The organism is Aquirufa sp. (assembly GCF_964796385.1).
On sequence record NZ_CBAUBA010000001.1, the window covers coordinates 171,661 to 218,246 of the forward strand.

Genomic DNA, 46,586 nt, shown 5'->3' on the forward strand with positions numbered 1-46,586 from the left:
TTCGCCACACCAGACTTTTCAATCTCTTTGACCATTTCTTCGCCCTCTGCTAACGTTCTTGATAGAGGCTTTTCGCACAAAATCATTTTCCCAGCCTTGGCCGCAGCAATAGCGATTTCAGCATGCGTATCATTTGGTGTACAAATATCCACCGCATCGATGTCATCACGTGCAATCATTTTACGCCAATCAGTCTCATAAGAAGCATACCCCCATTGGGCAGCAAATGCTTTTACACTTGCCTCATTACGCGAACAAACGGCTTGCAATACAGGCGTACAAACTAAATCAGGGAAAAAATTCTGTAAACGATTATATCCATTGGAATGGGTTCTTCCCATAAATCCAGTGCCAATTAATCCAATTCGTATTTGTTTCATAGTTAATAGGTTTATTATGACCAACCATGCGCATTGCGCACTTGAATCATTGCGGCTAAAATATCATTCCAAGTTTTTTGTTGTTCCATCACAGAATTTGAGAACATGCAACCGTCCCAGCAAATATGCTTGAACGCCTTAGTTAATGCTCCTTTTTCATCACGAAGCCAGAAGCCAGCATCTTCAGAAATCACCAACTTACCGTTGGGATCCGTCGCTTGGCAGTGACGACCCGTCTTATCATGACTTCCCGTTCCATGAACCGTGCCGTCATTTTGAGCTACGTGAAAATCAATCGTCCATGGACGAAGCGCAGCTGTCAATTCTTTTAATGAAGCTTTCAATACCTCGCGATCATCCCACTGATAATCAACAGGTAAAATGCGATCTTCAGGACAATTATATCCCATCGTGTATAATAACGTATGTGACATGTCCGCTTGGAAGCCAATGTTTGGACGGTCTACGGCTTCTAATGTCTGAATCATATTGCGCCATGAGTGCATGCCACCCCAGCAAATTTCTCCCTCTGCAGCCAATCTTTCACCGAAATCTGCGGCAACGTCACAGGCTCTTTGGAATGTGTCAACAATCAATTTTGAATTTCCTTTAGGATCTTTCGCCCAATCCGCTACTCCAGCAGCAGAATCAATACGAACAATCCCGTTAGGACGAATACCAATTTTGCGTAATTCAGCGCCAATTTCACAAGAGCGGCGCACCATATCCACAAACGTGTCACGTGCATCCTTATCTCCCATCGCATTTCCAGCCCAAATAGGCGCTACTAAACTTCCGATTTCTAATCCGTGGGCAGCTACTTTATCAGCTAAGGCTTTCGCTCCTTCTTTCCCACTTTCGATATCAAAATGAGGAGGCAATAAACCTATATCCACTCCATCAAATTTCACACCATCCACCTCAGCGGCAGCGGTCATAGCTAACATGTTGTCCAACGAAATAACCGGCTCGGAATCTGGACCTTTTCCTACAATACCAGGCCATGTGGCATTGTGTAATTTTGGATACGTATTCATATTAAAAAAATTAATAAGTTTAAAATTTTAAATCTGGATTTGATGGACCAAAGTGCTTCAACATCACAATAGGATCCGTCGTAGAATGATTCGTAATTTTAACGCCCGCTTTTGCTGCTTTTTCAGTAACAAAAAACTCATCGTTGGTCAATTGTCCATAACGAATCAATGAAGGTGTTTCTATATTCCAAACGCCCATTTTACCATGACCTTGCATCATGATTAAACCATAGGCAGCAGCATCCGTAATCGTCACTGTTTGTCCTGGGAAAACCGTTAATTCTTTTGCTGAGAATGCATCTGAACGGTAGCAAATCCACTTTTCAGAATATCCGTTGGCTTCCATCTCCGCCTCATCCGAAACAGGAATTGGTTGCATAAAACGAGTTTCCAATAAATTTGGATTGGTATTTAAATCCCAGTCAATCACTTCCATCAATTGGTCATAATTTCCAATTTCTTCTTTTGGAGTACCATTCCACAATAATTCTTCTGGAATTACCGCTTCATTTACTAAGGATTGATACATCGCAAATACGTCTGAAGCTTTTTGTGGCTCATACGTACACATACTTCCTGGAGCATGCAACATCCCCGGAGGAACATCCCAGCCAGTGCCCGGTATTAATGGAAATGCTTGAGAATACATGGTGATTTTGTTATCCCCCTTCGTAAAGTTCATCAAACACTCCTTGATTTGTTCCTTCGTTGTACCAGGAGCAATACCAAAGAATGTATAGGGGAAATCACCCCCATGGTTATTTAGTTGCGGTGGGAAATAATAGGCTTCTGGTTTTCCTAATTGGCCTATCTTGGCAGCATGTTCATCATTGTGGTGAATGTGATGTGGCAAAGGCCCCATGTTATCAAAAAACTTGGAATACATAGGCCATGATTTGTATTCATTCCATAAACGATCACCGATCACTTCACCTTTCAATGCCTCGATTACATCAATCAATAGAATCTGCTCTTCTTTTCCTCCTTCGGAATAAACAACTGCACTTAAGCCTTCATTTTCGCCAGTCAATGGACCATTTTTTGCGGGGGTCGTTGACGATAACCACCGCTCATCGATTCCACCACGTACACCACCCAAAACATAGTAATCATCTGGATGTAATTTTATTCGTCTACCAGGCACGCAAAAAGACCTCGGAACCCATGTTGGGGCTAATCGTAAAATACCTTTACCTTGCTCTAGCGCTTTAGCTGCATTATTGCTCATTATTCATTAATTAAATTGATAAAATTAGTATAAGTTGTGTAAGGGCCTACCTCGGGTCCCAATACGGATAAATTTACTTCGATTGATTTTTTTTCTCCAGGGGCTAAGAAAGTCAATGCGTTTGATTCTCTCGCTGCCTTCTGGCCAATCGGTGGATTTGTTCCTGGCTCAATGCCGGTCACATATTCATTTTTGGCAAAATGCTGCCAGTTGGTCAACCACGGTAATTCCCTCTTATCAAAAGATATCTGAACCCCCAACTGCTTTTTTTCATTCCATAAACCACAATATACGTGATGATCTGCGTCTGCCTCGGGCTCTATAAATACGACAGATTCTCCCGGCCCATCATGAATGGATAAAGGATCCGGACATTTTTTGATATCGGCTATCCCTACAAGTTTAGGGTCAGAGGCCACGCGATATTTTCCTTTCCAAATGATATCTGTTCCTCCGTCGACTAAAGGCCAACCGAAATTAAAATGATATAAAAGCATGAAAGGAGCCGGCGTATTACCCTCATTAATCACCTCATCTTTAATCGTTAAACCTGCTTGCCCCAAACGACCCGATATGGTTCGCTTCAGTGTCAAGCAAGGACCAAAAATTTTATGTTGGCGTATAATTCCTGTAATCGACATATCTAAATTACCTGCATGTACATCTGGTTGCTGAATGGAAATGATTTCTGCAGGTATGTTACTGATTAAACCATGCACGCCACGCGTACCATGCGCATCTTCATCAGGTCCACCTACATGATCTAAACCACACGTAACCAAAAGGCCTCCACCAAATGTACGAAGCCAATCAATTCCTTGGTTCGACATAGGTTGAGGCCCTAAAACTCCTACGTGACTTATCCACGCAAGACTATGCTGGTTGAAAAATGCCTCCGCAATATCCATGGCACGATCAAGTACCACTTTATAACGAAATCCTGAACCCGTATCAATCCAAGCAATTCGGACTCCTTTACCTGCACCGTTATCTAAAACGGACGTCTCAATTCCTCCTAATTGCTTGTGATTCGATATTTTATCGGTCCATTCCGGCATAATTCATACTACTTTTTCTTAAACATGGCGTTACTTTCGCTTCCGCCTGACATCAAATAAGCCATTAAATCTTTTAATTCTTCGCCATTTAAGCTGTTAATCAAACCTGGCAACATACTTGAAACAGGTGAGTATTTAACTGAACGAACATTTTTCTTTACTATTTTTTCAATTTGCTCTGGCGCATATGGATTTTGAGAAACATAGTAAGCCATTTTATCTTCATTGGTCACACGTCCAATCACAGATGTACCGTTTCTTAACATGATTTGAGTCGCCGCATATTGATCCGAAACAGTTTTGTTTGGATTGATGATGGACTCCAACATATCTTTTTTCGAGAATCGCGTTCCTAGATTGGTTAAATCCGGTCCTACGTTCCCGCCGCCTTCACTTCCTAAAGCATGGCAACGAATACACGTGGTCGCCGCATACATTGATTTTCCATTTTGGAAATCACGATCAACTAATGGAGCATCTAATAACGCTACCGCGTCTTCCAACTTCCATTGCTTTCCAGGACCTTTCGGGTAATTGATATTCATAACATCATTCCCATTCGAAGTTAACATATCGGCACCTCCTAATTTATCGTAATAAGCGCGCTTAGATTCCGCCACATTTTTCAAAGCTAATTTACGTGCACGGTCAATAAAACCAATATAACTACGTCCTCCTGAGAATTCAAAACCACGTTTGAACCAAGCGAAATATTGCTCATGCAACTCAGGTGTCCAATTAGTCTTAGCTGCCGATAACATCGTGGCTAAATAAGTTTGCTGTGCTGGTGGAATTTTCTCCAACATCTTCGCAATGTCCGTTCCATATTGAGGATTACGCATAATTAAATCAGCAGACGAAGTAGCTGTTTCTACACGATAAGCAGTAGCACTAGCCGTATCCTTCGTTTCCATTAACTTCAACGTACGTTCAATCACTTTTGGAGCTTCCAAAGGAACAAGTAAACGACTCAATGCACGGTCCATATTCATACGATTTGATGGATATTTGGCATCAAATTTCGCAATGATTTTTGAAGACATCGATGCATCAGGCATTCCTAAACGCAACATTGCTAATTCATATGCACGCAAGATATCTAGCGTTTGAGATTCCGTAAATGCTTTATTGTCGATCGCTAATAAAGCTGCATAAATCCCTGATTTAAATTCAGGCTTGCTTTGACGAATTAGACCGATAAGTGCCTGCGTTGCGGCAATCGGATCTTTTTCCGACATGGCTTTATCTTTCCACTCAGCAACAGGCTGGTGCTCCAATGCCATTCGAGCTGCATAGCGAATAAAACGATCTGGGTGCTTTAAATAAGGCCAAGCAAATGCAACGGCTGCTGGATTTGCTCCTTGGTGAAATTGCTCAATCTTACGACGAGTTTCGTTTAATGCATTAGGAGCTGCCACTAATGTTTTGGCACTAGCTTCTTCTGTCCCTACATAACTTACACGATATACATCAGATTCTAAACGACGACCACCGGCCATAAAGTAAAGTGCTCCATCAGGTCCAACAACACCGTCTGTCAAAGGCAAAGGAATACCTGAAATAAACTCTTCGCGATCAGCCAAGAAAGTAGATCCAGAAGATTTTAATTTAATTAAGTGACCAATACCAAATGTCCAGTCAAAAGCCAACAAAGATTTCTTGTATTTAGCTGGAAACTTAGCATCCTTCAAAGACAATAAACTGGTAGGTGATCCTTGTCCAATATTCAATACTGGAGGTAAATTATCTGGATAAGTTGTTGACCATTTGCTATTACCTGTTCTCCAACCATACTCACTACCACTCGTTACATGGCAAATACGTGTTGGACGATACCAAGGTAAACCAAAATCCCACTCCATATCCGCATCATAAGCAAATAAATCTCCTGTCTCATTAAAAGCTATATCAAAAGCATTACGATATCCAGCAGAAACCAATTCCCATTTTTTACCCTCTGGATCTATGTTGGCAATCCAACCACCCGGAGCCATACGATCATTCGCATGTCCACGTGGATCTTTGATCAACGGGAAAATATTATCTTCTTGCCAATTTTTAGGCAGACGATATGCATCCATGTCTGGAACATCTGTATGATTTCCTGAAATCAAGAAAATAGATTTCTTATCAGGAGATAAAATGATACTGTGTGGACCATGTTCGCCTTCTCCTTTAAATTCTTTCATCAACGTGATTTTGTCAAATTGATCATCTCCGTCTAAATCCTGAACTCGGTACAAACCACTTCCTCTAGGAGTATAGCCAGGAGCAGGTCCACGACCCGAAGGAGCCGAAGCGCCAGGTCTAGTTGCGCGCGCATTAACCATCACATAGAGACTGTTAAATGCATACAACATACCATGCGCGTTTCCAATACCTAAGGTATCCACGCCTTTGCCAAATTTTAATTTCTCGATTTGTGGCTTCACGCTGGCCGATCCGATCGCAGGAATTGTCAAACGATATAATCCACCATATTGATCTGAACAAATCATGCGACCTTTATCATCAAAAGTCATCGAAACCCAAGAACCCATGTTTTCATCAGATGGGCTTATTAAGTGTTCAATTTTGAAACCAGGTTGTAATCTGATTTTATCCAACTTAGGATTTGCACCTTCCACGTGAGCAGGTTCAATCTTAAATAAACTGTTGTAGCCAGCACTTCCTAGGCCAACTACCGCAACGAGCGCTAATAAATACTTAAAAATTGGTTTCATTTTATTTTAGGTTTTTGATACGAATATTCCTGTACGCTACTTTCATCGGAGGGCCTACGTGTACTTGAACGCCTAACCAACCTTCTGATTTGCCATTAACTTTATCCAAGTCGGTGACATCACTCATTAAAACTCCATTGACATAATGTAAAAGACGATTTCCTTTAACAATCAAATGTACTTCATTCCAATCTTCTGATTTAATCTTCGTTTTCAACGTATCAGAATTCCCTAATGAACCCGTTACCTTACGAGGCAACCAAGCATTACGAGCTGAAAAAGCACGAAGGTTGTTTTTAACTTCTGGATCCGTTTGCTCGTTGACACTCACAATCTCACCACGGTATCCCAGGGTTGTACGGCCACGTTCCTCATAGTTTTGACCCGTGTAACGAATCGCACCATCGATGTCAGCCTGATATCCTTTTAATGCAAATGGCAAATCGGGCAATAACTCCTCAGACCGATAATTGATACCTGTATTACCTTCTTTACTGATTTTAACCTCACATTTCAATTCGAAATCTGATGGCTTAGCATCCCGGTAAATAATAAAGGTATTCCGCTTCAATAGCGTTGCAGGCGTGATTTCGCCAGTAATAGTGCCATTTTCCACCCGCCAGTAGGTAGGATCTCCTTCCCATCCCTGTAAGGATGTTCCGTTAAAAATGGATTTAAACCCCTTCTCTGACTGTTTATTTTTCTGGCCAAAGCTAGGAGCTTGAAGAGCCATTAAGGAGACAAATAGCCATATGAATCGATGGTAATGAGTTTTCATATGCATTGATTTAGAATTTTAAATTAGTTTAAAAAGTTTAAAAAATGGTTTATCGGCATGAAATTTTTCACTATAATTTTTCAAATAGAAAAACCCCCTTTTTATTTGATAGAACAAGGTCTTCTTTTTTATCTCGATTCATGTCCTGAACAAAAAAATGAATCCCAGAACCTGAATCTTCATCGATGATGTGAGCTTTCCAAGTAGGTGAATGACTTGGAATCAATTCGTACCAAACAAGTAATGCTTTTTCAAATTCTCCTGGGTCTTTTCCATTGTGCGCCATGTAGCGTTTACCCGTAATAAAATCTGCGTGTCCATCTCGATTTACATCATGCTGCTGAAGCGCATGTGTCTGTGATAATTCCTTTTGAATTAGGTGTGTCTCCACATCGCCTTTGGCTAAATTTTTCACCTCATGCCACCAAGTTCCATAATCATGCGCGGAGGAACTTAATATGTCCATGTCCCCATCACCATCAAAATCCTGCACATAGATTTGCGATGCGTCGTAGGATAAATTCGGGGGATGAAAAGTCCAATTTTGGGTTAGATCGATAGGCATTTCCCACCAACCTTCTTTAATAATCACATCTTTGCGTCCATCTTGATTTAAATCTCCAAAACCTAAACCATGCGTATATTTATGCGTACCTAAGGTTGGGTTAGAAGAAATTACATGAGCGACCCACGTAGTATCTTTCTTCCCAGGTGCCTCCAGCCAAATCACTCGCTTATTTTTGGAGTCGTTACCAATTAAATCTCGGCGACCATCTCCATTAACGTCCTCAAATAAAGGGGATTCATTCCCAAATGAGCTATATAATTCATGCTTTTTCCAAAGTCCTGGCTTATTTTGGTTGTTTTCTAACCAATGAATTGCTTCGCCGGGTAAACCAATTTTAATCACATCGATCCACCCATCGTGATTAATATCAGCCGCAAATTGAGCGAATGAATCAGCATATCCTTCATCCACTTTAAAGGGATATCCAGCAGGAAATATTTGTAACGATTTATTGTAGCGGACTTCTGTGGTAAAAGTATGTTGGGCCCAACGCGGAGCTTCGAACCAAAAAGCACCGGCAATGATATCTTTTTTCCCGTCACGATTCACATCTCCTATACAAACACCCTCTGAAACGAATGTAGATGTAAGCGTAATTTTTTTAAACCTAGGTGGATTCGCAGCAAAAAAAGAAGTGCTGAAAAATACACAAACGGCTAAAAAAATTTGAAGGATAGGCATGTGCGAGAAAAAATAGAGCTGCCGAATTAACGGCAGCTCTAAAAAGAAAAGTGAATTACTTAATATTCGGATTCAATGCCGCCTCATCAGCAGGCATCGGATAATATTTCTCAATTACAGTAAATGAGTTATCCCGAAGTGTGAAACCTCTTTGATAGTAATGGGCAAATGGATCTGCTTTGATTCTATTTCCTTTTGCTGTAATTACTTCTTTAAAAGTATCTGTTCTCGTTAAGTCATGCCAGCGCTTGTTCTCAAACGCTAATTCCATACGACGTTCCTTCATCAAAGCTGTACGAAAAGCTGCTTGGGTTGTGGCAGTTGTCTCAGCCAATCCTGCACGCTTGCGCACTTGGTTCATGAATGGAGCAGCTTCCGCAGTTTTTCCTTGCTCATTCAAGGCCTCCGCCAAGAATAAAAGAACTTCTGAGTACCGGAAAATAGGCCAGTTCATTCCGTGGTTACCATTCAAAGAATGTGGTCTCACGAACTTCTTGATGTAAGGGTACGTTTTGCCTTCCCAAAGTGTACTTGCACAGGTAATGTATCCAATGGACGCATCTTTACGTAAATCGCCAGGCTCATATGAGGCGATAAGTTCAGGCATTGGGGCGTTATTTCCTTCTCCAGTTTGTGGCTGTGGATTTGAGGTTTTAGACAAAGTCACCAATTCACTGGCAGCCATCGGGCGAGGCATAAAGTTGTACATAAAACTTCCTTGAAAACCATTCGCTCCCTCTTGATACTGAACCTGAAAAATGCTTTCAGCATTATTCTTATTTCCTGTACTTGTCGTAAAGGCGTCATTATAATCTGGCATTAATGAATGTTGCCCCTCTGCGATAATTTCTTTACACAGTTTTTCTACTGCAGGCCAGTTTTTCTGAATCAAATACATGTTGGCTAAAAGTGTTTTAGCCGCAGCGGAGGTTGCACGACCTGGCTCTTGCGTTGATTTAGTCTTTAAGGTAGCAGCAGCACCTGTCAAATCACCAATGATGATTTTTTCTAAATCAGCGGCTGTACCCACCTTAGCAGCAGCTTGTTCCCGATTGGCCACAGCAGTTAATTGAAGAGGCCCTTTGTTGAAATAGCGATAAATTTCAAAATAAGCGAAAGCACGCATAAACTGTGCTTGACCCTTCAGGTTGCCTTTGGCTGCGGCATCAAAATCAGCCTTATCAATACGATCTAAAATTTGGTTTGCCCGAGCAATGATCAAATAATCTTGACGATACTGATTTAACACGTGCGTATTTGTAGTCAGACCATTGGATACAGGGATAGAAAAATCCGCCAAATCTTCTTGTTGCTCAGTTGCTCCAAATGCCGTATTCCGAAAGTAATACGTGTTATCCGAGTGCATCTCCGACAATAAATACGAACGATCATTGTATATCGTACGTAATGGTACGTAGCAAGCGTTCACTGCTTGCTGAAAATCCGCCTCCGTTTTAAAAAACGTGACCGAACTTAAACTTGTTTCTGGTGTTATTTCCAAAAATTCAGCTGTGCAACCAGATAGTCCTATGGCCAACAAACAGCTTAATATGATTTTATTTTTCATTTTTTCTAAAATAAACGTTTGATAGTTAGCTAGTTAAAAATTGAAGTTTGCGCCTACCGTGAAAGTTCTTGGAACTGGGTAGTTTGATAAATCTACACCTGGGCTCAAGTTACCGCCATCACCTTGACCATTACTTTGTGCCGAGGTTTCTGGATTAGGTCCTCCCCAATATTTGGTAAATACGTAAGCTTGTTGACATGACGTATACACACGAAGTGACTTATAAACTTTAGTCGGCTTCGAAAATGTGTAACCCAAGGTAATGTTACGAATCGTGAAATAAGACGCATCCGCAACAAAACGGCTGTTCATCCAATCCCGCTCGATACCGGTTACGTTACCACCGCCTACAGTCGTTCCGTACATACCCATACCTGGATTAGCCTCCGAACGGAAACGGTATTTAGCTCCTTCAACCATATTAAATACCCCATCTAGATTAGCTGTGGAATAAATATGTCTCACTAACAATTGATTGCCTTGTGATCCTGATCCGATAATGTTAAAGTCCCAATCTCCATAAGTTATGTTATTTGTAATACCATAAACAAAATCAGGAAAAGGATTTCCCATAATTGTCCGGTCATCGTTATTTCCACCATAATCAATCCTCCCGTTGCCGTTAATATCTCTAAGTTTGATACTTCCCACTGTGGAACGTCCTGGTACTTTAGGAGAATTCGCTAAATCTTCCGCATTTTTATACATACCCTCAGAAATCAAACCATAAAATTGACCAAATGGCTTGCCTACTTGCGTAATGTGAAACGTTCCGTACACACGGTCAATACCAGGAGCTAACGCAACCACAACGTTTCGGTTAAACGAAATATTTGCGTTTGTTGTCCATTTCAATTTACCTGTTGTGTTTTTTGTGTTCACAGAAAACTCGTGACCCCAGAACTTAATTTCCCCGATATTATCATTGAAATTTCCGAAACCCGATTCTTGTGCAACTTGAACGGCATACAATAGGTTCGTTGTGTTCTTTTTGTAATAGTCATACGCAAAGTTGATGCGATCATCAAACATATTAATATCAACTCCCAAATCTAATTGTTGGGTCGTCTCCCAACCTAAATTAGGATTTGCTAGTGAACTTACTGCAGCACCTGTTGCAACCGTATTACCAAATACGCCATTAACTGTATTGTTGATCAAGGCATACGAGGTATAGTTTCCTAAGTTATTGTTTCCAATAATTCCCCAGCTTCCTCTCAATTTCATAAATGAAACCATGGGTAAGTCGCGCATGAATGGCTCATCCGAAACAACCCAGCCTGCACCTACAGAAGGGAAGGTTCCCCAGCGATTATCTGCTCCAAAACGAGACGAACCATCACTACGAATAGCCGCATTTAATAAGTATTTCCCTTTATAGTTATAGTTCAAACGAGCTAAATAGGATGTTAACGACCACTCTTGAACTCCCGAGTTAGTTCCTCCACGCGAAATATTAATCGCTCCTTGGATTGTAGGAAGGCGATCATCCGCGTACGTATCCGCTTGGATTCGTGTCGATTCTTGACGGAAATACTGATTCGTATAACCTCCTAATATTTCAAATTTATGATCATCCCAAAGCGTCTTTCCGTATGTTACCGTATTTTCATTTAACCACGATAAGTTTTCAACGTTCTCACGGATTGACTCTGCGGTTGTTGGAATAGGTACATTAATTCTAGAAGTTGCATCTGATGGATTAAAGAAAAAGAATTTAGTTCTTAAAATTTCTCCATTCATAGATGAACGCACTTTTAAGCCTTTGATTGGCTCATACTCAACGAATGCATTAGACAATAAATTTGTCGCTGTTGTTTCATTGATTAACTGATCCGCCGAACGAACCCAGTTGGCATACGCAAAAATATTACCCGTACTTGCAGGGAATCGATTAAACTTGGTCAACGTTTTTCCATCAGCCTCATAAATAGGCATGATTGGCCACGTGTGTAATGCATTGAACAAAATACCTGTTCCACGATCACCGTCAGTTCTTGGCGTATTGTCATATACCAATTGTGGTGCTAGGTTAAACCCAACAGTTACCTTATCAGAAATGTCATACGTCGAATTTAAACGTAATGAATACCGCTGATAGTCCGTATTTCTAACAACACCCTTTTGATCTAATACACCAGCAACCAACGAAGTTCTTGACTTCGGCGTGTTGGACGTAATAGTTAAGTTATGGCTAGTAATTGGTGATGTACGAAGTAATGCACCATACCAATCGTTGTCTTTATCTTTGTATTGAGATGGATTTTGAAATTCCGCTGGTACGGGTTGTTTCGCATCTTCAAAAGACTCCTTCTTAAATTGTGCAAATTCCTCTGCATTCATCATTTTCAAACGGCCTTTCATAGGAACTTGTTGCATACCTGTAAATGTGTTGAAACTTACAGACATTCCTGAGCCTTTTCCTTTCTTGGTAGTAATCAAAACGACACCATTTGCCGCACGCGAACCGTAAAGTGATGTTGAAGATGCATCCTTTAAAACGGAGATGTCTTCAATTTCATCCGGGTTCATTGCCCCGATAGAGCCTGTAATAGGAAAGCCATCGACAACATACAATGGATCAGAACCTGCTGAAACCGACAATTGTCCACGAATACGAATGTTCATACCTTGTCCAGGGCGACCTGTAGTTTGGTTAATTTGAACACCGGCTAATTGGCCCTGTAATTTCTGGCCGATCTGCGTAACGGGCAAATCTTTTAATTCCTTGTAAGAAATTGTTTGAACAGCTCCCGTAATCTCCTTCTTGCTTTGGCTACCGTAACCTACCACAATGATTTCGTTTAAGGTTTTGTTGTCAACCGTTAAGATTACGTCCACCGACTTCTGCCCGGTGTAAACCACATCCGTTGTTTTGAAACCCACGGAGCTTATGCGCAAGGTTTCATTTCTACTTACACTAATTTTAAAATTACCTTCTCCATCAGTGGATGCACCGCGGGAAGTTCCGACAACTGAAACAGAGGCACCGATAACCGGTTCTCCATCTGTTCCTTTCACTTTTCCTGTGGCGGCTTGTTGTTGCGCCATCAAGGTACTCGATAGAATTAAAAACAGCCCTAGGAAAATTCCCATTGACCGAATTCCAATTCGATGAATCGTTGAAATGTTTTTCATAGTTAAAAATTTAAGGTTTAAAGGATTTGAAAAAGATACCTATATACAATAATAATACTACTTTGGACACAATTATAACACCTAAGTGAGCGCCAACTATCCTTACATGAGCATAGGATAGTTAAATTTTTTATAAAAATATTATAATTGAATTCTTGAATAATTTTTATGAGACTAGTTTTGTTGTTAAAACCGGGTTAAAAAGGCTATCAAAAAGACTTAAAGCAAACCTATTCATTTACTTAATGGTTATATAATTTGTTCATAGACAATGTGATTTGTTGGGGATATGTAGATGCCTACTTTCTTACAACTAGTAAATACACTGAGCCTGGGGCCAAAAATCCTATAAAAATAAAAGCAATGGTCCAAATGATTTATACATTTGGTCGGATTGTAAATCGCCTTACTAATGATCAAGTTTTAGATTATTGCCTGATAAACAATGACAATAATTGCATTTTAAAGTATTTACCTTGTTGATGTAAACCTGTAAAACCTATGAAATCACTCCTATTTGCACTTATTTCCTGTCTAGCATTCTCCGCTAGCGCTCAAGATGGAACCATTTATCCGCTTGAAACTCCCAAAGAACCCAATGCCATTCCCTTAAATACGGGCGCCGTAAAGGACCAGCCTGCACCAGAAACGTGGTTTCGTCAGTGGGGAGATCCGATGGCCCGCAATATATCAACTGCCACATTAACGCCCTTCTTTCCAGAAAAGGGTAAGGCAAATGGCGCAGCTGTCATCGTTGCTCCAGGCGGGGGGTACCGTTGGCTTTCCATGGGAAATGAAGGTTGGGAAGTGGCCGAAGCCCTTGCCAAAAAAGGCATAACTGCCTTTGTGTTAAAATACCGCTTATTCCCAACCCCAGAAAAATTGGACGATTTTACGGCTTGGATGAACCGCCCGCGCCCGGCTCCTCAAAAGACAGACAGCACGGCAAAGAATACCAATCCAATGGCTCAAATGGATTTAACCAACCAGCTCGCAGATGCTGAGGCAGCCTATGCGATGATCCTAAATAATGCCGCAGCCTGGGGCGTGGATAAGGAGCGCATTGGCATGATTGGATTCTCTGCTGGAGCGGGTTTAACGATGCACGCTACCTTACATTCAAAAACGATGACGCTCGCATTTATTGGTCCGATATATGGGGGGATGGGACCCGTAAAAGTGCCTAAAAACGCTCCCCCGATGTTTAATGCCATCGCCTCTGATGATTTCTTGTTTAACTCCCAATTTGGTGTGATTGAATCTTGGTTCAAAGCCGGCAGACCCGTGGAATTTCATTTATACCAAAATGGGGGACATGGCTTTGGCCTGGGCAATCCGAATAGAACGAGCAATAAATGGTTTGATGCGTTTGTGCATTGGTTAGATGTGAATAAGTTTTTGGTGGCGAAATAGAAACAAACCACTATTATCAAAACTTGCAAAATTTACAAGTTTTGATAATAGTGCGTTCACATATTGGAAAATGTCGTTTATTTGGAACTTATCCGAAGAGGATATAAGGTTTGGACAGGAACAGCGCGAAATACAGAAATCGATTTTGTCGGTATAAGTCCTACTGGCGAAATCGAATATTACCAAATCGCATGGCAACTAGCCTCCGAAAATACCATAGAACGAGAGTTTTCCGCATTAGAAAGAATAACAGACAATTACCCAAAATACCTATTAACAACTGACTCCTTCAAACAAGATCGAAGTGGAATTAAGAATCTCAATGTATTTGAGTGGCTATTAGGAAATTAATGACATAGAATTTAACCAAATCAGTTTAACACGATGAAAAAAATCATACTATTAATGGTCTGCGCAACCCTGTCTATTGGGGTTCATGCCCAAAGCCCGTTAGGCGCTTGGGAATCTAAATCTATTTCTGAACGTGGAGACACGCTAAAAAGTGTTGTCATTTTTGCCGATGGCTATCAGGTATTGACCATATACAATGCAAGTAACGGCAAGTTTATCCATGCCAATGGTGGAACATGGAAGTTGAATGGGGACGTCATGACCGAAAAACGAGAATTTCACACGGATAATGCTGCGCTCGTTGGCACAGAGGTCAGCTTTAAAATAGCAATTACAGATGATTCCCTCACCATCATAGGCAGCAAGAAAAAATTTAGAAGAATCGATGACGGCAAGCCTGGTGTACTTCAAGGCGCATGGCTGATGTCGGGAAGAATCACGGATGGTAAAGTGCAAAAACGCGACACTAGTGTAGCCAGAAAAACGATGAAGATTTTATCAGGAACTCGATTTCAATGGATCGCTTACGATACCGATACGAAGCAATTCCTGGGAACTGGGGGTGGTACCTACACGACCCAACAAGGTGAATATGCGGAGCGTATTGAGTTCTTTTCGAAAGATGAGACGAGAGTAGGTCTTCGTTTAAAATTCAATTATGCATTAAAAGATGGTGATTGGGAACACTCCGGCTTGTCAAGCAAGGGAGATCCCATCCATGAAATATGGAGCATAAGAAAATAGGATTTACGATACATTAGAGGAATTTATACCCGCATGATTGACCGACTTTTTGGGAAACCCATATCTGATAGCACTTGTGTCGCACTTGATTTAAGTGCTACGAATTTGGACTTACTTCCATCAATCTATGGGAATGACATCGCATTTAAGGCGTACATCGAGTCGAAGATTGGTGATAAGATTGGTTTTGGCGGATACCTGGAACACCGGGTTATTTATGAGACCTATGCTAATTTCGCAACATCTTCAGCTGATTTTAGAAACATTCACCTGGGGATGGATTTTTGGACGAAAGCGGGAACACCTGTCTTTGCGCCATTAGACGGTGAAGTGAGTAGTTTTCAGGTGAATCATGGGGCTGGTAATTATGGGCCAACGATCATTTTACATCACCCGGCGGAAAATATCTACAGTTTATATGGGCACCTGTCGATGGGTGATTTAAGCCAACTAGAAATAGGATTGCCGATAAGTGCTGGACAAAAGCTTTGCCACCTGGGAAATTCGGATGAAAATGGGGGATGGCCGCCACATCTGCATTTCCAATTGATTCGTGATATGCAAGGCTTGAAAGGTGATTATCCGGGCGTTTGTTCGCAGCGGGATGCCGAATATTATGCCCATAACTGCCCGGATCCGAGCCGTTATGGATAAACGATTAATCTAAAGGGCACTAAAGTTCTTTTAACTCCATCACTAGTTTCGCAATTGTCTGCTTGGCATCACCAAATAACATGAGGCAATTAGGGTATCCAAACAATTCATTTTCCACTCCTGCGTATCCTTTCCCCATACTTCTCTTACTTACGATGACAGTTCTTGCTTTACTTGCATTTAAAATAGGCATTCCATAAATAGGGCTCTTTGGATTGGTCTGCGCTGCAGGATTAACCACATCATTTGCACCTACAACAAATACTAAATCTGTATTTGAAAACTCATCATTGATCTGTTCCATTTCAATAAGTTTATCATAGGGTATATTGGCTTCGGCCAATAATACATTCATGTGCCCTGGCATTCTGCCTGCTACAGGATGGATGGCAAATTTGAATTCAATATTTCTTTTTTCACACAATTCATACAATTCGCGAACTACGTGCTGCGCCTGCGCTACGGCCATGCCATATCCTGGAACAACAATCACAGAAGACGCCCCATCAAATAACATCGCGGCTTCTTCTACACCTACTTCTTTGACAATAATTTCTGGACCGTCGGCCTCTACTTTAGTAATTGTCTGTCCAAACCCTCCTAATAAAACATTGATCAATGAACGATTCATGGCCTTGCACATAATTTGTGTCAGGATAATTCCAGACGCACCTACTAAGGAGCCCGCAACAATCAATACATTATTATTCAATATAAAGCCTGTAGCACATGCAGCCATGCCTGAATATGAATTAAGCAAGGAAATTACCACGGGCATATCTGCTCCACCAATGGGCAAAACGGTTAATACGCCAAGTAGCAATGAAATAGCAGTTAAAACAATTATTATAGACGTATCTAGCTGATTCGCTACTGCAAAAACGGAGGCCCCAATGAAGACAAGCAATAAAATTAAATTGATTAAATGCTGTCCTTTAAATGTAATTGGGTTGCCCGTTATCTTTCCATTTAGCTTTAAAAATGCAACCATTGATCCCGTGAATGTAATTGCCCCAATAAAAACGCTTAAAATGATACTGATGGTAATGATGATCCCCATTTGTACCATATTAACATTTGTTTTAAGCCAAAAATCAGACGCCGCTACAGCCACCGATGCTATTCCCCCAAAACCATTAAATAAACTAACCATTTCTGGGATTTTGGTCATCTCAACTTTATATGCATAATATAAACCAATCGCAGAGCCTATGGCCATACATGCCAATATTTCTGTGATGGATACGATATTAATCTGCAGTAATGTGGCTATTATGGCAATAAGCATCCCAACAGATGAGACTAAATTACCCGAGCGTGCCTCTTTCGTTTTATTCATCATCTTGATACCAATGATGAATAATACAGAAGCTATTAGATATAAAACTTGAATTAAAATCATTATTTTTTCTTAAACATTTTTAACATCCGATCTGTAACTGCGTAACCGCCCACCACATTTATGACGGCAAGTACTAAGGCTAACATCCCTAGCCATTTACTCAATGTAGTGTACCCAAGCTCATTACAAGCCAATAAAGCACCTACAATAGTAATTCCTGAAATAGCATTAGAACCTGACATTAACGGTGTGTGTAATGTAGGGGGTACTTTCGCGATTAATTCAAACCCTAGGTAACTTGCCAGAACAAGCACGTAGAGTAAAATAATCAATGATTCAATATTCATAAGAAATATCCTTTAAAAATTTACAATTTGTTTTGTGAAGGCATGTACTAAATTGCCTTGATGCGTAATTAAAGCACCTGCCGTAATTTCTTCTTCCATATCCCAATGAAAAGTTTCGTTATTGGCTAAATGAAGTAATAAGGCACTAATATTTGTTGCATATAATTGGCTTGCATTGGTGGATAACAACGAAGGTAAATTGGCTTCCCCAATGATGGTCACACCATGTTTCTCGACCGTTTTACTAAATTCAGATAAGCTACAATTTCCGCCAGATTCGACAGCCAAATCAACAATGACTGCGCCTGCTTTCATCGACTTTACCATCTCCTCTGTAATTAGAATGGGTGCTTTTTTGCCTATGACAAGTGCAGTGGTAATCACTAAATCTGCATCTTTTATTTTCTCTTCAATCAGCTCTTTTTGTTTCGCTAAAAATTCAGCCGAAATTTCACTCGCATATCCTCCCTCTACTTTCACGGCATCTGCACCTTCGACACTTAAAAAACGCCCCCCCAATGATTCAACTTGTTCCTTTGTTTCAGGCCTAACATCACTCACTTCCACGATGGCGCCTAAACGTTTTCCTGTTGCAATAGCTTGTAAGCCCGCTACTCCGGCACCGAATATTAAAACTTTAGCTGGTGTGATTGTTCCCGCTGCAGTCATCATCAATGGAAATATTTTTGTTAATGCATTGGCGCCTAATAATACGGCTTTGTAGCCTGCCAAATTTGCCTGAGAACTCAAGGCATCCATTTTTTGCGCCCTTGAAATTCTAGGAACAGCATCCATAGCAAAAGCACTTATTTTTTTCTCCAGCAAAGCCTTCAAAATTAAAGGTTGTGTATAGGCATACATGAAGGAGATACAAATACTTTCTGGTGGTAATTGTTTTATTTCATCTAGTGTAAAAATATTTACTTTCAAAAAAATCTTAGCACTGTAGACATTTTTGTTGGAAACAACCTGCGCCCCGGCATGTAAATAATCTTGATCTGCAAAGGAAGATGCATTTCCTGCCCCCGATTCAACTTGAATAGAAAATCCCTTTTTAATGAGCTGTTTAACAATATCGGGGGTCATTGCAACCCTGTTCTCAAAGTCTTTTGTTTCTTTTAATACACCAATGAGCATTGTATAGGTATTTGTTTTGATTACTAAAGTACTTACAAATAATTAATTTCATATTTCTAATCTCAGAAACTTTATAATTAGTCGCTGAACAATATTTTTTTTCTAGCCTAATTTCAGAAAAAGTCGTGATGGTAAAATCAAAAGATATGACTCCCCAAGCTCACTAATGGAGAAAGAAAAAGCCATCCGTCAGTTAACGGATGGCTTGCTCAGGGGGGCTCCCTTAAAGGGTGGAATGTTGCAGCCATTTTTCATATTGTGATACTACAAAACCAATTTGATTTTAAAGCACCCAATAAAATTAATTACTAGTGGCTGGTTTTATTTTTTGAAAACATACTTCACCACAAAATAAATAACCAATGCAGAAAGTACTCCAGTTAAAAAGTCCGTCATTGGTACCATAACTGCCGTGTAAATCATCATTGAAAATTCGAATTTTCCTGCCTGTTTAATTTCTTTTATTTCAGATGGTTTGATCATGTTGCTGGCCACCCAGACCAAAATACCACCAATACAAGCCATCGGAATTAACTCCAAATATTGAGCCAAATAAAATGCCATGGTGAGTTTTAGGATAGCTTTAAAGTAACCTGCCAAAGGAGTCGTAGCGCCGGCTTTTATACTTGTTGCTGTTCTGGCCAATGCGCCTGTACATGGAAATCCTTGTAGCAAGGGTGTGATGATTTGAACTAACCCTTGACCAAAAAATTCTTTGTCCGGGTTAAATGGCGTTCTATCATTTTTAGCTAATCGATCAGCCATCGACGAACATAAAACACTTTCTACGCCTGATACAAATACAATGCCAACCACAAAATATACAATGTCAAGCATTACACTTCCGTTCAAAGCAGGCAAAAATGGCATTTGTATTTTGAAGAAATTATTTGGGATAGATCCATATAAATCGCGAACTAAAATAATTTTTTTATCTGTTAACAACGTGGCTGCCAGTAAAGTAGCTGTACCCATTGCAATTACTGGGCCAGGGATATAAATAGATATTTTCAAGAGATATTTTGCTAAAATAAACGTTATTAGCCCTAATAATATTGACCATCCATTAATTAAATGAAGGTGTTCCGACATAAAATTAATTCGCTCACTCAAGCTTCTAGAACTATCACCAAGCAATGTTTTAAAGCTATCTAGCCCCAAAATATCTTTGAAGTTTGTCGCAGCAATAGCCACCGCAATACCCACCGTAAATCCAACAATAATTGAATTTGGGACAAGTTTGGCATATTTACCCACGCCATATGTACCCATTATTATTAAGATAATTCCGGAGATAATGGATACCAAAACAAGGAAACCATGCGCTTGTTCAAAAGTTCCACCGTTTGCTGGATCACTGTACTTCGCTATTAAAGCTGCAATAACCGGAATAAAAGCAGCAGTAGGACCGTAAACCTGGTATTTTGAACCGCCAAATGTCCTGCCCACTACACACGCCAATGCCCCTGCTATAATGCCGTGTTCCGGTCGCATTCCCATGGCCATAGCGAAACCCATAGCCATCGGAATGGCTGTCATGGCAACGATTAAGCCGGCACTCAAATCTTTATAAGCTACATTTAACCAATTTTCTTTCGTCAAATCCTCCCATCGAGAATCAAAAAAAGTAAAAAATAATTTTATTCGCCCCAATGGGCTTGTTGGAAATTTTGACTCGCTCATATTCGTTTATTTAAATAATTGATTTAATTCATCTTTACTCGCATAAGCATGGTCGCTTGCCCAGGCCACTTCTTTATATTCAACTTTCGATTTTTTTATTAGGGGAATTGGGTCAAAACCGTTTTTATGAGGTTTCAAGCGATAATCTTTGGGTAAATAAATAAGATCTATTCGTTGTGCTGTATAAAAATTTAAGAAGGCATTTTTATTCATACCATTAAAAAGTTCTATTTTAATGGCATGAAGACTAGATTCGTATGTGTTCAAAATGATAGCTATCGCATCATTGAACTCTGAACTTGCTAATGCCTTAATTTTTTTTGCTGAATCATAAAACAATAGTTCCGTTATCGAATCGCTGATGTGCTCTGAATACATTAATATGATCGTTGATTTTTCTTGCTTTCGCTCTTCGAGAGCATACTTTAGCGTATTTAAAGACTCTATTCTAAAGTCGATAGGAATTAGTATTTTCTTGTCCATGCCTTGCGCGATTGATAAATAATACGACAAGTATAAGCTGACGCTATTAGAGCCAATTAAGATTAAGATTAGAATTTGATTAGATTTTTAGCCTAGACACAATAGAGCCAAGCAACTAGCCAAATTGTAGTCGTAGATAATGGTCTAATTGGCTTGAAGGGGGACAGAAATTTTAGCGACTTAGAATGCCGCTATAGGTAATTTTACTTGAACAGTAACTCCCTTATGTTGCACAGATTTGATAATAAGTTCGCCTTTGTGAATTTTAATAATGTTTTTGGTTAGAGGTAACCCAATCCCATAGCCATCATATGCGGCCGTATTGCTTGCCCTAAAGAAAGGGTCAAATATAAAAGGTAATTCTGACTCAGGAATTCCAATTCCTTGGTCTTTAATTATCAGGACTATTTCATTGTTTGTGGAAGCCAAACTTACAATTACTGGTTTATTGCTCGAATATTTACAGGCATTTGTCATAATGTTTGTAATGGCTAACATGAGCAAATCTTTATTCCCCATTACTTTTAATTTTTTAGGATTTTCAGGTAACAACTCAAAGTCTATTTTTATATTATTTTTAGGAATTAGTTGATTCATGATTTCATTGGCTTGCAATATCAACTCGTCCGTCCTTAAAATGGTATTGTTGAATTTATTATTCTTGTATCCAATTTGTGCTAAAAAAAGCAAGGATTGGCTTATTTTATTGAGCCTTTCTGATTGTTTAAGTATTTTTTGCAAGGCCTCCTTATACTCTACTGGAGTTCTATCTTTCAATAAAGCCACGTCTGCCTCACCAATAATAGCCGTAAGTGGCGTGCCAAATTCATGTGAAGCATTACTAATAAAGTTTTTGTTTGTTTCAAAAGCTATTTCTATTCTATTCAAAAGATTATTAAATGTGGTGGTAAGCCTTTTGATTTCGTCTGTATTTTTAATATCATCTAATCGTAAATGTATATTATCTGTACTTATACTATTTACTTTAGTAATTATATTATCTATTGGATCAAAAAATCTCTTTGAAAATAAATTGGTGAGGTAAATAATAAATAGAATTGAAATAAGGCCCCCTACAAGTAATACTTTTCGCAGCAAAATTAAATGGTGCGTGTTATAGTAGTTTTTTGCCGAAACGATGACGAAATAAAAACCTTTCGTCGTTTCTCTTTTTTTTCCGTAATAAAAAACATCCTCTTTTTGAAAATTAGCAGATTGCTGCGTGTAAGTTAACTTAAGGAAATTAATAGGAAGTGAATTCGCCTCTGCTAATTGTTTAATTGCAGCTGCGTTAGGGCAATATAATATGTATTCTTTTTCTTCGCTAAGTAATTCTAAGTGCTCTTCCCTAATGGTTTTTAATACTTGGGCGTATCTCTGATTGGATTCAAAATGGCGTTTTTCTGCAACACTAACTCTAGCCTCTAGTCGCTTGTAAAAATCTGCGTATGAATAATTAGATAAAAAGTAATAAACGCTTGATCCCAAAAAAAACAAAATCAGGCTTATTGAAATTATTAACAGAATGGTGATTTTACGTATACTACTCATGATTCTTTAAGAATATAACCCATCCCTACAGCCGTATGTATCAATTTTGGTTCAAAATCAGCATCTATTTTTTTTCGAAGGTAGTTGATGTAAACGTCTACCACATTAGTACCTACGTTGAAATTGATATCCCACGCGTTTTCTAAAAGATCCATTCTTGATAGTACTTTGCCCTTGTTTTTAAGAAGTGTAAATAATAATCGATATTCTGTCGCGGTAAGTGCGATGTCTTTGCCATTTCGGCTAACCATTTTTGCTTCATCATCAAGCACTAAATTGGAAATAAAATATTTAGATTTGGGATTGGGGACACCCATTTTCTCCAAATTTAATCTTCTTAAAATAGCATTTATGCGTGCTATAAGTTCATTGAACTTAAAAGGCTTGACTAGGTAGTCGTCCGCTCCTGAATTTAACCCTAAAGCAATATTGTCTGGCGTATTTAATGCTGTTAAAAATAGTATGGGCGTTTGAATTCCGTGCTCTCTAATTTCCTTGCAAACCTCTATCCCATTTTTTTCGGGTATCATTATATCTAGCAAAACGATGTCATATGGGTTGTTTAATACCATTTCAAGGCCATCTTTGCCATTTAGCGCCACAGACACTTCGAAAGATTCTTCCCCCAAGCCCTTTTTAACAAAATCGACCACATCCGGCTCGTCTTCAATAAGTAGTATGGAGATAATATGCATTGATTTGACGATTAAAATTTTACTTATTGAAGTTATAAAAAAATATTATAGAATAAATTTTCACCAAATATATCATAAAAACCAATGCCTGTATTTTTGATACGCATTTTTGTAGAAAGGTCGCAATCAATCCTCGTCTTTATTTACTGGGACGTAAATAAAAATTAACTCGCTAAAGCCAAAAATGTCTCTTTACTGAAATTAATAGGGGTTTTTAAACGAAAAAAGAGGCCAGTATGACCTCTTTTTTCGTTTATCCCTTAAAATTTGATACCTGTTTCCAGGGGCCATTAAAAATTATTTGGCAGCAGTTGTATAGGATAATACCTTAAGTATTTGTTGGTGCGTAAATCCATTAGGATCATATTGAGTCATTTTAGACTTGTCCAGCATTTCCTTAGGTAATGGGAAGCCAATTCTATATTTCATTAAATCGTTCATCGACTTAAATACGTCCCAAGTCATAATCGTCGTATTTCCTAAACTCGTACCTGAGGTTAGGCGTCTGGCAACTCCCCAACCGCCCATATTCAATTTTGCCATATTGTCTTTAAAGAATGGCTTCCAAAGTGCTTTATTTTCTGAAATAAAACCAGTTATATTCGCTGGCCGACCATAATTAAATTGTACATATTCTCCTGCTCCTGGTAAATCATCTTCTGTCACGAAAACATTTCGCTCGTCTTTTGTCCATTTGAATGACGTAGTTAGAAGCGCGAGGTCATCCTGCTCTGATTTGCTGAGAACTTTTGCGTTATTAGTCCACCAAGCAAATTTTGGATCTAATAATTTATCGATGTTATCCGCACTTTGAGCAAAAACATAGTTAAACCCATTTTCATCATCCACGCCATCCATTTTGACAACTTGTAAAAAAATCCATCCCGACAAATCTCCACTATTTACAGATGCTTGTGCCACTTTGGATTGTATCATCTGGACTTTTTCAAAATTTTGAAGGTTCCCTTCCACGCGTACAGAATGTATAGAGTAAACACGTTGCGCTTGTGCAACATTGATCGAAATTAATACGATCGCTAGTAATGATAAGATCTTTTTCATTTTTGACTTTTTAGATTTTTTAGCTATTTAATATTAATTATTTTTTTCTCTCACTTCTACTTTCCAAATATCTGTTCTTACCATCGTTCTTGCAGTCGCTGGTATTGGAGTTTTAGGAAATAGTTTTTTGTATGTCGACATATATTCATCCACAGTTATACTATACGATTTATCCCAATCTTTAAACAGGTTTCCGGTAACATAATTGTATTCTGATCCTTCGGCCAAAGGGACAATTAGTCGATTAAAATACCAGGCTGTTCTATTCCCATTTTTAATAAACTCTTGATGAATGGGCTGATACACTTCCTTTTCTTGTCTTTCATATTCCCCATCTTTCCCAGGAAGAGATTTCATAAAATTGACCTCCATGTATTCCCCCTCACCGCGTAGCGCAGTAACATTCGTGTAGATCTCCGTTTTTACCGGTACGCGTAATGAGGTATACATATTGGCCATGCCTGTTAAGGTTTTTTCATCCATACTTGGAAAGGCTTTTTTCATAAAGTCTGCGGTATTCGTTTTTGAAAAATCATTGATGGAATTAGCCGACTGGATAGACACTAGGTCATAGTTAGGATTCCCCGAACTTGTCAAAACACTGTAAAGTGTCATACTAGATACATCGCCTTGTTTGATTTTTTCCTTCCAAATCTTCGACGCATACGTCTTAATTAAGCTGATATACTCCGCCGATTTACCTCTGTCGGCCTTGTAATAGTTTACTAAATAAAATGTTTGCTTTGTACTTGTTTGAGCAAATGTAAAGAACACGCTCATTAGCAAGCAAGTGGTGATAATTAGTTTTTTCATAGGTATTTGAGTTTATTTTTTCCTACTCATAAGGCTTTTCGGTTACGCTCCGTTTTTTATTGTGGGAGCTAATCTCCACAGGTATCTTTTCTAAACTAATAAATATTCTTGAATTAATTATAATACATCGCCAGGCTTTACAATTATTTAATTTTACTTGATAAAAGTGGGGTAGATGGCACTACTCTGTAAAAGAGGAGATAGAAAGATCAAAAAATGCCCCCATTTCAAGAAATTGGACGCGGTTTTTAAACAAAAAAAAGAGGTCGAAATGACCTCTTTTTGATTTTTATTGCCCTTACAGACGATAGATACAATGAAATGACTGTGTATTTGACCATCAGGAAATTATGCGTTAAAAATTAGTTTAACCCTTTCTTGATTGTAAGCCCAATTTGGCCCGAATGATAGGAATTATGATATAGAATGTGGGCAAACAATTTTGCTTTGGACACCGCTCCAAAAAATGGCGTTTCAATTATTTCTGACCATCCAGCGTTTGAGGTGCTTTCTATAATGTCATCTAGCATTTTATACCCTTTTTCTATTATTTTTTTACTTTCCTCAAAATCTTTGCCTTGACCCTGATCTAGTTGACCCATTGTGGTATTTTGAATCTCACTAGGAATCCCGAAAAAATAACCGAATAGTAGCATTGTCTCACCCATATGCCTGTAAATAAATCCCACAGAAGAAGTTTGTTTATTTAATTTTTTAGAACTATTCTCTTTATCTATCATATCCAATGAAAAACTACAAGAGAGAATATTTTGTGCCAAAAGGTCTTTGAAGATTTCTTTCACAACTTTAATACTATTGAGTTTGATTTTTATGCAAATAAAAAGGTTATACAATAAAAGTATACGCTTTTAGCTTTTTTATCTGCTCCACTTATATACGAAAGTTACAACCATAATGCGACGATTGAATAGGTGACTATCTGGAAATTAAAGGGATAATTTTTGCGCTGATATGATTTTCCAAACGCTAAATGAATGAAATAATGCAATAAAAAGATTACTTATAATGACGGGATTTGTAATGGTTCCAACCATAATTGGACTTAATAATTTATATAATATTTGAACAGATAAAAGCGCCATAACAAACTTTGGGTCAAATTTGAATAGCAGTAGAGCTGAGAAAATGAAAATTGCTAAATAAATAGACAGTAAAATTCCTCGTGCTGGAGTTTCAATTCCGTATGAATCAACGGCCCAATTGGCCTTTAGAAGTATCCCTAAACAAACAGGAATTAATACGAGAATATTAAGTACTAGCGATATTTTGGGGAATAGCATTGTATTCATTTTTATTCCGTTGAGATTAAAGAATTGAATTTCCTTCAATTTTACATACAGGACTTAATTACATCTCTAAAAATCAAGAGGAGAAACAAAAGCAAGCCAACGATTACTTCATTTCGATACTTTTTAAAGAATTGAGATAGCCTATCCATAATACATAAAAGATTACACGATAAAAATAAAACTTTTTATCATTTCGGAACTTGAAATAAGAAATGATAAAAAACCCTCCCGCAAAAAATTTCAAAAAAATATAGTTGAGGTTGTAGAAATAATTTAAACCCGATTTGAACCAAATTCAGGGGTATATTCGTTAAGATTTACGTTATAAGCCAAGCGCCATTAGAAAACCGGCATTGCATCACTCAAAGTTATGTTGTAGAGTTGCAGCTTTTACGAAAAAAGCCGTAAAGGGGCAACCTTCAAACGCCCAGCCAAAATTCGGAGTTTTATACGCGATATTTTTTTATTTGTGCAGAATCATCCATAAAAAAATGATACATATCCGTTTGATCAAATAATTTGAGTGGTAAATCAGCAGGGCTATTTTTAAATTGATGTGCATTATTGACCAAAGTTCTTATTCGGATTAGGACCTAAAATATACCTAATTTTTCCTCCTTTAATTAGGTCAGGGTGTGAAATCCAAGATTTTATCGGCTTGCCATTGAAACTCGCCTGCTGGATATACATATTGTCCTGAGAATTATTTTTAGTCTCAATTGAAATTGTTTTTCCAGGATAAAAATCGGGGTTAAGTTTAATTTCAATTTTATCGAAAATAGGACTGCTTAAATCGTAATAGGGCGTATTAGCCACTCCGCCATCCATACTAAATATGCCTATTTTCATCAAAACAGCTAATGAACCCATGAGCCCTTGGTCCTCATCTCCACTATATCCATAATTGGGCGAAAGGCCTGAATATACTTTTTCGATGACCTTACGGGTCCATTTTTGGGTCAACCAAGGAGCACCGATTTGATTGAAAATATAGCTCGTTTGAATGGAGGGCTGGTTTCCAAAGTTTAAATAAACTCGGCGATTTTCCTCCTGTGTTTCCGTATCATGAGATTTTCCACTAACAAAATCATGCACAGAAGCCTTTTCAAAAGACTCATTTAATTTTGCCACCGCTTTATCTTTTCCTCCCATCAAGCTGGCTAATCCCTTTAAATCATGTGGGACAAACCAAGTCCATTGAGCTGCATTTCCTTCTTCCCAACCATGGTCATAACGTAAAATATCCACTGATTTCTCCCAATTCCCATCTAAATTTTTGATCCACATCCAACCTATTTCTGGATTCCATATATTTTTATAATTCTGCGAACGCTTTATGAACAATTGATAATCATCTGTTTTTCCTAAGGCCTTTGACATTTGGGCTAAAGAGAAATCCTGATAGGCATATTCAAGTGTTTGCGCAGATCCGTCCAAGTGAAAACCATATCGGATATTACTGATGGGATGAGGCACATAGCCGCGCTCCATATAATACTCAATCCCACCGCCCTTAAAAGTCTTGTGTTCATAGCCTGCCTTGCTCATCATACCTCCAGGAAAATGATTTTTACGCATGCCTTCATAAGCCTTTTGTATATCAAAACCACGAATCCCTTTTTGGTATGCACTTACAATAAATGGAGTCGAAGATGCTCCCGTCATTACATACGTATAATTTCCACCCGCGGGACCTCTCGGAATTAGCCCTCCGTCATCATACATCATCAACATCGAATTTATGAACGATTCGGTCACCTCAGGATAAACCAAATGCCACAAGGTATTTATCGTCCATTGCGCTCCCCACATGGCATCAAAATTATGGTGATTAAATTTCGGTTGGCCATTAGCCTTCAAAGGAATTTGACCCGTGCGTGGCTTTTCCCCTGTCATGTCCAAATATTTTCCATTAACATCGCTGACAATCCTTCTCCCTTGCAAAGCATGAAACAAGTCCGTGTAAAATCTTTTCTTTGCCACTTCATCCTTGCCTTCCACCTGAATACGACCTAGCCATTCATTCCATTCAGATTTACTTTCTTCCACAACACGGTCAAAATCCCAATGAGGAATTTCCGTTTTCAGGTTTAAAGCTGCTTGCTCTGTACTCACATACGAAATAGCAACTTTCATCAAACGATCTTCGTTTTTTTCCGTTGGGAAGTTCACGTAAACCCCTATTTTCTCCCCTTCAATCTCGTTTGAAAAAGCCTCTAATTTCCCTTTTCGCCATGCGGCAATTTTAGTAAATGGCTTGTCAAATTCGACCACAAAATAGACAGGCAAAATTTTTGGTCGGCGTACCGCAGGCGACATGATGGCATAGCCTTCAATTCGATGATCTCCCACCTGCTTAACATACGCACTTTGGGTATCTGAAGGTCCTAAAAACGTAGCAAAATCAAACAATATTTGACTTTGCTCAGACTTTGGATACGTATATTTATGAAATCCCACACGAGTAGTGGCCGTCAACTGCGCTTTAATTTTATACGATTCTAGATAAACTTCATGATAACCAGGTTTAGTTATTTCCTTGGCATGCGAAAAAGTGGATCCATATTTACCTGAACCCAATTGGCCTTTAAATTCCCCTGTAGTAGGTAATACAGGGACCCCTGATAATTGCCAACCGTGAATATGGCTAAAGCATTTGATGCTATCTGATTTATATCGATATCCCGCTCCCCAGTCACTTTGAACACCATTATCAGGACTTAGATTGACCATACCAAAAGGCCGACTAGTCGAGTTAAAGAAAAACCAGCGAGAATTAGATGAATCTAAAAATGGATCTACCAAATCAGATAATGAGAATTTATCATGACTTAGAACACTTACTTTTTTCGCTAAATCTAAATAAGAAATATCTTTAAAGGCTTTAAAACCTTCCAACAAGATTTCTTCTGAATCGGCCCAATGAATTTCAGTAATTTGCTGGTATGGCCACACCTTATCTTTTTTGATATAAGGAATTAAAAAATCCAAACATTTCTTAATTGTCGCACCCTCAGGTGTTTGATAATGCCATAAGTCAACCTTCAATTTTTGCGCAAATTCGGCTAGATAAAAGAAGCCTCGCAGATTCATTAAAGAATAACCAAAAGACTTAGTTCTGGCCAATTCATGCGGTTGAGATCCGTCGGGCTTCAACTGTGATGCCATCCGAGATTTGGTAATTTCTAATTGGCGCCTTGCCAACTCATTTTGGCCCAAAAACATAGCAAAATTGATAATTTGAACATCATAATAAGTGCCATGGTTGTTATGCTCATCAGCTTCATCCTTGCCAATGGGACTTTCAATAAGCCAAGTCAAAAAGTCTTTAAACCAGATTTTCAATGCTTGATGATCAGATTTACGCCATTGCGTAGAGGCTTGTAATTTCTCTGCAGCGTCCGTGATTTTAATCAGAAACCGGGTTTCAATGATACCAATTCCACGACCTGTATTAATACCTGGAATTCCTTGGCTAAAATTCAAATTTGGATTCTGTTTTGTTTTTGGATCTATAAACCAAGTCTTAATTAATTTAGAGGCAAAGGCAGCATATTTTTCATTTTTAGTTTTTTGAAATGCTTGTGTCAATAATTCCACATCGTCTATCAATTCATCCATTTCATCCGAATCAGTGATTCCCTTTATTTCAGGATTTTTAACGCCATCTTTTCGGATGTACGGTTTTCCATCTGGTTTACTTGGATCTGGCCACCAATAAGGTCCTTGGCTCATATAATCATGCTTATCTCCACTAGGTGGAATTTGAGTTTTATGCATAACGGAATAAAGCTTTTGTAAAGCAATGAGGCGATCTGCCTTTTTTATTAGCTCGGAATTATCTTTTGCCTCCAGAGAAATGAACGATGAAGTAAAGAATAAGAGTAGTAAATAATTTTTCATACGAGTAAATCAGGTAAACCTGAAAGTAAATTAGGGATGATTTATAGTGATTTATAATTATTCTGTAATTAATTAAAAAAATAGTAGCTGTTTAAAATCAACCAAAAAAATTAGACCACAAACTTTATATTTTAATTAAAGAAACACCACTTTTCCCTTAAATCTAGCAATATGAAAATCTAAAAATTCTTTTTTTTCTAATGTGCGTACATTCTTTGCTACACAGTACCTAAAAACATTTATAATGGAAATAAAAATAGAACTGAATGAGATTTAAAGTTATTGGGGGAAAAATAATGTGGTGTGATCTTCATTATTATTTGATGAGTAAATGTATTCATTATGACACTATCCAATTAACTGTGTAAGTAGAAAAGGGGGTTCAGATTTTCGCTTCAATTCAAATATTGCGTTTTATCTTCAGTAAATAAACTCGAATTTAAGTTTAAATTAACGAAGCCGCGTATCATTATATACCATTTACATTACCAACGAACAGCCTTAAAAGTCCAATCAGGATGAACTTTTTGCATTTCAATTTCATCGTTTCGCTTAGTCAGGCCACAGGCTAAATAGTTTTGATGTAAGGCCGCCAAGGCCACTCGATCTAATTCTACCCCTAGGCCAGGCTCACCGGGTACTTCGACCGAGCCATCCTCAAATTTCATTCGACCACCTATAATAATTTCATCTGATTGCCATGGATAATGGGTATCTAACGCATAGGTCATTTTGGGTAATGCCGCTCCAAGGTGCACCATGGCAGCCAATGAAATCCCTAAATGACTATTTGAATGCATCGACAAATCTCTGCCAAATGTTCCACAAATACCTGTCAAAGTCATTGATGCCCGTAATCCACCCCAAAAATGGTGGTCGCTCAAAATAATATCTTCGGCGCCAATTTCAATACTTTTAGGAATTTCAGCAAAGGAGGTCGTGCACATATTAGTGGCCAAAGGTGTTTTCAAAGCCTTGCGAACTTGTGCCATATTTTCTTGCCCACGGACAGGATCCTCTAAATATTCTAAATACGGTTCCATTTCTTTGCCATATTTTATGGCAGTTTCAACGGTCCAAAGTGCATTTGGATCAATTCTTAAGGGATATTTTTCGCCAAATGCTTTGTGTAAAGCGATTACCGCATCTACTTCCTGTCGCGGCTCAAAAACTCCCCCTTTTAACTTGATGGACTGAAATCCAAATTCCTTACACATCGCCTTGGCTTGTGCGACAATCTCCTCTGGGTTTAGCGCACTTTTTTGTCGGGCTGCGTCCCAACCTATCGCTTTGGGATTTGTATCAAATCCCCATTCCCCTCCTGCACCTTCATACTTATAAAATAAATAAGCAGAAAAAGGAACGCGGTCGCGCATCTTTCCCCCCAACAAATCAACAATGGGTTTACCCGTTACCTTCCCCATGATATCCATGCAAGCCACTTCCACAGCACTAAAAATATGTACTAATTTTCTTTGATCCCACGGAGTTAGACCTCGGTCAGCGACCGAATCTGTACCAAAAGCTCGTTCTAAAATATGCCTAATTTGATTTAATTGGAATACATCCTGGCCAATCAAAAGTTTTTTTGATTCTTCCAAAGCCGCATCAATATCCTTCGTTCCTGGTATTTCACTAATACCGGAAATATTATCTTCCGTTACAATTTCTAAAACGGTTCTTAAAGCATAAGGAGCATGTAAGCCTGCTGCATTCAATAAAGGTGGGTCAACAATCGCAATAGGAGTTATGTGGATTTCCTTAATGCGGGGACCGGCGATATAAGTCATATTTATTTTTCTAATAGTAATACCAATGAACTGTGATCCAGCTCTCCATTCCCCATTTCTACAGCCTTACTCATTTGTTGGGCCACTTGAGCAGTTCCAATTAAATCAACATTTAATGCATTTCCTGTCTCCAAAGCAATATTCATATCTTTCTTGTGTAATTTTATTTTGAAACCTGGCTTGAAATTTCGATCGATGATTCGTTGGCCATGTAAGTCCAAAATGCGACTTTGGGCAAATCCCCCCAACAATACTTCGCGCATTTTTTCTAAATCTACACCCGCTTGATTTGCTAAGGTAAATGCTTCTGAAACGGCTTGAATCGTCATGCCAACAATCATTTGGTTACAAGCTTTTGTAATTTGTCCAGCGCCTGCTACCCCTATATGAACTATATTTTTTCCCATGGCTTGAAAAATAGGCAATGCCTGATTGAATGCCTTGCTAGAACCGCCAACCATAATTGAAAGCGTAGCCACCTCAGCACCCACTTGGCCACCTGAAACGGGAGCGTCCAAAGCTTCCACACCATATTTAGCCAAATCACTATGAATTTTCTTGGTTGTCAAGGGGGAGATCGTCGACATGTCTACGAAGATTTGCCCACTTTTCATATGACGGATAATTCCATCGTCCCCATACAAAACGGCCTCTACCTCAGGAGAATCTGGTAACATCGTAATGACGAGGTCAACGGATTGTACCAATATAGAGGGAGAAGCACAAAGTTTAGCTCCTGCTAATTTTACTTCACTGGCGGCAGCACTTTTTTCAAGAACAAACACTGAAAAGTCTGCTTTCAGTAAATTTAAAACCATGGGTTTTCCCATAATTCCCAAACCAATAAATCCAATATTTTTCATATGTTAATTAAATTAAGGGGAACAGCTTTGCCCCAATTAAAATGACTACTAAACCGGTTAATCCCATTACTACTAAAAGTGGTGAAATAGTCTTAAGAGCTTCCTTTTCTGTCAGGTCACTCAATTTGCAAAATATCCAAAACCCTGCATCATTCATCCATGGAACTAATTTAGATCCACAACCAATCGCTAATCCAATATAAACGGGATTAAATGCTAAGTGTGCCTGCCCCGCCATCCCGGACAAAATTCCCGAAGCGGTAATCAATGCGACTGTGGCTGAACCTTGTGCTGTTCGAACAACTGCAGCAATAAAAAAAGCCATGGGAATTAATGCCATTTGGTACCCAGCAGTCAATTCCGCTATCTTAGCACTAATACCCGTTTGTTGGAGTATCCCCCCAAAGGCGCCGCCAGCAGCCGTAATTAATATGATACCACCCCCACTCATTAATGCTGTCTGCACAAAAGGGCTCAAATTTTGTCCCTGATCCTTTTTATTTTTGGCCATAACCCATAATGCCGCAACCCCACCTAAAATGATGGCAATATTTTTGTCTCCCAAAAATTTAATGATAGCAGCAAATTGATTAAATGTGCCTCCTATTTCAATGACATTGCTTCCTTTTAAAAAATTTGACATAGCAGTATCCAAACAAATAAGGACCAGTGGAATCATAACCGGCAATAAAGAGACTCCTAATCCAGGTAAACTTTGATCTTCTTTGGCCGAAATTTCTTTAAGATCTTCCAATTTTGCATCGACTGAATCCCTTAATTCAATCGGCCATTTTTTATTGGCCCAAACAGAAAAAATATAGCCGGCTGATACGGTGAAAAAACCTACTACTAATCCACATCCCATCATTAGACCGATAGGTATGTGCATTTCGCCGATTAAGAAAAGTGGTCCTGGCGCGGGGGGAACCAAAGAATTAGCCATAGCCGCACCCGACATGATGCACAATATCAATAATAAATAGTTTTTACCTATCCGCAAAGTCATGGCTTTGGCCAAAGGAATCATTAAAAATATAACGGTGTCAAAAAACACCGGGATTCCCAAAAAGAAGCTCCCAAAAAGAAAGGCGAAAGGCGCTTTTCCCACACCTGTAAACTTTAAAAGAGATCGAATGATTCGCTCTGCCGCGCCGGACTCCAACATACATTTTCCGATGATGGCAGCTATGGCAATTAAAATACCAATTTTGGCACACGTATTCCCAAACTCTGTGGCAATCCGTTCGCCAACACTTTTTTTAGAAAATGATAAGGCCGCCGCCGCGTCCATTCCTTTCGACAAGCCAAATTGCTCTAAAATAATCGCTGGCGTTAAAATGGCGACAACAAACGCGCCTAATAATAGGGCTAAAAATGGATGTAATTTTAATCCTATAATACCCCCTACGACTAAAACTATTCCGATGGCCAATAAAATAATGGGGTCCAAAATCATAATTGCTGTGTTCTAAGTATTGCTAATTTTTCCGCCATGTTTTTTGCTCCATCCGCTACAAAAGTAGCATCGGCCCCACAAGCAATAAAACGAATTCCCATTTGATGGTATTTGGTGTATTCTTCTGGATTAAAAAATAAAATACCCGTAGCTTTACCAGCTTTATTTGCTGCCTTAATGGTTTTTTCAACAGCTGCTAAAAATTCGGGATGATTGAATTGGCCAAAAATTCCCAGCTCCATCGATAAGTCTGCTGGCCCAATAAATAAGACGTCTACCCCGTCTAAATTTGCAATTTCATCTACATGATTTAAGGCTTCTTTTGTCTCTATCTGAACGATTCCTAAAATATTTTCTTGAGCGTTTTCGTAATAGCTTTGAAAGTTTTGCGCAAACTGTGTAGCCCGGACCATTTTGGCTACACCTCGCTGTCCCATAGGCGGATAGTACAAGCCATTAACTACTTTTTTAGCTTCCGTTAAATTATTTATTTTGGGGCACATGACACCTTCTGCTCCCATATCTAAAACACGATGAATTCGCTGGGGCTCGGCACTCTCTGCTCGAACAATGATTCCAGCGGATGTGTGTTGGAGCCCTTGCATCTGCCCCAAAGCCTCTTTTTCTGAACCAGCTCCATGCTCTAGATCAATTAAAACCCAATCAAAACCAGACAAACCTACAATCTCTGCGGTTAATGAGCTACCTAGGTTGAGCCAACATCCATGTAGGGTTTCTCCATTTTTTAATCGACTTTTAAGTTTTTTCATAGGTTTAAATAGAATATTTGAAGATGCAAAATAGTTATTTTGCTCAATTTATTTTACTCATTTCTATTGTTCGAGTGAGGTATTTTATATTATTAGCTTATCCGAAAACGCGTCGATTCAATATAACAAAGTCAAAGAGATTGACAGATTTGATTATTGGTTTTGACCAAATAAGTTCGTAAACTTCTCTACCGGGTATGCTCCTTTAAAGGGTGGAATGTTACAGCCATTTTCATTGTTTAAACCAATTAAAGGACACTTAATGTAATTTGGAGGACGTTTTACTTTATTTTTTATTCGACAAATATGAAGAAATGCCATCTAAAATCATGATTGCGATTTTATCCTCATTTGAATTAACAATTTTCAAATCTTTTGAATTACTAATATATCCACATTCAAAAAATACCGACGGCATTTTGGTATTTTCAATTACCCAAATTCCTTTTTCACCGCTATTGACCAATTTACTTTCTGTAAATAAACTACTTGTTGCCGCTAAGATTTTCTTGGCTAACATGTTACTTTCTTGCACATATTCATTCTTTTTAAATGGTACATAACATGCGGTTCCCGTACCCAATTGAGTAACATCGCTATTCATATGAATTGATATAAACATGTTCGCATTGGCCGCATTAGCGAAATTAGTCCTTTCCGATAGTTTAACTGACTTATCAGAATCTCTTGATAATAAAATATCAATATTGGGATTATTATTTAATGATTTTACTTTTAGAGCAATATCTAAGGCTAAATCCTTTTCACGAGTTCCGTCTGAAGCGGTTGCACCAAGGTCATTTCCACCGTGGCCAGCATCAATAATTATTGTATATTTTTTGTCTAATTTGGTCATTGGTCTTGAATCATCGGAACCATTTCTAAAGGCAAATAATAATACTGTTGCAGCCATAATTGGCAAAATAGTTAATCTTCTAAGATAACTAAATTTAGTGTTTGGGGATTTTGAAAACATTTGGACTCGACGTTTAATTGGTGAAAAGAAAAATGAGTTAGTTAGTATATGATTTTGTGCCGGATATGCTGATGTTAATAGTAATTCTGCCAAAACTCCGGCATCTTGATTTTGTATCGATTTTTGGTCTGCAATGAATTCATGTATTAGATACAATTCATTTTTTATCAACCAAGTAAATGGATTAAACCACCCAACCACCAATTGCAATTCAATCCATAATTTATCAAATGAATGATGCTCCTCAACATGAACAATTTCGTGAGCGAGTATCTTCTTTCCAATCTCACTTGTTAAATCAATTGAGGTATTCCAAAAAATATACTTAAAAAATGAAAATGGTGCTCCTTTAATATTGGTTAAGACTAAAAACATACCTGTTAATTCTTTCAAAGGGTATTGCTTTATTAATTTTCTAATGTTCATTAAAGATTTTATTAGCCTCGCCAACAAAATGACAGAAATTGATATTCCGAATATTAATACAAGATTATCCCATGAAAAATGGACACTTTTGTCAATAACGTCTTGTTCTATTGCGGTATTAGTGGCAGCAATAATATTTGCAACATGAACCACTTTAGGTGCTTCAACAAGTTGTTCTGCAATTATTTCAATTTTAATCAATGGCATTAACCATGAAAGTACTGAGCAACCTAATAAGTAAAACCTGTTGTATTGGTGAAAATTATTGTTTCTTAATACAAACCAATAGTATGAGTAAAGTATTGTACTACAAAGGATAACTTTCAATACATAAAATAGCATGGGTATCATACTTGTTATTTTTTGTTTTTTATCTGCTGAAGTAATAATTCTAAATCAGCGACCTTTAAATCTTCTTGTTTTACCATAAAGGAAACTACATCCGAAAAAGAGCCCTCAAAATATCCCTCAACCAATGTTTTAATACTTGATGAAGAATATTCTTCCTTACTTATTACCGATGCGTAGCAATGAACTCTGCCATGTACTTCATGAGAGATGTATCCTTTATCCATTAAGATTTTTATGATTGTCGCTATTGTATTACTATGCGGCTTGGGTTCCGGCATCGCATCAACCAGGTCTTTCAGGTAAGCGGTGCCTAACTTCCAAAGCACTTGCATTACCTGTTCTTCAGCTTTAGTTAATGGTTTATTCATTCTTTCTGTTTTATGAAAACAAAGCTACAACTAATTTTTTAGTTTAACAACTAACTTTTTAGTTTTATAAATTGTGTGTTCTCGACTTTAGGTATTTGTGCGTATTAAGAAACCTCAAAAGGAGAAACGAAAAAAAAGATGCCCATCTTCATCTTTCACGAAAACTTTCTATTTGAAAATCAAAAAGTTGCAACCACAAAAATGTCTGTTTAGAGAAAGATATGAAGGTTTTTAAACAAAAAAGAGGTCGAAAATGACCTCTTTTTGATTTGTGCTCCACTTACAGACGAAAGATGCAACTATTATGTGATGATTGAGTATGTGACTATTAAAAAATTAAAGGGTTAAACTTCGAACAAAACAACTTGCAGGCTTATGGGAAAAGCATAAAACCCTATTTTCAGTTTTTACTTTCTTTTTCAATTTGTTTCAGTATAAATTCTTGGCCAAATGTGAGTTTCTTGGCCAATGCACTTTTCGGTTCAATAACTCTCCAAAAAGGTGTGATTTCTCCTATTGGTTTTCCACTTTGTAATTTTTCATAGTTAGCTTCTGCCACAATTCTCAAAAATATTCCTGTAGTTACAGGACAAGTATAATCGGCATTATGCTCTATAGCCAGGTCTTTTCGTAATGTTTTTATGTCTATCCTCTTTCCAATTCCAATTTGTTGAATGTACTCATCTACAAGTTTTGGCGTGGCAATAAACATATTACTTCCTGCTGGAATATCAGCAAAGTCAATGTCAATTCGTTTAATTTTTGGCTCTTTCTTTTCGTTTAATTTTTCTAGCCAAGGCTTTCTCATTGATATATTTTTAATTGTATTTTAAAAAATACAAAAATAATAAAAAGATGCAGCTAAAATGTGATGATTGAGTATGTAATAATCAGAAAAATGAAAGGATGAACTTCCTACAATTTTAAAAAAAGGACTTGATTACATCTCTAAAAAAAAGAGAAACACAAGTATGCCCACTATGAATTCATTTCGGCACTTTTTAAGGACTTAGTTAGCTTATTTATAAAAAAAGGTTACACTATAAAAGTATAACCTTTTTACCATTATTGCTCCCCCTTTTGACGAAAGATGCAGCTATAATGCGATGATTGAGTATGTAACTATCCGAAGAATGAAAGGTTGAACTTCGTGTAAAATTAAAGGAGGTAAAAATTGGTTATTTATTTTCCTCAATTATTTTTTTTAATTCCTCTGGTATCTTCATGCTTTTAAGTGGTGGCACATTTGAGCCGCAAGTATTACCAACTGGAATTTCGATAACAAAAGATTTAATACCACCTAGAAGTAAGCGGGGGATTTGACCAATGATTTCTCTTTTATCGTGAATCCGAATAATTACATTTTCCAAAGAACCAACGTCTGAGGATATGGATAAGGTTGGCCAAGGATATGGGCACACTCAAGATGATGATAACAGCTTGACCTAAAATCGTTCACTTTGAAATAGTTACCCGCAATTTCTACCTCTTTAATAAAAAAAGGGTTAGCCTATCAGGCATTGTTGTATGTATTTTCATACGGTCTCTTTTTAATGCAAAAAAAATTACACTGGTATATACGATAATAACAAAAAAAAAAAGAAATTTAAAAAGGTGAAACCCGAAAAGCCTTCTAAACAGAGTAGGGAACAATTTAAATACAAATAAAAATGAAAAAAGTAAGTTTAATAGTAGGTGCAGTTGTGATGACTGCAATGATGCTAAGCTTTAGTGGTAGCGGTGCATCAACAGAAGAAGTAACCATCGGTAAACAAGTATGGATGACCAAAAACCTCAACGTGGACAAATTCCGCAATGGTGACCCCATTCCTGAAGCGAAAACAGTTGAAGAGTGGGTAGAAGCAGGTAGAAACAAACAACCTGCTTGGTGTTATTACAACAACAACCCAGACAATGGAGACCGTTATGGGAAGCTATACAATTGGTATGCTGTGAATGATCCAAGAGGATTAGCACCTAAAGGTTGGAAAATACCATCTAGTGGGGATTGGAGTCTTTTAATAGACTTTTTAAGTGGCGAAAGTGTAGCAGGAAAAAAAATGAAAAGCAACAGCGGATGGGAAAAAGATGGTAACGGAACCAACGAAAGCGGTTTCTCAGGTCTTCCGGGCGGTGCCCGTGGCTACGATGGTACCTCTAGGTCTTGGGCGTTCGGCTACGTTGGTGAGTACGGTTACTGGTGGAGTTCTACGGAGTTCAGTACGAGCAATGCCTGGGCCCGCTACCTGGATTACGGCAATGGCAATGTAAAAGAGTTCCAATACAGTAAGGTAGGAGGGGCCTCTGTTCGTTGCCTCAGGGATTAATTTATTTGATTCATTTGAGGAGACCACACCATTCAAATACTACATCAGTAATCATGTACCCATGATGGAGAACCTTTTAGAGTTCTATCAGAACAGTGATGGTAAGACGAAAAAGAAGATACTTAGCTGCATCTTTTCAGAAAAAATCCATTTTGACGAAAATAAAGTTGCAGCTATTTCTTTTCACAAACCGATTGAGGTTTTACTCAACGCCAGTAAGGTTTTACAGAGGAATAAAAAAGAAAAGGAGGTCAAAAAAGACCTCCTTCCCATTGTGGCTCCCTCTCCTGGGCTCGAACCAGGGACCCCATGATTAACAGTCATGTGCTCTAACCAACTGAGCTAAGAAGGAATACTGTTCCTATTGGGACTGCAAAAATAGGGGGCTAAATCAATATATGCAAGGTAGCCCCCTGTTTTTTTTGATTTTATTTGTCGGCCTTCTTCTTTTCTTCCTTCTTCTTCACCAAGTCCCCCGCATTAAGCTTCTTAGCTACCGTCGCATAAGGACCCGAAATGATCTGTTGGCCAACCTTCAGACCCGAAACAATTTCAATCTGCTCAAAATCCGAAATTCCCGTCTTCACCTCAACCTGCTTCACCTTACCTTTTTCCTCCACAAACACTACCTCTCGAATGTTTTCCTTGCGTTTACGAGCCGTATTCACATCATTCTGAGTCGTCACTGCCGCGCCACCCTCGGAGGACTTTTCGCCTTCCGCCTTTTTCTCAGCACCAAGCTCGCGAGTCGTTACTGACGCCAAAGGCACTGTCAATATATTCGACTTACGATTCGTTAAAATCTCTACAGAGGCCGTCATTCCCGGTTTCAGCGGATACGATAATTTGCCTTGAATCAAATCCGCATACGAACTACGTAACACACGAATCTTTACCTCAAACTCCGTCACCGCATCATTCGATACCGAAGCAGCCGTTCCCGATGAGTTTGCCGAACTTGCCACTTCATAAACGACACCCATAAACTTGCGATCAGAAGACGAAAATGCATCCACATCAATCATCACCGTATCACCCAAACTCACCCGCGTAATGTCATTCTCATTAACATTAACCCGAACCTCCATATTATTCAAATTCGCAATACGCAACATCTCCGTTCCCGCCATCTGCGAAGTTCCTACCACACGCTCACCAAGCTCCACATTCAGCTTCGAAATAATCCCACTCTGAGGTGCGTAAATTGTAGTTTTTGTCAAATTGGTTTTGGCCTCTTTAAAAGCCGCCTCCGCTGATTTGACATTAAAATTAGCCGCCTTCACATTGGCTTTCGCTGCTTCTAAATCTTGTTTGGCAACGATATAGGCGGACTGGAACTGATCGAAGTCTGAATCCGAAATTACCTTGTCCCTATGCAAACGATCATTCCGATCAAAGTCAATCTTTGCCTTACTTAAACGCGCCTCACTCTGCGCCAATACCGCCTTGCTCTGCTCCGAACCCGCCTTCTGCGCATTCACTTGGGCTTCCGCACGCGCCAATAAAGACACATAATTATCGGGGCGAATCTTCAATATTTCCTGACCAACAACCACCGAGTCCCCCTCAGCAACCGTCAAAGAGACAATCTCCCCCGATACATCCGGCGACACCTTCACCTCAACCTCCGGCTGAATTTTTCCCGATGCAGAAACCTTCTCCACAATTGTCCCACGCACCACCTGAGCAAACTCTACCTCCATAGGCTCCACCTTACCAATCCACTCCATCTTCTTCGCAAGACCCAAGCCCCCGAAAATTAACACCACCGCAGCTCCGATGATATACCATGTTTTTTTACCTTTCATAAGCTTAATTGTTATTCAGTTAATAGTCCGGAGTCATAAGTCCGGAGTCCGAAGGGTTACCATTCTTGGCCCCTAAATTATGTTTAATTCTAACGTCTAGCGTCCAATGTCTAACGTCTAAAATGTTAGGCTCTTTCCTTGATAAAAATCTAAAATCTTCGTCCGAAATACGTAGTCATATTTAACCTGTACCAAACTCAAACGCGCCTTATCCAAATTCGTCTTCTGTAAATTATAGTTGACAAAGTCAATCGTTCCCGCCGAAAACCGACTCTCCGACGCACGAAAGCTTTCTTCCAATGCAGACACTTGTACCGCACCCGCCTCATAACGCTTCGCCGCATTCAACATATTCACATACGCCTGCTCAATGTTTTGACGCAATGTCAAACGCGCCCGATCCGCCTCAATCTCCGCATTCCGCTGCTGCAAGCCCGCCTGCAAAACCCGCGTCCGATTTGCATACTTAGCGAAAATTGGAATATTCAAATTCAAAGAAACCACCTTGTTTTGCGTATTATTCAACTGATCAAAATAACCCACCGTAGCCCCAGAACCAAATTTTGGCTGTACTGTAGATACCGGATACGACTGCCCTCCAATCGATACCGAACCCAAATTAACGGTCTGGGTGCCCAACAACTCAACCGTGCGCAATGCATTTGATTGGTTGGCCGACCAACTTCCATTTAATGACAAAATAGGCAAACGAAAAGCCTTCGCCACCGAAACACTGCGCGACGCACTCTGTACCCGAAAATCAGCGGCACGTACCAAAGGCTGTAACGTAACCGCTTTCGCATATATGTCATTCAGCGAAACCTCATACCCCTTCGAAGAAGGGACCGGAACCTGTATCCGAGCCAAATCAAATGCCTGAATGCTCGAATCGTTTAACAACTGCAAGAGCGTTAACTTATTAATGTCCAACGTACTTTGAAACGAAACTACATTTGATTCCTCATTCGCCAATTGTGCCTTCAAATCCAATAAACTCGTGATCGATAAGGACCCCGCATTCACCAATTTCTGCGTACGATCTATTTGTAACTTGGTGATTTGAGATTGAGTATTGGCGATTGCCAACTGGTCTTCCGCATTCAAAATAGCCAAATACGCCAGCACCACCTGCAACGAAATGTTCTCCCGAATCGATGCCAAATCCTCCTGAGTCGCCTTCAACGTAAACTCATTTTGAGCAATCGTATTTTTAAGTGCCCCACCATTAAATAGCGTCAGGTTTGAATTCAAACCAACATTATTGAAGTTGATGTTCCGCGAATCAAATCCGTTCGTAAATGGATTTAACGAACGACCAAAACTCGCTGCCTGATTAACATTTCCACCCAACGAAGGCAATTGATTAAAGCGCGATTGCTGATACGTCAGCTCCGCATTCTTTAAACTTACTTCAAACGATTTAACGTTTAAATTATGCAATAAAGCAATCTCGACCGCTTGTGTCAATGACAAATGCACCACCTGTGCATTCCCTTGAATCGCCGTTTGCGCAAATCCCCCAAAGGACCCAAGCAACACCGAAACAAGCATGATGTATTTTCTAGTACGCATCTTTTTCAATTAAGTTTGCAAATTTAGCTAAAAGCTTTTTGGCAAAAAGTGATTTTTGGATAAACGGCAAGAGCTACGGATAAACCGATTATTTACCGCACCACCTGGTAGCGACGCTTCGCCTCGCTTCTTGAGAAAGCATTAAAATGCCACCACTCAAACTCAATCCGCATAAAACCCGCAGATACCATGGCCTCCCGCAAGATAAGCCGATTTTGATACGCCTTTTGGCTTAGTTTGCCAGACGCCAAAAGCTCCTTTTCGCGAGATGGATACGCCAACTCACCAAAAAAATCATACGGCGTACCCATATCTAGCGCTTTGCCTGACACATCAGCGACAGTTAGATCAATCGCCGAACCATAGTTGTGAATGGAATGCTCGCGCGGATCAGCCACATATTTTTGCCGCTCACTAGGTGGATATTTCGTTAAGGTATTCCACAATTCCCACTGCTTAGACAGCGGACGCGCCGCATCGTAAATCAACAAGCGATACCCTGGATGGGCTTTGGATAAGTGCGCTTGCGCGCGTTTTAATTTCGTAACCACCTCTGGCTGCAAAAAGGCCTGTTTTAGACATCCATATACGTCCTTACCCATAAAATTATCGGTCGTCGCATATTTTAATTCCACCAACACCTCCGGAATGTGTGCCCGAACTTCAAGCAAGCCCTGCTTTTGCATTTCCTGCTCAAGTGAGCAAGGAATTTGACCAAATACTCGAACCGACAACAAGCATAGAACCCAGAATAGACGCATAAGAACCAAAGATTTTCCCTAAATTTAGCCAAATTTCCTTGACCCTATGGCATTAAATTGGATTTGGTTTCTATTCTTCGGTGTAGCGTTTGTTGTTGCGCTTATTCAATTCGTCTTTTTTGGCAATGCTGATATCTTCAAAATTCTAGTAGATGGCATGTTTGATTCGGCCGAAATCGCCGTTATGAAAATCGCACTTCCACTCGCCGGCGTCATGACCTTTTTCATGGGTATTTTACAAGTAGGTGAGCGGGCAGGTGCCATCCAATTTCTTGCGCGCCGCATCGGTCCTTTCTTTACCCGCCTCTTTCCTGAAATCCCTAAAGATCATCCCGTTCACGGTCAAATGATTATGAATTTTTCGGCCAATTTACTAGGCTTAGATAACGCGGCCACACCTTTTGGGCTAAAAGCCATGCAAAGTTTACAGGAAATTAATCCGGTCAAAGAAACAGCTTCGAACGCACAAATCATGTTCTTAGTGCTACACTCGGCGGGACCCGTTTTAATTCCCTTGAGCATCATGGCGCAACGCGCTATTTACGGAGCCCAAGATGCCTCCGATATCTTTATTCCGTGCCTGATGGCAACCTATGCTACCACAATAACTGGCCTAATCATCGTAGCCATAAAACAAAAAATCAACCTATTCGAACCCGTACTCCTGACCTGGCTAGCGGGAATAACCGGACTCTTAGGCGGTATCTTGTGGTACTTCAGTTCCCTACCGAAAGAAGCCATCGAAATGCAATCCAAAGTGATTTCAAACGGTATTTTATACTTATTAATCTTCTCATTCATCGCCGCAGCCATGCGTAAGAAAATTGACATTTTTGGTACGTTTGTCGAGGGTGCCAAAGGCGGTTTCGAAACCTCCGTAAAAATTATTCCCTACCTCGTGGGGATGTTGGTGGCCATTTCATGCTTACGCAATTCAGGCGTTTTAGGCTTTATTGTAGATGGAATCAAATATCTAGTGGACATGTCGGGCATCGACAACCGTTGGGTAGATGCAATGCCCACAGCGCTATTACACCCTGTTAGTGGCAGTGGTTCGCGCGCCATGATGATTGACACGATGAAAACCTTCGGATCGGATTCGTTTGTTGGCCGTCTCTCTTGCGTATTCCAAGGTTCCGCTGAAACGGTTTTGTATGTAGTTGCTTTGTACTTTGGATCCGTGCAGGTACGCAATATTCGATACACGCTTTGGGCTGGATTAGCCGCAGATTTTGTGGGAATTGTCACCGCGATACTGGTGAGCTACTTGTTTTTTGGGTAAGCTAAGGTAGCGGTAAGGCCAATGTGACGTTGCCGCCTACCACGTCTTTCTTCCATGAGCCGGTATCAAAACCTAGGTTCGCTTTCAAGAAAGCGTCTTGGCCCATGACTTGGATTGGGCGCGACCAAAAGAGGCCAACAGCATATTGCCGTTTTACGGGAACGAATTCGCTACCAAACCAACCGATCGCATTCGACATTGAACCGCGAAAAGTCACCGAATTCTGTCCAAACACTCCTTCAATACCGATATAATACGCCTCTACGCGGTTGTTATCATAATAGACATTCTTCGTGGGCGACAAATCTGTCTCTGAATCTAAAGTCAACATCGGTGATCCTATACCCTTACCGAAATAGGTCCAGCCGGAATTATATACTCCGTTATTCAGATAATTGTCAAAACCCCGCAAAACACTGGAGTTAGTAAACACATTTCCGCCTTGAGATGCCGTATTTAAATACTCCACAACAACTCTTACGATACCTTTTTTGGACGAACGTGCATACGAGATTCCGTGCAACCCGTCGGTGATATTATTTAAATAATACAGGGATCCATCTTCGTAGATGGATTGACGATACATGAGTAATTTACCAATAGGCAAATCCACTTCCATACCCAAATCAACGGTACCCAAATGATTGCCTAAACGATTCCAACCATCATTAACACCATAGGTTGCGGTATCTCCGCCTTCCTTGACGCGGTTGATACTTTGGCCTGTAATCATGTATAAATATTCCTTGGTACCGGTCGCGATACGTCCATTTTTAGCAGAAATATTATATGGGTCCGCATATTTCAAAACGCCACCCCACTGCACTTGGTGGTTGAATCCACCATAGAATTTAAACATCCAGCTAGGCTTACCTAGTCGGCCATAAAATGATTTTTGATGCAAATAAAAGTCGCGCACATCTGCCCGACTATTCTCAAACCAGCCGTGAGAATAGTTTCCTTTAAAGCCTACGACATCCTTTAGAAACGCGGGTGCCCAGAAATTCTTGACAACTAAATTGATGGATGGCATCGGTAGCGCATTTCCCGACCAGATATAAGACCCCGAGCTAAGTGTCGAGTCCATTAAACCTTGCAATTGGCGCTTGCGTCCAAGCTGCATTTCAAATATACCATAGCGTCCCGTCACATACGCTTCCTGAATCATCGGATCCGCCTTCGTTTCGGCC

At 39.3% G+C, this 46,586-nt stretch carries 41 protein-coding genes and 1 tRNA gene (1 of these 42 running past the window's edge); 7 read left to right on the plus strand and 35 right to left on the minus strand.

What is annotated here, in order from left to right; translation table 11 throughout:
- From AC1W6K_RS00840 to AC1W6K_RS00880, 9 genes are all read right to left on the minus strand, one after another.
- Nucleotides 1–380, minus strand: the start of a protein-coding gene (locus tag AC1W6K_RS00840; RefSeq protein WP_481718996.1) for a Gfo/Idh/MocA family protein. Its footprint begins 769 nt before the window's first position; 380 of the gene's 1,149 nt are visible here — the first part of the coding sequence; the start codon lies at nt 378–380; its stop codon lies beyond the left edge, outside the window.
- Between the two features lie 14 nt (nt 381–394).
- A complete protein-coding gene (locus tag AC1W6K_RS00845; protein WP_481718995.1) occupies nt 395–1,417 on the minus strand; it encodes a sugar phosphate isomerase/epimerase family protein in 1,023 nt (340 codons plus the stop codon).
- A gap of 19 nt (nt 1,418–1,436) precedes the next feature.
- Nucleotides 1,437–2,645, minus strand: coding sequence for a class I mannose-6-phosphate isomerase (locus AC1W6K_RS00850; RefSeq protein ID WP_481946086.1), 1,209 nt, complete (start codon nt 2,643–2,645; stop codon nt 1,437–1,439).
- A complete protein-coding gene (locus AC1W6K_RS00855; protein WP_481946087.1) occupies nt 2,645–3,703 on the minus strand; it encodes an aldose 1-epimerase family protein in 1,059 nt (352 codons plus the stop codon). The genes AC1W6K_RS00850 and AC1W6K_RS00855 overlap by 1 nt, the downstream gene beginning before the upstream one ends.
- An 8-nt stretch (nt 3,704–3,711) precedes the next feature.
- Nucleotides 3,712–6,426, minus strand: a complete 2,715-nt coding sequence (locus AC1W6K_RS00860; protein WP_481946088.1) for a c-type cytochrome — start codon at nt 6,424–6,426, stop codon at nt 3,712–3,714.
- Between the two features lies 1 nt (nt 6,427).
- Nucleotides 6,428–7,210 carry a 3-keto-disaccharide hydrolase gene (locus tag AC1W6K_RS00865; protein WP_481946089.1) on the minus strand — a complete coding sequence of 261 codons (783 nt, stop codon included), beginning with the start codon at nt 7,208–7,210 and terminating at the stop codon, nt 6,428–6,430.
- Between the two features lie 64 nt (nt 7,211–7,274).
- Entirely contained in the window at nt 7,275–8,453 is a 1,179-nt protein-coding gene (locus AC1W6K_RS00870; RefSeq protein WP_481946090.1) for an FG-GAP repeat domain-containing protein, read from the minus strand.
- Nucleotides 8,454–8,508: 55 nt separating this feature from the next.
- On the minus strand, nt 8,509–10,020 hold the full coding sequence (locus tag AC1W6K_RS00875; RefSeq protein WP_481946091.1) for a RagB/SusD family nutrient uptake outer membrane protein: 1,512 nt from the start codon (nt 10,018–10,020) through the stop codon (nt 8,509–8,511).
- A 33-nt stretch (nt 10,021–10,053) separates the two neighbouring features.
- The gene (locus AC1W6K_RS00880; RefSeq protein ID WP_481946115.1) at nt 10,054–13,071 is read right to left on the minus strand and encodes a SusC/RagA family TonB-linked outer membrane protein; all 3,018 of its coding nucleotides are present in this window, start codon (nt 13,069–13,071) and stop codon (nt 10,054–10,056) included.
- A gap of 588 nt (nt 13,072–13,659) precedes the next feature.
- Between AC1W6K_RS00880 and AC1W6K_RS00885 the strand changes: the two genes are divergently transcribed.
- The 4 genes from AC1W6K_RS00885 to AC1W6K_RS00900 all read left to right on the plus strand — a co-directional run bounded on the left by AC1W6K_RS00885 (nt 13,660) and on the right by AC1W6K_RS00900 (nt 16,320).
- Nucleotides 13,660–14,571 carry an alpha/beta hydrolase gene (locus AC1W6K_RS00885; RefSeq protein WP_481946092.1) on the plus strand — a complete coding sequence of 304 codons (912 nt, stop codon included), beginning with the start codon at nt 13,660–13,662 and terminating at the stop codon, nt 14,569–14,571.
- An 81-nt stretch (nt 14,572–14,652) separates the two neighbouring features.
- Nucleotides 14,653–14,922 (plus strand): hypothetical protein, encoded by a 270-nt coding sequence (locus tag AC1W6K_RS00890; protein WP_481946093.1) that lies wholly within the window; start codon nt 14,653–14,655, stop codon nt 14,920–14,922.
- A gap of 33 nt (nt 14,923–14,955) precedes the next feature.
- Complete coding sequence (locus AC1W6K_RS00895) at nt 14,956–15,666, plus strand: membrane or secreted protein (protein WP_481718986.1); 711 nt, start codon at nt 14,956–14,958, stop codon at nt 15,664–15,666.
- A 33-nt stretch (nt 15,667–15,699) separates the two neighbouring features.
- Nucleotides 15,700–16,320 carry a peptidoglycan DD-metalloendopeptidase family protein gene (locus tag AC1W6K_RS00900; RefSeq protein ID WP_481946094.1) on the plus strand — a complete coding sequence of 207 codons (621 nt, stop codon included), beginning with the start codon at nt 15,700–15,702 and terminating at the stop codon, nt 16,318–16,320.
- Between the two features lie 19 nt (nt 16,321–16,339).
- Here AC1W6K_RS00900 and AC1W6K_RS00905 read toward each other — a convergent pair whose 3' ends face one another.
- The 21 genes from AC1W6K_RS00905 to AC1W6K_RS01005 all read right to left on the minus strand — a co-directional run bounded on the left by AC1W6K_RS00905 (nt 16,340) and on the right by AC1W6K_RS01005 (nt 39,105).
- A complete protein-coding gene (locus AC1W6K_RS00905; protein ID WP_481946095.1) occupies nt 16,340–17,722 on the minus strand; it encodes an NAD(P)(+) transhydrogenase (Re/Si-specific) subunit beta in 1,383 nt (460 codons plus the stop codon).
- Nucleotides 17,722–18,009, minus strand: a complete 288-nt coding sequence (locus AC1W6K_RS00910) for an NAD(P) transhydrogenase subunit alpha part 2 (protein ID WP_395783632.1) — start codon at nt 18,007–18,009, stop codon at nt 17,722–17,724. Before AC1W6K_RS00910 ends, AC1W6K_RS00905 begins: the two co-directional genes overlap by 1 nt.
- 12 nt (nt 18,010–18,021) lie before the next feature.
- Entirely contained in the window at nt 18,022–19,146 is a 1,125-nt protein-coding gene (locus AC1W6K_RS00915) for a Re/Si-specific NAD(P)(+) transhydrogenase subunit alpha (RefSeq protein WP_481718983.1), read from the minus strand.
- Between the two features lie 321 nt (nt 19,147–19,467).
- A complete protein-coding gene (locus AC1W6K_RS00920; protein WP_481946096.1) occupies nt 19,468–20,829 on the minus strand; it encodes a SulP family inorganic anion transporter in 1,362 nt (453 codons plus the stop codon).
- Nucleotides 20,830–20,835: 6 nt separating this feature from the next.
- A complete protein-coding gene (locus AC1W6K_RS00925; protein ID WP_481718981.1) occupies nt 20,836–21,312 on the minus strand; it encodes an adenine nucleotide alpha hydrolase family protein in 477 nt (158 codons plus the stop codon).
- A gap of 180 nt (nt 21,313–21,492) precedes the next feature.
- Nucleotides 21,493–22,863 (minus strand): sensor histidine kinase, encoded by a 1,371-nt coding sequence (locus AC1W6K_RS00930; RefSeq protein WP_481946097.1) that lies wholly within the window; start codon nt 22,861–22,863, stop codon nt 21,493–21,495.
- A complete protein-coding gene (locus tag AC1W6K_RS00935; protein ID WP_481718979.1) occupies nt 22,860–23,558 on the minus strand; it encodes a response regulator transcription factor in 699 nt (232 codons plus the stop codon). Before AC1W6K_RS00935 ends, AC1W6K_RS00930 begins: the two co-directional genes overlap by 4 nt.
- Nucleotides 23,559–23,855: 297 nt before the next feature.
- Nucleotides 23,856–24,620: a hypothetical protein gene (locus tag AC1W6K_RS00940; RefSeq protein WP_481946098.1), complete on the minus strand. Its 765-nt coding sequence runs from the start codon at nt 24,618–24,620 to the stop codon at nt 23,856–23,858.
- 33 nt (nt 24,621–24,653) lie between these two features.
- On the minus strand, nt 24,654–25,433 hold the full coding sequence (locus tag AC1W6K_RS00945; protein ID WP_481946099.1) for a hypothetical protein: 780 nt from the start codon (nt 25,431–25,433) through the stop codon (nt 24,654–24,656).
- A 362-nt stretch (nt 25,434–25,795) separates the two neighbouring features.
- Nucleotides 25,796–26,236: a DinB family protein gene (locus AC1W6K_RS00950; protein WP_481946100.1), complete on the minus strand. Its 441-nt coding sequence runs from the start codon at nt 26,234–26,236 to the stop codon at nt 25,796–25,798.
- A 144-nt stretch (nt 26,237–26,380) separates the two neighbouring features.
- Nucleotides 26,381–26,743, minus strand: a complete 363-nt coding sequence (locus AC1W6K_RS00955; RefSeq protein ID WP_481946101.1) for a hypothetical protein — start codon at nt 26,741–26,743, stop codon at nt 26,381–26,383.
- A gap of 561 nt (nt 26,744–27,304) precedes the next feature.
- Complete coding sequence (locus AC1W6K_RS00960; RefSeq protein ID WP_481946102.1) at nt 27,305–30,646, minus strand: GH92 family glycosyl hydrolase; 3,342 nt, start codon at nt 30,644–30,646, stop codon at nt 27,305–27,307.
- Nucleotides 30,647–31,131: 485 nt separating this feature from the next.
- Nucleotides 31,132–32,436: an enolase C-terminal domain-like protein gene (locus AC1W6K_RS00965; protein ID WP_481718975.1), complete on the minus strand. Its 1,305-nt coding sequence runs from the start codon at nt 32,434–32,436 to the stop codon at nt 31,132–31,134.
- Nucleotides 32,437–32,438: 2 nt separating this feature from the next.
- Nucleotides 32,439–33,299 (minus strand): NAD(P)-dependent oxidoreductase, encoded by an 861-nt coding sequence (locus AC1W6K_RS00970; RefSeq protein WP_481946103.1) that lies wholly within the window; start codon nt 33,297–33,299, stop codon nt 32,439–32,441.
- A gap of 7 nt (nt 33,300–33,306) precedes the next feature.
- Nucleotides 33,307–34,755 (minus strand): GntP family permease, encoded by a 1,449-nt coding sequence (locus tag AC1W6K_RS00975; RefSeq protein WP_481718973.1) that lies wholly within the window; start codon nt 34,753–34,755, stop codon nt 33,307–33,309.
- On the minus strand, nt 34,752–35,525 hold the full coding sequence (locus tag AC1W6K_RS00980) for an HpcH/HpaI aldolase family protein (RefSeq protein WP_481718972.1): 774 nt from the start codon (nt 35,523–35,525) through the stop codon (nt 34,752–34,754). The genes AC1W6K_RS00975 and AC1W6K_RS00980 overlap by 4 nt, the downstream gene beginning before the upstream one ends.
- Before the next feature lie 286 nt (nt 35,526–35,811).
- Nucleotides 35,812–37,134, minus strand: coding sequence for an N-acetylmuramoyl-L-alanine amidase (locus tag AC1W6K_RS00985; RefSeq protein ID WP_481946104.1), 1,323 nt, complete (start codon nt 37,132–37,134; stop codon nt 35,812–35,814).
- A 149-nt stretch (nt 37,135–37,283) separates the two neighbouring features.
- The gene (locus tag AC1W6K_RS00990) at nt 37,284–37,646 is read right to left on the minus strand and encodes a BlaI/MecI/CopY family transcriptional regulator (RefSeq protein ID WP_481718970.1); all 363 of its coding nucleotides are present in this window, start codon (nt 37,644–37,646) and stop codon (nt 37,284–37,286) included.
- 400 nt (nt 37,647–38,046) lie between these two features.
- On the minus strand, nt 38,047–38,454 hold the full coding sequence (locus tag AC1W6K_RS00995; protein ID WP_481946105.1) for a hypothetical protein: 408 nt from the start codon (nt 38,452–38,454) through the stop codon (nt 38,047–38,049).
- A gap of 370 nt (nt 38,455–38,824) precedes the next feature.
- Nucleotides 38,825–39,016 (minus strand): DUF3703 domain-containing protein, encoded by a 192-nt coding sequence (locus AC1W6K_RS01000; protein WP_481946106.1) that lies wholly within the window; start codon nt 39,014–39,016, stop codon nt 38,825–38,827.
- Nucleotides 39,004–39,105 carry a DUF3703 domain-containing protein gene (locus tag AC1W6K_RS01005; RefSeq protein ID WP_481946107.1) on the minus strand — a complete coding sequence of 34 codons (102 nt, stop codon included), beginning with the start codon at nt 39,103–39,105 and terminating at the stop codon, nt 39,004–39,006. Before AC1W6K_RS01005 ends, AC1W6K_RS01000 begins: the two co-directional genes overlap by 13 nt.
- Nucleotides 39,106–39,316: 211 nt before the next feature.
- Between AC1W6K_RS01005 and AC1W6K_RS01010 the strand changes: the two genes are divergently transcribed.
- Together AC1W6K_RS01010 and AC1W6K_RS01015 are read left to right on the plus strand one after the other, a co-directional pair.
- Nucleotides 39,317–39,973, plus strand: coding sequence for a fibrobacter succinogenes major paralogous domain-containing protein (locus AC1W6K_RS01010; protein WP_481946108.1), 657 nt, complete (start codon nt 39,317–39,319; stop codon nt 39,971–39,973).
- Nucleotides 39,974–40,034: 61 nt separating this feature from the next.
- Nucleotides 40,035–40,286: a hypothetical protein gene (locus AC1W6K_RS01015; protein WP_481946109.1), complete on the plus strand. Its 252-nt coding sequence runs from the start codon at nt 40,035–40,037 to the stop codon at nt 40,284–40,286.
- Here AC1W6K_RS01015 and AC1W6K_RS01020 read toward each other — a convergent pair.
- The 4 genes from AC1W6K_RS01020 to AC1W6K_RS01035 form a co-directional block, all read right to left on the minus strand.
- Nucleotides 40,249–40,325 (minus strand) — tRNA-Asn (locus tag AC1W6K_RS01020). The two genes, AC1W6K_RS01015 and AC1W6K_RS01020, sit on opposite strands and share 38 nt — an antisense overlap.
- Nucleotides 40,326–40,401: 76 nt before the next feature.
- On the minus strand, nt 40,402–41,781 hold the full coding sequence (locus AC1W6K_RS01025) for an efflux RND transporter periplasmic adaptor subunit (RefSeq protein ID WP_481946110.1): 1,380 nt from the start codon (nt 41,779–41,781) through the stop codon (nt 40,402–40,404).
- 117 nt (nt 41,782–41,898) lie between these two features.
- Nucleotides 41,899–43,353 (minus strand): TolC family protein, encoded by a 1,455-nt coding sequence (locus AC1W6K_RS01030; RefSeq protein ID WP_481946111.1) that lies wholly within the window; start codon nt 43,351–43,353, stop codon nt 41,899–41,901.
- A gap of 92 nt (nt 43,354–43,445) precedes the next feature.
- Entirely contained in the window at nt 43,446–44,114 is a 669-nt protein-coding gene (locus AC1W6K_RS01035; protein WP_481946112.1) for a M15 family metallopeptidase, read from the minus strand.
- A gap of 46 nt (nt 44,115–44,160) precedes the next feature.
- Here AC1W6K_RS01035 and AC1W6K_RS01040 point away from each other — a divergent pair, with 46 nt between their 5' ends.
- Nucleotides 44,161–45,396 (plus strand): nucleoside recognition domain-containing protein, encoded by a 1,236-nt coding sequence (locus tag AC1W6K_RS01040; protein ID WP_481946113.1) that lies wholly within the window; start codon nt 44,161–44,163, stop codon nt 45,394–45,396.
- Between the two features lies 1 nt (nt 45,397).
- Here AC1W6K_RS01040 and AC1W6K_RS01045 read toward each other — a convergent pair.
- Nucleotides 45,398–46,586: capsule assembly Wzi family protein (locus tag AC1W6K_RS01045; protein ID WP_481946114.1), on the minus strand; the 1,189-nt coding region annotated here is incomplete at its 5' end.

Bases quoted from the DNA above. Each gene is read 5' to 3' on its own strand.
- AC1W6K_RS00915 (WP_481718983.1), bottom strand. From the start codon at position 19,146: ATGCTCATTGGTGTATTAAAAGAAACAAAAGACTTTGAGAACAGGGTT.
- AC1W6K_RS00860 (WP_481946088.1), bottom strand. From the start codon at position 6,426: ATGAAACCAATTTTTAAGTATTTATTAGCGCTCGTTGCGGTAGTTGGC.
- AC1W6K_RS00970 (WP_481946103.1), bottom strand. From the start codon at position 33,299: ATGAAAAATATTGGATTTATTGGTTTGGGAATTATGGGAAAACCCATG.
- AC1W6K_RS00990 (WP_481718970.1), bottom strand. From the start codon at position 37,646: ATGAATAAACCATTAACTAAAGCTGAAGAACAGGTAATGCAAGTGCTT.
- AC1W6K_RS00980 (WP_481718972.1), bottom strand. From the start codon at position 35,525: ATGAAAAAACTTAAAAGTCGATTAAAAAATGGAGAAACCCTACATGGA.
- AC1W6K_RS00940 (WP_481946098.1), bottom strand. From the start codon at position 24,620: ATGAAAAAGATCTTATCATTACTAGCGATCGTATTAATTTCGATCAAT.
- AC1W6K_RS00875 (WP_481946091.1), bottom strand. From the start codon at position 10,020: ATGAAAAATAAAATCATATTAAGCTGTTTGTTGGCCATAGGACTATCT.
- AC1W6K_RS01025 (WP_481946110.1), bottom strand. From the start codon at position 41,781: ATGAAAGGTAAAAAAACATGGTATATCATCGGAGCTGCGGTGGTGTTA.
- AC1W6K_RS00845 (WP_481718995.1), bottom strand. From the start codon at position 1,417: ATGAATACGTATCCAAAATTACACAATGCCACATGGCCTGGTATTGTA.
- AC1W6K_RS00985 (WP_481946104.1), bottom strand. From the start codon at position 37,134: ATGCCATTGATTAAAATTGAAATAATTGCAGAACAACTTGTTGAAGCA.
- AC1W6K_RS00960 (WP_481946102.1), bottom strand. From the start codon at position 30,646: ATGAAAAATTATTTACTACTCTTATTCTTTACTTCATCGTTCATTTCT.
- AC1W6K_RS00870 (WP_481946090.1), bottom strand. From the start codon at position 8,453: ATGCCTATCCTTCAAATTTTTTTAGCCGTTTGTGTATTTTTCAGCACT.
- AC1W6K_RS00975 (WP_481718973.1), bottom strand. From the start codon at position 34,755: ATGATTTTGGACCCCATTATTTTATTGGCCATCGGAATAGTTTTAGTC.
- AC1W6K_RS00930 (WP_481946097.1), bottom strand. From the start codon at position 22,863: ATGAGTAGTATACGTAAAATCACCATTCTGTTAATAATTTCAATAAGC.
- AC1W6K_RS01030 (WP_481946111.1), bottom strand. From the start codon at position 43,353: ATGCGTACTAGAAAATACATCATGCTTGTTTCGGTGTTGCTTGGGTCC.
- AC1W6K_RS00855 (WP_481946087.1), bottom strand. From the start codon at position 3,703: ATGCCGGAATGGACCGATAAAATATCGAATCACAAGCAATTAGGAGGA.
- AC1W6K_RS00910 (WP_395783632.1), bottom strand. From the start codon at position 18,009: ATGAATATTGAATCATTGATTATTTTACTCTACGTGCTTGTTCTGGCA.
- AC1W6K_RS00865 (WP_481946089.1), bottom strand. From the start codon at position 7,210: ATGCATATGAAAACTCATTACCATCGATTCATATGGCTATTTGTCTCC.
- AC1W6K_RS00920 (WP_481946096.1), bottom strand. From the start codon at position 20,829: ATGAGCGAGTCAAAATTTCCAACAAGCCCATTGGGGCGAATAAAATTA.
- AC1W6K_RS01035 (WP_481946112.1), bottom strand. From the start codon at position 44,114: ATGCGTCTATTCTGGGTTCTATGCTTGTTGTCGGTTCGAGTATTTGGT.
- AC1W6K_RS01040 (WP_481946113.1), top strand. From the start codon at position 44,161: ATGGCATTAAATTGGATTTGGTTTCTATTCTTCGGTGTAGCGTTTGTT.
- AC1W6K_RS00850 (WP_481946086.1), bottom strand. From the start codon at position 2,645: ATGAGCAATAATGCAGCTAAAGCGCTAGAGCAAGGTAAAGGTATTTTA.
- AC1W6K_RS00935 (WP_481718979.1), bottom strand. From the start codon at position 23,558: ATGCATATTATCTCCATACTACTTATTGAAGACGAGCCGGATGTGGTC.
- AC1W6K_RS00895 (WP_481718986.1), top strand. From the start codon at position 14,956: ATGAAAAAAATCATACTATTAATGGTCTGCGCAACCCTGTCTATTGGG.
- AC1W6K_RS00945 (WP_481946099.1), bottom strand. From the start codon at position 25,433: ATGAAAAAACTAATTATCACCACTTGCTTGCTAATGAGCGTGTTCTTT.
- AC1W6K_RS00905 (WP_481946095.1), bottom strand. From the start codon at position 17,722: ATGATTTTAATTCAAGTTTTATATCTAATAGCTTCTGTATTATTCATC.
- AC1W6K_RS01010 (WP_481946108.1), top strand. From the start codon at position 39,317: ATGAAAAAAGTAAGTTTAATAGTAGGTGCAGTTGTGATGACTGCAATG.
- AC1W6K_RS00965 (WP_481718975.1), bottom strand. From the start codon at position 32,436: ATGACTTATATCGCCGGTCCCCGCATTAAGGAAATCCACATAACTCCT.
- AC1W6K_RS00885 (WP_481946092.1), top strand. From the start codon at position 13,660: ATGAAATCACTCCTATTTGCACTTATTTCCTGTCTAGCATTCTCCGCT.
- AC1W6K_RS00900 (WP_481946094.1), top strand. From the start codon at position 15,700: ATGATTGACCGACTTTTTGGGAAACCCATATCTGATAGCACTTGTGTC.
- AC1W6K_RS00925 (WP_481718981.1), bottom strand. From the start codon at position 21,312: ATGGACAAGAAAATACTAATTCCTATCGACTTTAGAATAGAGTCTTTA.
- AC1W6K_RS01015 (WP_481946109.1), top strand. From the start codon at position 40,035: ATGATGGAGAACCTTTTAGAGTTCTATCAGAACAGTGATGGTAAGACG.
- AC1W6K_RS00995 (WP_481946105.1), bottom strand. From the start codon at position 38,454: ATGAGAAAGCCTTGGCTAGAAAAATTAAACGAAAAGAAAGAGCCAAAA.
- AC1W6K_RS00955 (WP_481946101.1), bottom strand. From the start codon at position 26,743: ATGAATACAATGCTATTCCCCAAAATATCGCTAGTACTTAATATTCTC.
- AC1W6K_RS00880 (WP_481946115.1), bottom strand. From the start codon at position 13,071: ATGGCGCAACAACAAGCCGCCACAGGAAAAGTGAAAGGAACAGATGGA.